The organism is Granulicella mallensis (assembly GCF_014203225.1).
GTDB classification, from domain to species: Bacteria; Acidobacteriota; Terriglobia; order Terriglobales; family Acidobacteriaceae; genus Granulicella; species Granulicella mallensis_A.
Map to the genome: position 1 here is coordinate 57,672 of NZ_JACHIO010000017.1, position 57,671 is coordinate 115,342.

Sequence of the window (57,671 nt, forward strand, 5' to 3'; positions counted from 1 at the left end):
CATCTATGACGACTATGGTCCAGAAAGCTTCGACCGGACGCACGTCTTCAATGCTTCCTATACGTTCGAGGTAGGATCGCCGGTCCACAATAAACTCGTCGGACAACTTACCAATGGATGGGAAATCTCGGGAATTACAAATATCCAGAGCGGCCCCGACATTGTCACCACCACGAACAACCCGGGGTTCGGCCTCAACGGCACCATTGGACAGCAGTATCTTCCAGGCGGCGCCCAGAACCCCGGCTACATCACAATCAGCAATACGGCCTACCTGGGCACGCCGGACGTGAGCTTGCAGCCTACACTGACCTGCAATCCTCACTCGGGCCTGGGCAAGCGCCAGTTCATCAATGGCAACTGCTTCGGTACACCGAACTTCGGCAAGAACGGTCCCTACCAATATCCGTATCTCCGGGGGCCGGCCTATTTCGATACTGACCTGAGCGCGCAGAAGAGCTTTGCGATCAAGGGAAGCCAGAATATCCAGTTTCGTATCTCGGGGTTCAATTTCATCAACCATGCCCTGACTACGTTTACCGGAGATTTCCCCAACGAATATCAACTCAACCTCACGAATCCCAATGGGACCAGCTTTAACCAGGGTGCTCCTAATCCCTCGCTGGGGTTTGGTACGGCAGCTTATTCCACTGGCCGACGGGTCGTTGAACTGATGGCAAAGTACAACTTCTAGTTCGTACCCATGGCGGGTGGTTGTCACCCGCCATGGGAATTACAGGTAAGTCGTGCTGGGGCTGGAAGGAAGCTTTTGTTTTTCTGGTTGTCATTCCGAGCGCAGCGAGCGAACCTGCTGTCTCCCGTTCTTCGCTCGGATTACCTCCATGGTGACTGGAAGCAAGAGGTTTAGCTTGTACCAGCACAAGTTAAAAACGGGAGGAAGCAGGTTCCTCGCTTCGCTCGAAATGACAACAAGAAAAGCAAGTGCAAAGACAAAAGCAAGTACAACAACAAGTACAGAAGCAGATTCCCTTCGGGAATGACAACAAGAAAAGCAACAGCAAAAACAAAAACAGCAGCAACTGCAAGAGCAAGAGCAATCAGGAGAACCGTTTGATGTTGGCCCAGAAATTCTCTCTCTCTCTCAACTCCAAAACAACAGTGCCCGTCCGCACTGCGTTTCTCCTGCTATGCCTGGTTCCAGTGGCGTCCGTGATGGCTGCACAAAAGGTGGCAGCACCTCCTGTGTATCTGGACTCGCATGCTGATCCGGAGAGCCGCATCACCGCCCTGCTTGCTTCCATGACACTCGACGAGAAGATCCATGCGCTCAGCACGGATCCTTCGGTGCCGAGGCTTGGTGTCGCTGGAACAAATCATGTCGAGGGACTGCATGGGCTTGCGCTGGGCGGGCCTGGGCACTGGGAGGGACATTCGGAGGGGCACGCGATGATGAATGTCATTCCTACAACGCAGTTTCCGCAGTCGCGCGGACTGGGACAGACCTGGGATCCTTCCCTGCTACAGAAGGCCGCGGCGCAGGAGGCCTATGAGACGCGCTTTGCCTTTGGCAAATACCATCGCGGTGGTTTAGTCGTTCGCGCACCGAACGCCGACCTGAGCCGTGATCCGCGCTGGGGACGTGGTGAGGAGAGCTATGGCGAAGATCCTTTCCTCGTCGGCACGCTTGCCACGGCGTTTGCGCATGGGCTTCAAGGCGACGATCCGCATGTCTGGATGACAGCGTCGCTGCTCAAGCACTTCCTGGCCAACAGCAACGAGGACGGTCGCGATGGTTCGTCGTCCAACTTCGATGCGCGGCTCTTTCATGAGTACTATGCAGTTCCCTTTCGCATGGCCATTGAAGAGGGACACGCCGATGCCATGATGACCTCTTACAACGCGTGGAACAGCGTGCCGATGACGGCCAATCCCGTGGTTCGCGACGTGGTGATGGCACAGTGGGGCCTCGACGGGATCGTCTGCACGGACGCCGGCGCGCTTACCAACATGGTGAAGCAGCACCATACGTATGCCACGATGCCGGAGGCTGCGGCAGCGGCTATTCATGCGGGGATCAACCAGTTTCTCGACGACTATCAGCAGCCGGTACGCGATGCGCTGCAGCAGAAACTCATCACGGAACAGGACATCGACCGCAACCTGCGCGGCGTCTACCGCGTGATGCTGCATCTTGGCCTGCTCGATCCGTCGGCGAACTCTCCTTACGCTCACATTGGCGCGTTCGATCAAGCGCAGAGCGATCCATGGAATACGGAGGCCCCGCGGGCGCTTGTACGCCGGGTTACCGACGAATCGATTGTGTTGCTGAAGAACACCGGCGGAACGCTGCCGCTCGATGCGGCGAAGCTGAAGTCTATCGCTGTTATCGGGCAGTGGGGTGACACCGTGGCGCTGGACTGGTACAGCGGAACACCGCTGCTCTCCGTGACTCCGCTTGAAGGCATTCGGCGGCGGGCTGCCGGGGCTTCGGTCGTGTTCAATGATGGCAAGGACGAAGCAGCAGCAGCGGCGCTGGCGGCGCATTCGGAGGCCGTGATTGTGATCGTCGGCAACCATCCCACGTGCGATGCGGGATGGAACAAATGCGCTCTACCCAGCGAGGGCAAGGAGGCGATCGATCGCAAGAGCCTGACGCTGCCCGATGAGTCGCTGGTGAAGGCGGTGCTTGCCGCCAATCCTCACGCTATCGTGGTGCTACAGACCAGCTTTCCGTACACCACGAACTGGACGCAGGAGCATGCGCCCGCGATCCTCGAGATCACGCACAACAGTGAAGAGCAAGGCACGGCGCTGGCCGATGTTCTCTTCGGCGACTACAACCCGGCGGGTCGTTTGACGCAGACGTGGCCTGCCTCGCTCGAACAGCTTCCCCCGATGATGGACTACGACCTGCGGCACGGACGCACCTATCTCTACGCCGAGAAGACGCCGCTCTATCCGTTTGGCTTCGGCCTGAGCTATACCAGCTTTGCCTATAGCGATCTCACGGTCACGCAACGCGGCAAGTCCATTGCCGTGCAGGTAACGGTTGCCAACACGGGATCTCGCGCGGGAGACGAGGTGGTGCAAATCTATGCCGCACACCAGGGTTCAACCGTGCCGCGCCCTATCGAAGAGTTGAAGGCGTTTCGGCGCGTTGCGTTACGTGCGGGAGAGAAGCAGGTTGTTCGCTTCGAGATTCCAGTCACCAGCCTCGCCTACTGGGACGAGGCAACACATCGCTTTATCGTCGAAGGTGATCGCGTCGAGTTTCGAGCGGCCGCTTCCTCTGCCGATGTTCGTTTGAAGCACACACTGCTGGTACAGCCGTAGATTGTTTTTCTGGAGATTGTTGATGTCCTTCTTTCGCCGATGCACGAGCTCTACCTTTCTTGCCGCCTCTCTTTTCTGCGGTACGGCCATGGCCCAGCAGGCGGTACTCACGCGCGGCAACGCGACGGTGGTGCTGGAGGGCTATGCTCCGAATATCCTCCGCGTTACGATGAGTCTCGATAAAACGTACGCACTGAAGTCTCCGGGTGTGGGCATCACGGCTGCGCCGAATGGGACGGGATGGACGCAATCTACCCAAGCCAACGAGAACAGCTTTCGCTCCAGCCGGATGGTAGTGCAGGTTGCGCCGGAGGGCCATGGGAAGGCCAGTGGCACCAGTGCCGATATCGCCCGGTACTTCAATGGCTCCGCACCCCACGTGGGCCTGCGCATCGATACGCCCGACGGCAAACCGATTCTGCGCATGAACGATTGGGAGATGGCCGTACCGAACCACAAGGACGGCAGCGCCGCGGTGCTCAACGACCGCAGAGAGGGAGACGATCCTTACTTTGAGGTAGGTGCAACGTTCGCGGCTCCCGAGGATGAGCACTACTATGGCCTGGGACAGAACCAGCAGGGTTTTCTGGACCTGCGCAGCCACTCCCTGGAGTGCGCGCACGACTACACAGCCGCAGGTGGTCCGAGTGTCTGTGTTCCTTTTGTAGTGACGAACAAGGGCTACGCGATTCTGTGGGACAACCCGTCGAAGACGCGCGTGGACTTCGCGTTCAACGAGCAGACGCGCTGGACATCGCAGGTGGGCCAGCGGGTTTCGTTCTTCGTGATTGTGGGCGACACGTACGACCAGCTCTATGAGGGGTATCGCAGCCTTACCGGCAGCGTGCCCATGCTGCCGAAATCGGCTTATGGGTACATCCAGTGCAAGCAGCGCTATGCCTCGCAGAAAGAGCTGCTCGATGTGGCGCATGGCTATCGCGACCGGCATCTGCCGGCCGACGTGATGGTGGTGGACTGGTTCTACTTCACGAAGATGGGGCAGATGGATATGGACCCGAAGCAGTGGCCCGATCCGACGGCCATGAACGCGGAGCTGCACAAGCTGGGCTTTCACAGCATGATCAGCGTGTGGCCGCGCTTTGTGCCGGAGGACCGCTACTACGATCTGCTGCTCAAGAAGGGTTGGTTCGAGCACCTTGCTGACGGAACGCCGACCAATGGCCTGCCGTACGATCGCGCGGGCTCCGATATCGACACGACGAATCCTGAAGCAGCGCGATGGTACTGGGATACGATTCGCGAAAACTTTGTGAGCAAAGGCTTCGATTCGTTCTGGGCCGATGAAACGGAGCCCGACCTGCCGCCCAATGGGAGTTATCTGCACGTTGGGCCGGGGACGGAGTACTTCAATGTCTATCCCTACTTCCACACGAAGGCTCTGTATGACGGCTTCCGGCGCGACCTGCCGCAGACGCGCGCGTTGATCCTCTCGCGCGATGCCTACCTGGGAGCACAGCATAACGGCGCGATCTTCTGGTCGTCGGACATCGCTCCGACGTGGGACACGCTACGACGGCAGGTGCCGACGGGACTGAACTTTGTGGCTTCAGGCATGCCGTACTGGAGCACCGACATCGGCGGGTGGCAGTATCTTCCCTACTCGCACACGCCCGCGCATCCGCCGCTGATCGATCCCAGCGATGCACGCGAGAACGTGAATCACTACGACGACTATCCCGAGCTGTATGTGCGCTGGTTTCAGTATGCGACGTTTCAGCCGACGATGCGCGCGCATGGAAGCCGCAACTTTAACGAGGTCTGGTCCTATGGCAAACAGGCCGAGCCTATCCTTGAGAAATATCTGAAGCTGCGCTATCAACTCATGCCGTACATCTACTCGCTCGGATATTTTTCGCATCAGACCGGAGCACCGTTCATGCGTGGGTTGTTCATGGACTTCGGCAGCGATCCCAACACAGCCGCAATCGGCGATGAGTTCATGTTCGGGCCTGCGCTGTTAGTGGCTCCGGTTACAAAACAGGGCGCGACGAGCCGATCCGTGTATCTCCCTGCGGGCAGCGATTGGTACAACTTCTGGACGAACGAACGTGTTCATGGCGGACAGCGTGTGGAAGTTGCCGCCGCGATCGATACGATTCCGGTCTTTGTGCGGGCCGGTTCGATTCTGCCGCTGGGTGCGCCGATCGAGAGCACGGAGCAGAAGCAGGCGATCGAAAGCGTGCGGGTTTATCCCGGGGCTAATGGGGACTTCACGCTCTATAGGGACGATGGCAAGACGTATGCGTATGAAGAGGGTAAGAGTGAGATTACGCGTCTTCATTGGTCGGAGGCGAAGGGTAAGTTGGAGCAGACGGGGGCGGCGGCGTGGGCGGGTGAGGGGGTTGTGATGGTGGTGGGGGTGGGAAAGAAGTGAGTGAAGTTTCAGATAGTGTCTGAGAAATCGGAGCCACCGATTTTAATTTGATTTCACCCTCGAAGCGTCATCCTGAGCGTAGCGTCCCAGCTTTTGGGGACGCGGAGTCGAAGGACCCCGAGAGGCTTAATCTTACCTATGGCCTTTGCACCTTTTCTATCTCAAGCGCCTGCGCCTGGGCTTTCGTCGTGGAAAAGGTCCCGATAGCATGGGATGAGACCAAGCCCCTCGGGGTCCTTCGACTGCGCACCTCGCAAAAAGCGCGAGGTGCTTCGCTCAGGATGACGATTCTGTGGGGGCGTGAGCAAGAACAGAGGCGAAGGGCCTCTAACCGCAGAGTGCGAGACAGACCGCTTGTGACACGGTCAGCATTAAGAGGCCCCTGTATCTCGCCCGTAGCCGCAACGCTGCTCCGGGCAAAATACAGGGGTCTCTCCACTACGCATGACATAAAGCCGTCATGCTCCGGTCGAGATGACAATGTTTGAAATAGTTGAAGAAAAACAATGGCTATCTACAAAGATAGCCATCCTGTCTCTAGTGGGTCGCCAGATTGTGTGCACGCAGATAGGTAGCCAGCTCTGCGGGCAGGTTGGTCTGGATGCCGTTGGCGCCGAGGTCGATGGCCTTCTGCCAGGTCTCCGGGTTGTCGGCATCGCCGAGGCGGTCGACGTAGATCTTCGCGTTGGCGTCTTTCGCGCAGGCGATGACCGGGTCTTTGAAGTCGTTCGCATCAAAGGCCAGGACCTGTGGCTGCATGCCGCGCACCAGGAACTTGCAGATGTCGGGGCTGATCGTCTCCGGCATCACCTTCAGCGTCGGCTTGATCTTGTGAACCTCGTAGAGGAAGAAGGGATTGCCGTAGACCACGACGTGATCCTGCATGTCGTGACGCACGATCGTATCGACGAGCTGCTGGGGATCGGCGTACTTGGTGTCGACGTAGACGTTGATCTTGCCGTGTGCGAGATCGAAGGCTTCGTCGAGGGTGGGGACCTTGGTTCCGGCGAAGGCAGCACCGAACTTGGCTCCCGCATCGAGAGCACGGATCTCGTCGAAGGTGTGCTTGTGGACTTCACCGGTGCCGTTGGTGGTGCGGTCCAGCGTGCCGTCGTGCATGATGACGAACTTGCCGTCCGAGGTGGTGCGGACGTCGAGCTCGAAGTAGTCGGCGCCGGCATCGATGGCGGCCTGGAAGGCAGGCATCGTGTTCTCGGGATGATGGAGGTGCTCACCGCGATGGGAGATGACCTTGATGGTCTTCGCATCGTCCTTCGGGGTCCATGCGGTCTGGGCGCAGGCAACGCCGCCTGCGAGGGTGTAGCCGATCAGTAGCTTCGTGATGGAATGACGCATTTTGTTGTCCTCTTTATTTTCCGAATTTCTCTTGTTGTTTTGTTCGTTGAAATCTCTGTTGTCAGGCGGCTTTAGAACTTAAGGCGAGCGATGAGAAGCAGCATGCGCGGATCCTGTGCGCCCGTAACCTGGCCGAAGTTGGCGCTGGTAATTGTCGTACCCAGGCCGGAGAACTGCGGATGGTTGAAGGCGTTGTGAGCGTCGACGCGGAAGCTCAGACCGGCGTGCTTCCAGAGTGGAACCTCACGCATGAGACTGAGGTCCCACACATTCTGGCCCGGCCCATAAAGCGCGGCGCGTGGCGCATTGCCCAACGTGTCCGCAGGAGTAATCGCGAAGGCCTTGGTGTTGAACCACTCCTGCACCGTCCGCGAACCGCGTGACAGATTGGGGTTGCCCACCTGCGTTACGTACTGAGCACCAGAGAAGGTACCAAGCTCGTTGGTCTGGGAGATGAAGTAGGGATAGCCCTTCTGGAACTGGGCCACCGTGCTGATCTTCCAGTGCCCGATCGCCTGGGAGACGACCGGCATGTTCGCGAGGAACTTGCCGCCCGAACCAATCGGCAGCGCGTAGACCGCGGAGAGAGAGAAACGTTGCGGAACGTTCGTCATAGCAGTTCCCCACTGGGCGTGGAGGTTGTAGACGTTCTGCACCGGAGCGGCATCTGCGCGGGCCGGTGCATCGACATCGTCCGTTGCATGCGCCCAGGTATAGGCCGCGCGAACCGAGATGCCGTTGCTCCAGCGGTGGCTCAACGTCGCCAGGAGAGCGGCATACTTTGACGCACCTCCATTGGTCAGTGCGGTGACGGTAAGGAACTGGGGGAAGGGCCGGAGGCTCTGGGCATTCGATACGCCGAAGCAGCAGCCAGCGGGAGGATTGATCTGGTTGATGGGCAGCTCGATCGGCTGATGCACACCGTGGTTGCCCTCGTAGTCGAGCTCCGCGATCCAGTCATGACCGAGGTCCTGCTGTACGCCGAACTGCCACTCCTGCAGATACGGAAGCACAGCGTGCTGCGGCAGTTCCGTGGGGCTGAAGGAAGGCTTGGTGAGGCTGGTCGGGATGAGCGGCTCGCCGTCCGGGCCTACGTTGGGACCGTATGCCGGGACGCCCTGCGACAACTCGAAGGCCGGAGTAACGCCAGGATCGGAGCTCTGGAAGCTGGCACTGACAGTAGAAGCGGAGGTGAGCCCCGCAGTACCGAAGCCGATGCTCGGGAGCTCGTAGATTCCATAGCCGCCACGAACCACGATGTTATGCGCGGCATGGTAGTTGAAGCCGACGCGCGGCAGGATGCCGGTGTAAATATTCGGGATCAGGCTGTGGGGCGCTCCGTTGTTGCCGGCGAATTCAATCCCGCCCGGCTTCTGCGTTGCGGGGTCGATGATGTTCGGATTGAAGGTGTACATATTGTTGTGCTCTTCAGAGAACGGTCCATCGAACTCGTAACGCAGACCGAGGTTGACCGTGAGTTTCGTCGAGACCCTGTAGTCGTCCAGGACATAGCCCGCAAAGTAGTTCAGGTTTTCGTGAAAGATCGTATTGGTGGTGCTGATCGACGCGCTTGCGGGAATGCCCAGTTCGAGATCGGGAAGACCCAGTCCGGACTGACCGCCCGCGGTGGTAAAGGTCCCCGTGAAGCCATAGCTTCCGGAGAGAACGCCGGGGGTGTAGTAGCTGTAGGCGTAGCGCATGAACTCGCCACCAATAGAGAGGCTGTGACGGCCCATCTGCAGGACCATGGCGTCGTTCAGGATGTAGTGGCCGTCCCTCGTCCTGGCAAAGGAGCCTGCGCCGAAGCTGATGTACTGGCTGGTGGAGATGCTGGGGAACTGGGTGAGAGGAACACCCTGAAGACCGATGGCATTGGCATCCGCCGTCGCCGGGGTGCTGAAGTTCTCTTCCGAGACATAGCCGAAGCGAGCCTCGTTGGAGATGCGCGGCGAGAAGATATGGCTCCAGGAGACAGCGTAGTGGTCATCGACCCAACCGCCTAGCGCCGAGGTGTTGGCAGCGTTAGGAATATCGATGGTGGGCTGGTTCGTTGGGCCGTCGCGCGAGAACTTCGCCCAGATGTGGTCGTAGTCGGAGGCGTTGTAGTCGATGCGGTCAGCGTTATAGAGATAGCTGCTGACCGATACGGGATTGATGCAATAGTTGTAGGTCAGATAGCTGCAGTTCGGTTGTGGGAAAAACGAGCTGAGATTGAGACCTACCTGATCGAGCCGCGCCTTCGGAATGATGTTTCCCTTGAAGGGGGTACGGGTGATCTTGCCGTTGACGACGGTCGTGGTGTTGGGGTCGTAGATGGTGGGTGTCGGCTGATTTTGGGGTGAGATGCCGGAGAAGTCTCCGCCGAGCTCTGCCATGGTAGGCACGTCGCTATTAAGCGGGCTAGTTGCGTGGGTGAGCGTGTCTTCCCAGTCGGTGAAGAAGTAGAGGCGATGCTTGCGGCCGTCGAGGATCTTTGGAATCCAGACCGGGCCACCAATCGATCCTCCGAAGTAATTGAAGGACTGGGGCGGTGTGACGGTGCCGTGAGCGGTGAAGTAGCCCAGAGCAACGAGATCCTGCGAGCTGTAGGACTCGAAGGCGCTACCGTGAAATCTATCCGTGCCGGACCTGGTGGTGGTCAGGATAGCGCCGCCGCCGCTCTGGCCGTACTGGGCCGAGAACGGCGAGGTCAGAACCTGGAGTTCTTCCGTGGAGTCCGGCGTGGGGATGAGGCCGTAGGTGCCGTCGACTCCCATGTTGCTGGGCAGACCGTCGATGATGATGGGGTTCGTGACCGGTCTTCCGCCGCCAAGCGAGACGTTATTCACGTTCGAGTAGTCCTGGCTGGTGCTGGCGACGCCTGCGAAGGTCTTGGTCAGCAGGAACTCGTTCGCACCCTTCGTGCTGGTCTCTTCGGGGAGATCGATCAGCTCCTGTGTGCTGAGTTCGCCGCCCACCTGGGGATTGGTGGCGTTGAGCGGGCTCGCGGCGCCGGTGACCGTGATGACCTCGGAGTTCGCGCCGACCTTCAGCGCTCCATCGACGACGAGCTCCTGGTTCAGGACGATGTTGAGCTCGTCCGTAATGTACTGTGCGAAACCATCCTTTTCAAAGCGAACGGTATAGCCGCCCGGCTTCAAGAAGGAGACGCGATAGCTGCCAGCCTTATTGGTAAGGCTCTTGTACTCCGTCGCAGTGCGGTTCTCGTGCACGGTGACAGCGACCTCCGACACCACCGCTCCGCTGGGATCTTTGACGACGCCGCTGATGGAGCCATAGAAGGTCTGAGCCTGGAGAACGCCACCGGAAACGATCAGGGCAAACAACAATGCCAGTCCGTAGAAAGTCTGAAAGACTCGGCAGCTCATTCGTTTGTCGCTACCATAGGATCGGCGAACGATACCGGATTGCAGACAGACAGTTGCAGTAGATGCGGGCAGGACGCAATTCATAGAAACCCCAAAGTTTGGAAGATGCGTTCGTCGGGAAGACTCAGGATCGAGAACGATAAAACCGCGAATGCTCCCGTGCGTGGTGAGCAGACGCGACGTACTTCAGTTGCGATGAGAAGACCGTAACAAAGAAATGTTAATAAGGGACAAACTTTTGCCGCATCATGAGAAAAAGTTACACAACGTAGACATATGGCTTATCTGGATTCGCGGTAAAGAAAATGCAGGCTTTCTTGTTTTCGTCTGAAAATAGGCTAAAATTCGTAGAACAATCGCTAAACTTACCTTTGGGAAACGGACAACATGAGTGAGATCACAGAACGCTCCCGGCTAGAGTCGATCGTTCAAATGTTAAAAATAAACACATCTGCCTCGATCGGGGAGATCGCGGAGACCTTTCACGTGTCGCAGATGACGATTCGGCGTGACCTGCAAAAGCTGGTCGAAGCCGGGCAGGTCATTCGAATTCCCGGTGGGGCACGAATTGAAAACTGGCGGGGCGCGGAGCGGAGCTTCTTCGAACGCCTGCAGAAGATGTCGCATGCCAAGCGCAGCATCGGCGCGGCAGCCTCCGCACTGGTTCATGACGGAGAGTCCGTGGTTCTCGACTCGGGAACGACCACGCTCTATGTGGCCAGGGAGCTGCGTGCACGGCGCAATGTTGTTGTCTTCACCTTTTCGCTGGCGGTGCTCGAAGAGCTCACCTCGGCCGAGGATATCCGGGTGGAGCTGACCGGCGGCGTCTATCGTTCGAGCAGCCACGACCTCATCGGACATGCCGTCGGCAAGAGCCTGACCTCGATCTGCGCGGACACCATCATCTTTGGTGCGGCGGCGGTCTCGTTCACGCGCGGCATCATGGTCCACGACCCCGATGCACAGCGCGAGATGCTGCAGGCCGGCAAGCGGAGAGTGCTGGTCGTCGACAGCAGCAAGATCGGCACCGAGGCCACGTATCGCCTCTGCGGAATCGAGGATTGCGACCTGATCCTGACCGATAAGGACATCTCTGCGGAAGATCTTGCACGGTTGCGTCAAATTACGCAGGTTCAGGTGGCGGAATGAGCTTTTATTAACGTTCTGTGTATAGCAATTCGGTAGCCTGAAAAAGAGAATGTCATCTCCCGTCGAGAGAGCCAGCCGGAATTGAGCATCTTCGAAGATCAGGTTGCCACCACCGTCGCAACGTACGACTTCTTTTCTCCAGAGAAGCCGCTATGGATCGCGCGTGCGCCTGGCCGTCTCGATGTGATGGGAGGCAACGTCGACTACACCGGCGGCATGGTGCTGCAGGGCCTTCTCCGTGAGGCCGTGTGGGTTGCGATGCAGCCGCGTGCCGACGATGCGATCCGTCTGCTCAATCCCGGCGCTGCGGAGTTCGGCTGGGAGAGTTCCCTTGAATTTTGTGCGGGCGACCTGGATGATCTGGCGAGCCTGCGCCTGCTCTGCCATAGAAGAGAAGGTTCACGCTGGGCCTGCTATGTGCTCGGCGCACTCCATTTTCTGAAGAGCCGTTATGGGTGTAGCACCGGGGCCGATCTTTTTCTGGCCTCAGACCTGCCTCCGAACAAGGGAGTCAGCTCCTCGGCGGCGCTTGAGATCGCAGTGCTCAAAGCGGCCTCGGCGGCATGGGGAGTTTCGCTCGATGGTGTCGCGCTGGCAACGGCCGGGCAGTGGGTAGAGAACGTTGTGGTCGGTGCAGCGTGCGGCATCATGGACCAGGCGGCGATTGTGCTGGGCAAAGAGAATCATCTTCTTCCCCTGCTCTGCCAGCCCTGCCGGCCCTTTGCTCCGGTGAAGCTGCCCGATGGCCTGCGTCTCTGGGGCATCGATTCGATGGCTCCCCGTTCGACGACCGGCGCGGCCTACGAGATCGCCCGCGCCGCCGCCTTCATGGGATACAAGCTGATCTGCCAGCAGGAAGGCCTCGCAGTAATTCCGGAGCAGGTATCGGGAATTCCCCGCTGGACGGATTCTCGCTGGAACGGCTACCTCTCGAATCTCGCGCCCTCGGAGTATCGCGCGCGCTTCGAACGAGGCTTGCCAGAGTCGATCAGTGGACGCGAGTTCCTGGCGCGGGCCGGCGAACATGTTGATCCCTTCACCCCCCTTGATCCCGTTGCGGAGTATCCCGTCCGTGCAGCGGTTCGATACGCGACGGAGGAGAATCTCCGCGTGCAGACGGTGTACACGCTGCTTCAGGGCAGCGTATCGGATAGCACGCTCCAGCTCATCGGCGAGATCCTCTGCCAGTCGCACGTCGCCTATGCCGAATGCGGCCTTAGCTCCCCGGCCTGCGATGAGCTGGTATCGCGCGCGCGCAAAGCAGGCTTTCCCGGCGCCAAGATGACCGGTGGCGGCGCGGGTGGCGTGGTGGCCATCCTGGGACGCTCCGGGCCTGAAGATCAGCGTGCCATTGAGCGGATCGCACAGGAGTACGCAGCCGAACAGGGCAGGATGCCTCACCTCTTTGAGGGCAGCTCCAGCGGCGTCGATGCCTTTGCGGCTCGCACGCTACAGCTCGCCTCGCTTCAGGGAATGGCCTAGTGCGTTCGACACGGAACACGCGTCTGCTTTTGGCAGTTCTGCTGCTGATCGTCGCCAACCTTCTGTGGGCCGGACAGGGGGTTGCGGTCAAACTGCTGGCCGGGGGACTTGGTCCGCTGGCTACGGCCCTGCTTCCGCTTTACTTCATCACGTTCCTCGGCCTGGGTCTTCTGTGCCTCCGTGGAGACGTCGCCCAGAAGTTCAAGGCCGCGTGGACGCTGCGCCGCGAGTTCTTTCTCGCCGGCATCTGCGGCCAGCTCATGGCCCAGGTGGGGATGACCCTCGGCATCAGCTGGTCGACGGCCTCGAACGGCGCCATCCTCAGCCTTCTGATCCCGATCTTCGGCGCGCTGATCGCCGTGTGGCTGCTGCGCGAACGGCTCTCCGCTCTTCGCGTGAGTGTGCTGCTGCTCGGCCTCGCGGGAGTCTTTCTGCTCTCGCCCCTGAATGGAGTGTCCAGTGCAGGAACGCGCAACCATGCACTGGCCGGAAACCTGCTCATCGCGGCTGGATGCCTGGGCTCCGCGTTCTACAACGTCTACTCGAAGCGGCTCCTGAATCACTTCTCAGGCATCGAGATTCTGTTCTTCAGCTATCTGCCGACGACGGTTTTCAGCCTGCCTGTTCTTTTTGTGTTCGAACCGCATTGCCTCAGCCACCTGGCCCACCTCACGGTGGTTCAATGGGGAGCGCTGGGATATTTAGCGATCTTCTTCTATGGCCTGTCGATGGTGTTCTTTCTCCGGGCGCTGGGGACGGTCGATGTCGTGATTGCGTCGGCATCGCTGTATCTGATGCCGCTGTTCGGTGTCGCTCTGGCGTTCAGCATTCTGGGCGAGCGGCTGGTTCCGAGGGAGTTTTTGGGATCGGCTATCGTGCTTGTCGCGACGTTGATGCTGTTTCGATTCGACTATTCCGAGCCGCAGGGGAATGGGCTGCGAACGTCTTAGTTATTTCGTCAGACTGCGCTTCGAGAAGAGATTGAAGTGTGCAAATGGCTTCTTGTGGCAAGCTTCGGAAGGGCACGGTTTCAACCGTGCCGCCAAAGCTGGATTAAGGGGCAATACATCTCTGCCGAAGGCCGGAGTGAAGGCGCAGCCGTAACGACTGAATTGCTTTCTTCGGTACCGCCAAGGCTGTGCAGGGTTCTCCAAGGATGTATTCGAGGCTGGGGCGATTGGTTTCGCCACGGCCAAAGAAAGCAATTCAGTCGCTCCGGCTTCGCCTTCACTCCAGCCTTCGGCAGAGCGGTGTAAGTCTTCGGTTCGCCGTTTTGCGGCACGGTTGAAACCGTGCCCTTCCGATCTGTGCCTTAACAAACTGCTTGCACGGTTTTGGTCTCTCTCAGAGATCATTTATTTCAGGGAAGCTCTAACGCCTGAATTGTTAATTTTTAACATAATACCCGCGAAAATCTCTCACAAGGATTATCCTTCTGTTTTGTGGCTTTTCTGTACGAGATCCCCTGTTCGCTCAACGTAAGCGGCGGGGCCTCGCAGATAAGAGGGTCCAGTGGGTAATGTGAATTATTTTCTCCGAGAACAGAACGGCTTTGTTGTATCGACCGACCCCGGCGACCTTGATCCAGAGGCAATCTACGGGTTTCTTACGCAGGCGAAGTGGTGGACGGAATTGACCCAGGAGTCGCTCGACCGCGCCCTGCGCAGCTCCCTCTGCTTTTCACTGAAGGAAGGCGACCGCCAGATCGGCCTGGCCAGGGTCATCACCGACTATGTCACCTACGCCTATCTCTGCGATGTCTTCATTGTGGAAGAGCGGCGGGGGCAGGGCCTGGGATCGTGGCTGGTCCGCTGCGTGCTGGAGCATCCGGAGCTGAAGCCGCTCAAACGGATCGCCCTCATCACGCACGATGCCCAGACGTTCTACCTGAAGCTCGACTTTCGCTTCGCCTCGCAGCCGGACAGCTATATGGAGCGGCTTTCTTAGCGGGGCGCCACAAACATTTGCATCGCGCTCTGCGGCAAGGGTGAAACCCTGGGTTGGCGAATCGCCACAAAGGTAGAGCCCTGAAGGGGCGATCTATCGTGGCTGCTTCGATAGATCGCCCTTTCAGGGCTCTGCATCCCTCAGCTCCGTAACCCAGGGTTTCACCCTGGGCTGTGATGGAGCCGCCCCTGCGGGGCTGGGATTTGTGACTCGCAATCCCCTTCTGCCTCCACCTAAGGTTCTCGAATAGACGGCGGCGAAAAAAAGCGCGCCTCCGGTCGAGATGACAAGTTAGGGGTAGGGTTCGTAAGGGCCTAGGGAGCGCCCATAGAGGAACTCCTCAAGCTGATTGCTTTTGCAGCTCCACAAGCGCCTTTGCCACACCCGCACCGTAGGCAGGATCAGCCTTGCTGCAGTTCGAGATGTGGCGCTCCTGGACGATCTGCGAGGCGCCAACGATTGCCCGTGCCGTGTTCTCGAACAACCGCTGCTGCTCCTCCGGCGTGAACAGGCGGAACAGAATGCCCGGCTGGGAGAAGTAGTCGTCGTCATCCTCGCGGAAGTCGAACTTCGCGGCCTCTCCGTTGATCGCCAGCGGCGGCTCGGAGAAGTCCGGCTGCTCCTGCCATTCGCCGTGGCGGTTCGGCTCATAGCTGATCGTTCGTCCACCGTTGCCGTCGGTTCGCATAGCGCCGTCGCGGTGGTAGCTGTGAACCGGACACCGGGGAGCATTGACGGGGATGTGATCGTGGTTGACGCCGAGACGGTAGCGCTGGGCGTCGCCGTAGGAGAAGAGCCGCCCCGCGAGCAGCTTGTCGGGCGAGAATCCGATGCCGGGAATAATGTTGGTCGGCGCGAACGCCACCTGCTCGACCTCCGCGAAGAAGTTCTCCGCATTCCGGTTCAGCTCCATGACTCCGACTTCGATCAGCGGATAGTCCGCGTGAGGCCAGACCTTGGTGATGTCGAAGGGATGGATGCGATAGGTGTTCGCGTCTTCTTCGGGCATGATCTGGACGTACAGCTTCCAGCGCGGAAAGTCCCCCTTCTCTATGGACTCGAACAAGTCACGCTGATGGCTCTCACGGTCGCGGCCGATCAGGCTCTCCGCCTCGGCATCGGTGAGATTCTGAATGCCCTGCTGGGTCTTGAAGGTGAACTTCACCCAGAAGCGCTTGTTCTCCGCGTTGATGAAGCTGTAGGTGTGACTGCCGAAGCCGTGCATGTGCCGCCAGGAGCGCGGAATGCCGCGGTCCGACATCGTGATGGTGACCTGGTGCAGGCTCTCCGGGAGCAGCGACCAGAAGTCCCACTTCGCGTCAGGGTTGTGAACGCCGGAGCGTGGGTCGCGCTTGACGACGTGGTTGAGGTCAGGGAACTTCAAGGGGTCGCGGATGAAGAAGACCGGGGTGTTGTTCCCGACGAGGTCCCAGTTCCCTTCTTCGGTGTAGAACTTCATCGCGAATCCGCGGATGTCGCGCTCGGCATCGGCCGCGCCGCGCTCTCCGCCTACCGTGGAGAACCGAGTGAACATGGGAGTCTGCTTGCCGACTTCGGAGAAGATCTTCGCCTTGGTGTACTGGGTGATGTCGTGGGTCACGGTGAAGGTGCCGTAGGCTCCAGCGCCCTTGGCGTGCATGCGCCGCTCGGGGATGACCTCGCGGTCGAAGTGCGCCAGCTTCTCGATGAGCCACACATTTTCCATCAAGGCCGGGCCGCGCTTGCCGGCGGTTGCGATGTTTTGGTTGTTGTCGACGGGGGCTCCAAATTTGGTTGTGAGCTTCTTCATCTGCCTGTATCACCTCGAAGACCAAGATAGGCAGCGGTGGTTGGCGGAGGTAGTGTGCGGAGCCTATGGGTCTTATAGGTGGAGGCTTCTAGATCGAGCAGTGCGTGGTGAGTATGCTTTTGGGGATTGAGGTGAGTTTGAATGCCTTGCTTTTGCTTTTCTTGTTGTCATTCCGAGCGTAGCGAGTGAACCTGCTGTCTCCCGTTTTTAAACTATGCTGGCACCAGCCAAACCTCTTGCCTCTACTCGCTATGCGAGTAACCCGAACGAAGAACGGGAGGAAGCAGGTTCACTCGCTACGCTCGGAATGACAACAAGAAAAGCAAAGGCAAAAGCAGAAGCAGATTCCCTGCGGGAATGACAACAAGAAAAACAAATGCAACCGCAACTGCAACTGCAAAGGCAAAAAACAACTGCAACTACTTCTTTTCTTTGCGCAATCTTGCCCCTTCGGGGCTAAGACCACGCCTTTTCACTAGTATTGAGATGGCGGCCTAGAAGCTCGCCGGTTTTGTGACTTACCCACTTGCTCGACAGGAGATCGCTTATGACAACGCCCGCTCCCAATCTCGTTCCCCCCTTCGATCGCGACACGGCTGCTCAGAAAGTACGGAAAGCCGAAGACGGCTGGAACTCGCGCGACCCGGAGAAGGTCTCCCTGGTCTATACCGTCGATAGCGTCTGGCGTAACCGGGCTGAGTTCGTGAATGGCCGTGAACAGATCGTCGAGTTTCTGCGCAGGAAGTGGAACAAGGAACTCGACTACAGATTAATCAAGGAACTCTGGGCCTTCGATGGCGACCGCATCGCCGTTCGCTTTGCGTATGAGTGGCATGACGACGCAGGTAACTGGTACCGCTCCTATGGCAATGAGAACTGGGAGTTCGCTCCGGATGGATTGATGCATCATCGGTATGCCTGCATCAACGATCTGCCCATCAAGGAATCAGACCGGCTGTTCCACTGGCCGCTCGGCCGTAGGCCAGACGATCATCCCAGCCTGAGCGATCTCGAACTCTAACAACAACGCCCCAACCGAATTGAATCATTCGCCAGGCAGGCCACTCAGCAGAGATCGTTGAGTGGCCTGTCAGGAAGAGCAACATGGAACTCCATCAGCTCCGTTATTTTTGTTCCGTCGTAAAGAACGGCAGCTTCACGAAAGCCGCCGAGGAAGAGGGCATTGCTCAGCCCTCTCTGTCCCAACAGATCCGTCGGCTCGAAAGATCTGTTGGGGCGGAGTTGTTTGAGCGGCTTGGCCGTTCGGTTCGCCTGACGCAGGCTGGCTCCGTCTTTCATCCCTATGCGGAGAACATCCTCCATCAATCCAAGCTGGCAACGGCGCAGGTGAGGCAACTGGAGACGGAGCCTCGTGGATCGCTTCGCATCGGCGTGATCCCAACGGTACTTCCCTACCTGGTTGCGCCGCGATTGCAGGAGTTCACCAGGAGTTATCCCGATATTGAGATCACTCTTGAAGAAGACCTGACCGAACGGCTTGTGGAGAGGCTGCAGGCGGCCGATCTCGATCTCATCATCGTCAGCCTTCCGATGAAACGCGCTGACCTGGTGTGCAGCGAACTACTCCGCGATCCGCTGGTGCTGGTTACTCCCAAGGGCCACAAGCTGGTCTCCCAGCCGCTGGCCAGCAAGATGGACCTGACGGGAGAGAAGCTGCTGCTACTCAAAGAGGGACACTGCTTTCGCGAAGATATGCTGATGGCGTGCAAGCGCGGCAAGACAGAGATGGCGCCGGCCTTCGAGTCCAATCACTTCGGATCGATCTTTCCGCTGGTGGCTGCGGGAGCGGGCGTTACGATTGCACCTTCGATGGCGGCGGCGCATGCAAAAGATTGTTCGATCGTGCCGCTGGCCAAGCCGCAGGTTCGGCGTATCGGTTATACGAGGCTCAAGGGTGGGACGAACTTTAAATCTCTGACGGTATTTACGCAGTGGCTGCGGGAGATTGCTGCGGAGATGAGTAGGTCAGGACGATAGTTATATTTTTATTTCTCTGACTTCAGAAACGTCATCCTGAGCGGAGCGTCCCGGCCCTTGGGGACGCGGAGTCGAAGGACCCCGAGCGTTGCAATCTTGCCTATGCCCTTTGCACCTTTTCTACCTCAAGCTTTCGCGCCTGAATTTTTGTGCTGGAAAAGGTCCTGACCTCATGGGCTAGATAGAGCCCCTCGGGGTCCTTCGACTGCGTAGCTCGCAAAGTACGCGAGCTACTCCGCTCAGGATGACGATTCTGGGGGGATGCGAACAAAAACATATCGGAGCATCCATCTTTCTTGGTTCGTTCTAAGAATTCAGGGCAATTACTTAAAGCCAACCGGCGCGCACGATATCGTGCGCGCCGGCTTGATGGAGCTTGAAGATCAAGTTACTTCGCAGCTTCTTCAATCAGGTCCGCCACGGCCTTGGGGTGGGAGATCATGACGACGTGCGAAGCGCCCTTGATGGCGACAGTGTGCTTCGAGTGCGCTCTATCCGCCATAAAGATGCTTGTCTGCTGAGGAATATTCTTGTCCTTATCACCATAGATAAAGTAAGACGGAATCGTCTTCCAGGCTGGATCGGTAGAGGCTTCACCCAGAGCTGCCGCTGCGATCGGACGCTGCGTCGCAGCCATGACCTTTGTCTCTGGCTCCGGCACGTCGGCCGCAAACTGGTCGTGGAACTTGTCCTGCTGGATGTAGAGATCCTTGCCACCACCGGGAAGATCGACCGGGGGAGCGAGCGTGGGTTCAAGGGTGGCCCCAGGGAACTTGCCTAACAGGCCGCCGACAGTTTCACCGGCTTCCGGAGCCATGGCTGAGACAAAGACCAGCGACTTCACATTGTCCTTGCCGAAGGCGGCTTCACTGATCACAAATCCACCATAAGAGTGGCCAACCAGCACGACAGGCGTCTTGATTCCCGCAACGATGTTCGCGACATAGTCCGCGTCGCTCTTCACGCCGCGCAGTGGGTTGGAGGCCGCGACAACGGTGTAGCCATCCTTTTCAAGGATCTTGACTACGCCATTCCAGCTTGAGTTATCCGCGAAAGCACCATGGACCAGGACGACCGTTGGCTTTGTGGGTTCAACTGCCTTTGCAGATGAAGCGGAGAGGGCGACGAAGGCGACGGCGAGAGCTGCAACAAGTTTTTTCATTTTAGATTTTCCTTTCGAATTTCTGTTCACCTGCGTTGATTCCAATCGCACAATATATCTCGCATGCGATTCAATCGACCACGATGTAAATCTACCTGCCGATCCGCTCTATGTCAATTGCGATTTGATCGTATGCGATATAAAATTTACGTGGAGTTCACGAGGCCCACTTATGAACGCGAAGAAGAAGGTTCCTTTTATCGATCCGGCCGATCCAGCCAACCCCAAACTCAGCAATTTTCTTTGCTTTGCGGTCTATTCAGCCAACCTTGCGTATGGGAAAGCCTACAAGCCGATTCTCGAAAAGCTCGGACTGACCTATACGCAATACATCACGATCGTCGCGCTCTGGGAGGAAGACAACCAGACGGTGAGCAGCCTGGGGGAGAAGCTGTTTCTCGAATCCAATACCCTGACCCCCATCCTCAAGAAGCTCGAAGCGCTGGGATATCTGCGGCGGCAGAGAGATGCAGAGGACGAACGCCGCGTCTTTGTAAGCCTGACCGACGCGGGACGGCGCTTGAGAGAGAAAGGCCTGGGAATGAGCCTCTCCAAGGCTATCGGCCTGACAGCCGAGGAATATCCGCAGGTACAGAAAGCTATCGTCACCCTGCGCAACAATCTCATCAAAGCCGTCGAGGGGTATGAATAAAAGAGCTGCGCGGTCAAAGCGCGTGGGACGATTTTAAGGCGCTTTTGTTGTTGCTTTTCTTGTTGTCATTCCGAGCATAGCGAGGAAGCTGCTTCCTCCTGTTCTTCGTTCGGATTACTCGCATGGTGGGTAGAAGCAAGAGGTTTAGCTTGTACCGGCACGAGTTAAAAACGGGAGGAAGCAGGTTCCTCGCTGCGCTCGGAATGACAACCAGAAAGGCAAAGGCAACAACAGCAAAAGCAACAACAACAGCAAAAGCAACAACAACAGCAAAGGCAATAACAACAGCAAAAGCACCAGCGAACCGCGTCAGATCGTGTCCGTGAACGCAATCTGCTCGTACACCCCATCGGGCGGGACCTGGTAGTAGTTGACCACAGCAGGTTCTGCGCCATTGAGCGTCATGATGGCGAAGGCGTTGTTGTAGTCACCGTCCGTGCTCCCGAGGTTCGCGGCGGGGTTCCAGGTAGGCAGCGTTGTTACCTGGGCGTTCAGGAGACTGGTATCGGCGATGTAGTCCTGCTGGTTGGTGAAGACCGGCACAGCCGAGGCGCCGACGCAGCGTCCGCGCACTAATCCCAGATACGGATCGTAGAGAGCGAGCGTGTGCTCGTGTCCCCAGAACCAGATGTCGACCTTGGGCAGAACGCTTTGAAAGTTAGCCAGGAGGTTGGGGTTATAGGCTGATGGTTGACCGGCAGCATTGTTCCCCACCGAGATGAACGGCGAGAACAACTGATGGTGCGAGAGCAAGGCGATCCTGCGATTGCCGGCCTGTTGGATTTTGCCGAGGTGCCAATCAGCTTCGTTCCAACCGTTCTTGTTATACAGGCTGGTCATATTAGTGTTCACGGTAAACGGATCGCAGTCGTTATAACCGGTGTCCATGGCGAGAAGCTGCCAGTAGTCGTTCTGCAGGCAGAAGTAACTGGACTTCTGCCCGATCTGATCGAGCAGCCAATAGTAGCCGTCGCCGCCCGAGTACATGTCGTGATTGCCGCACAGACTGTACAGCGGAATGTTGCCCAGCACCTGGCGGCAGATCGCAAGAAAGTTATCGTTCGCCTCGCTCTGCGTGCCGGCAAAGTAGATGTCGCCGAGGTGTAGCAGGATGTCCGGCTTGAAGCTGGCAACCTGCTGCAGTAGATTCGTTGCCGTCGAGCCACCTGTTCCCCAGTCGCCGATAATCGCGATCTTAACCTGATCGGGGATCGTGACGACGACGTTCTGGTTGGGCCGATACGGCAGACTGCCGAGCGAAGCCTTAAAGCCCAGATAGGTTGTCACGCATTCAAACCAGCCGAGCGCATTGCATGGGCTGTCGCGCAACTGTGCTGCATAGATAGCTGAGTTCTGCTGATTCCCCGTCATCTCGGCCCACAGAAACCTGGCTGCCGTCTCGGCGCAGTCGACCGCCAACCCGGCGGTGCCCACAGCTTCGGACACGATGGCCGGCGGTGGTGAAGTGACTGCGGCGGGAGCCGGTTGCCCTGCGGAGAGCGGCACGCCGATGAGATGGGCCGGCGCCATCAAATCGTCTTCCGTGGGAGGAGGCGTCGTTGAGACCACTGAGCTTTTCAGGACGTGGGGAGACGCCGCGTCCTGATGCTTGAGCTGGACCGCATGCACAGCCGATTGCCAAAGCGAAAGGATCGGGGATCGATACGTGGCGTACGACTTCGGACTGGACATGAGCGGGCCTCAAAGACAAAAAGGATGATGTTAGGAGGCATGCTACTTCATCCGTGTTTCAGTTTGTTCATCCTCTATCAGCGTAAAGTTTTTTAACTATGGCTAGAGCATTTTCCCTGTTGCTGGGAATCCGGAAACGGGCGTGCAGCGGCGTTTTCATTGGGGAAAACACCCATAAAGATCGAGGCCCCGCTCTACACCTACAGGGAAAATGCTCTAGTGCGGTGAGTAGTTAATTCGCTGAACGATGATGGCCTGGGCATCACAGCGCGAAGCGCAAGTCGTAACGCTTTAGCGTTGCGGGGCGGAGGGTAAGGGAGGCAACCGCCTTTAGGCTACGGAAATTAGGTCAGGCAAGAATTGGGCTATAGCCCCGGGCAGTTTGGTCGCAACCGAAACAAGGCCCGGGCCTAAAGGCCACATCTTTGCCAAGCCTGAATTCCGTAGCCTAAAGGCTACGGCTCCCTCCGACTCCCTGACGCTAAAGCATCAGGGAATGCGCTTCGCGCTATGGATGGCCACACGGCTTCTTCGACAAACTAACGGCTCATTACACAAGTGGTCGCATCCATTGAGCGGATGTGGAGAGCAAGCTGTGTTCCCTTTACGAAGGGCTGTGGGGGAGTGATCTCCAGCACTCTATCGTCACCGACCGTTACCGTACGCTCGGTTCCGTCAGCGAGTGAGATCTCTGTCGCCTTGTGGTCCGCAACCAGCGCAACTGTTCCCTGACCCTCCGTGTGGAACGTGACATGAGCGCAGCCTGCAGGAAGATACCAACGCATCTTGTAGAGGGTGGCAGGTGCTTCATAGCCCCTGCCGTTGTAGTTGAAGTACTTCTCTGCTTCCGCACTTGTCAGCTTGAGGGCTCCATGTTGATTCCACTGCGGAATATCGTGTCGCACGACAAGGCCCTGCGCGGTCGTGAGCTTGATCACGGGCAGATAGCCTGAAAGCTGATCGGGAGTTACCTTGATGACGAGATCCTCACCTCGTGTCTCGAATCTCAGCGGGGTGTGGTTCTGGAGAAGGCTCGCACTCAGTACGTTCGTCCTGGCTGCGCGCGGCAGGATGATCGGGGCTGTCGCGTCTTTCACGAAGAGATAAACGCTATGGTCCTTCACCGTCACATAACCGAAGCCCAGATTCCCGAACGGCGATGACCTCGTACCGTAGATCGCCTCTCCATTCGGCTTCAGCCACGCGCCTACGCCGCGCAACACCTCGGCCTCATACGGCACAACCGATCCATCGCCCTCCGGGCCGATGTTGAGGATGTAATTCCCTCCACGGCTTACGACCTGAACCAGCTTCAGAATGTTCTCCTGAATTTTTCCGTCGACATTCTCACGCTTCTGCCAGGACCGATACCCCCACGTCTCGCCAAAGATCGACGCGGGAGTCTGCCAGGGTTCATCGATGCCATATTCGGGAACCTGGTTATCGCCCATGACGGTGAAATCGCCCTGGTAGTTCCAGACGCGTCCGCTCACCATGGCCTGTGGCTGCAGCTTGTGGACCGTCGTTGCAAAGAGATTGCTCTGCTCTGGAGTGGGCTTGCCCATATCGAACCAGATCTCGCTGATGGGGCCGTAATGACTCAGCAACTCCCGCAACTGCGCGGCATTGAAGCGAGCGTGTTCGTCGCTTAGCGGATTGCTGTTGCCTTCGATGTAATGATCCAGACCAGGCTGATGCCAATCGATAGACGAGTAGTAAACACCGAACGCGAGTCCACCCCGGCGGCAGGCTTCAGAGAGCTCCTTCACAATATCCCGATGATAGGGCGTCGCGTCGACGATGTTGTATCGCGTCTGCGCTGTAGCGAACATATTGAAGCCGTCATGGTGCTTGGATTTGATGACGATGTACTTCATCCCCGCAGCTTTGGCCAGAGCGACGATGGCATCCGGGTCCCATTTCGTGGGATTGAAGGTCTGGGCTGCGGCGGCGTATTCCTCCAGAGGGATGGGAGCATTCGCCATGATCTGCTCGCTATACCCGTTGTCGATCTGATTGCCGTGATAAACCCCGCCGAACTCCGAAAACAGTCCGAAGTGGATGAACATGCCAAACTTGCGGTCCTGCCACTGCGCCACGGTCGCCTGCGACGGACGTGGCTGCGAAGCGGGCACAGGACGATCTTTCACTGCGCTCTGCGCGGACGCAAAAGCTGTAATCGCAAGAACAGGGGCTAGCCAGGCAATTTTCATATACGAATCATAGCTTTCCTAGAAGAACAAAGCACGGAAGCCTGATCTCAGCACGCGAGGTACAGGACTCAAGTCAGCGAGACGTGCTGTATGCCGAAAACCGGTCGCGTTCATCTTCTATTCACATTTCCTGTACAAATAGCAGATGCCTAAAGCTGTCCCTTCCGTTAAACCCACCGACCGGGCCAAGGTTCTCACTGCTAATCGTCAAGCAAAGATGGCTCAATCAGCCCATGCTTATGTTCGGGGCAACACTCTCCATTTTTATGAGTGGTTGAAGAAGCATTCGGCACGGAGCATCCCGGAGGGCCCGCCGGTCTGGATCTGCGGGGATTGCCATGTCGGAAATATTGGGCCTCTGGCTGATGCAGAGGGCCATATCGAGATTCAGATTCGGGACCTCGATCAGACGGTGGTCGGTAATCCGGCCCATGACCTCGTTCGCCTGGCTCTGTCGCTGGCTACTGCCGCGCGCGGCTCGGATCTGCCGGGGGTCACCGTGGTCAAGATGATGGAGCAGATGATCGAAGGGTATGAACAGGCGCTCACCACTCCGAAGGCCTCAATGAAGGCGAACGGTGATGGTCTCGAGCCCATCCAGGCCGTACTCAGGCAATCGCGCCGGCGGCGCTGGCACCATCTTGCCGAGGAACGCATTGAAGACGTAAAACCTGTGATTCCGCTCGGCAAGCGCTTCTGGGCCCTGGAGGAGAAAGAGCGCGCCGGAATCAAGGCGCTCTTTGAGGAAGAGAGCGTTGTAAAAAAGATATTGGAATTTAAGGGACGCAAGCCGAAGACCAGAATTTCGGTTGTGGATGCAGCGTACTGGATGAAGGGATGCAGTTCTTTGGGACGGCTTCGGTATGCCGTCCTGTTGGGAATCGGGAAGAAGAGCGAACGAAGCTACTGCCTCCTCGATTTGAAAGAGGCCACGTCGGCAGCGGCACCTCAAGGCAGGATGAGAGTCCACAACAATGCTCAAAGGGTGGTGACCGGAGCGTGTGAGCTCTCACCAAACCTCGGACAGCGCATGCTGGCCGTCAGACTCGGAGGCAAAGACCTGGTCATGCGGGAGCTGATGCCTCAGGATCTCAAGTTCGACCTGGACCGCCTGACCCAGGAAGAAGCGGTAGCCGCGGCACGTTATCTGGCTGGCGTCGTTGGAAAGGCCCATGGGAGACAGATGAGCGTAAAGGTGAAGACCTCCTGGCTCTCCAAGTTAAGAAAGCAGCACTCGAAGAGCCTCGATGCACCGAGCTGGCTCTGGTCCAGCGTGGTCGCCCTCATCGCGGATCATGAGGCGGCGTACCTCGAACATTGCAGGCTCTACGCCACGAACCATTAGGCACGGAGACGGTTCTCCCAATCGACTCTTAGAGAGATTGCTCCTGACGCGTGCGCGCGAGTCGCGTGATTTGCATCCTTCTAAGTACAAGGAGAATCGACACATGGCACTCAAGGAAGTTTTGATCGATGAACTCCGCGATATGTATAGCGCGGAGAACCAACTGGTAAAGGCTTTGCCGAAGCTCGCCAAGGGAGCGAAGAACCCCAAGTTGAAGCAGCTCTTCGCCGCCCATCTCGAGGAGACCAAGGGCCAGGTGGAGCGGCTGAAGAAGGTCTTCCTTGAGCTAGGGGAAAAGCCGACCGGACAACATTGCAATGGGATGGAAGGCGTCATTGAAGAAGGAAAAGATGCTTTGGAGAAGGACGAGGAAGGCGCATCGTTCGATTCCGGCCTGATCGGCGCGGCACTGCGAACCGAGCACTATGAGATCGCCGGTTACGAAGCCTGCATCTCCATGGCGACCACCTTAGGCCTGGCCAAGATCGCCAAACTCCTCAACTCCAATCTGAAAGAAGAGCTGAACGCTGCGAAGAAGATCACGGCAGCAGGCGGCCCGATTATGAAGCAGAGCGCCAGCGAGCCGGAAGAACCCAAAAAGCCGAAGACGGGCAAGGAAAAGTATTCAGCGAAGAAGAGCAAAGAAGACGAAGCAAAAGCCGCTCCAGATCTCAACTAGATCTAAGGGCTAATCGAAGATCATCCGGCGAGTCCCCTGCTGCGGCAGGGGCTTCGCTTTGGTGCTTCGACGTGATGGCGATGTACTTCATTGATTCCCGCGCAGACATTCTTCCAGAACCGCCATGACTGCTACTCGCTCGAAGACCTGTAGGAAAAGCGGATGGCTCGACGAAAGAAAATTTCTTGTCTTTCTTGATTGTGCATGGTAATTCTTGTTTGTGCACGTTTCATTAGGGACAACAAGAAAAGACGAGATCGAAAGCCGGCTACTGAGCGGTCTGGCAGTCAATGCCACCGCTCTTGCAAAGGAGTTCCTGGTGTCTGAGGACGCCATCCGTCGAGATCTGCGAGCGTTAGCTGCCGAGGGCAAGTGCAAACGGGTTTACGGGGGTGGGCTTCCGATATCGCCGGAAGGCGTTCCGCTTGAACAAAGACTCCTGAACGATTCGAAAGAGAAGCGCGCTTTAGCTTTGGCCGCCCTCCCCTTACTCTCTGAAGCATCGACGGTGTTCCTCGACAGCGGCAGCACCAACCTGGCCCTGGCCAGAGAGATGCCGCCCGATCGCTCTCTTACCATCGCCACGAATTCGATCTCCATCGCAAGCGCCCTCCTCGATCGGAAGAACTTCAAAGTCATCGTCCTGGGAGGAGAGATCGACCGTGAAACCGGAGCCGCGATCGGGCTCTCTGCGATTCGTGAAGCAGAACGATTGAGCTTTGATCTGTGTTTCCTCGGAACCTGCGCCATCTCCATGTCTCTGGGAATTGGCGCGTTCGTGCTGGCGGACGCCGAATTTAAACGCACACTCCTGGCAAGAAGTAATCGCACCGCAGCGCTGGTCACGATGGACAAAGTTGAGACTCGCGCACCGTTTCAGGTGGCCGCACTCGCAGTCCTTGACCATATTGTTCTTGAGAACGGTACCTCTGAAGAGATCGTTTCGACCTTTTCCAATGCTGGCCCCAAGGTAATCATTGCGCAATCCCAGGTTGCGTCTCGTTCGACACAACTGAGAGCAGGGATCTCATGACAGCGGATGTGAATCAATCACGCGCGAAGCTGGCGACCAGGCTGGCGTTTGTCGCCGCTGGGTTCGGTGTAGCCTGCTGGGCACCCTTAGTGCCCTTTGCCAAGACCCGCTGCCATCTCGGCGACGGCACGATGGGGCTGGTTCTGCTCCTCCTGGGCGCCGGTTCCATTGTGGCGATGCCGCTCGCGGCGAATCTGAGCGGACGCTTCAGCAGCAAGCCGATCGTACTTGCGGGCGGCCTGGGACTGGCGGTCACATTGCCGCTCCTGAGCATTGTCTCGTCGCCGCTTGCACTTGGAGTTGCGCTGTTCGCCTTCGGGGCTTTTCTCGGATCGCTGGATGTTGCCATGAACCTGCACGCTGTCGATGTTGAGCATGCTTCTGGGAAGCCGTTGATGTCTGGATTTCACGCACTCTTCAGCATTGGGGGCTTTCTGGGTTCGGGGACCGTGACGGCTCTTCTTTCTCGAGGAATCGCACCCAGCTCAAGCACCCTTCTTAGCTCCGCGATTCTTGTCGCACTGATTCTTGTGGCCCTTCCGCGCATGCTCTCGAATCGAGAGGGAACAAAACAACCTTTTTTTGCGATTCCGAAAGGGATCGTGCTCGTCATCGCTATCTTCGCGGCCATCTCATTTTTGGTTGAGGGGGCTCTCCTCGACTGGAGCGCGCTCCTGCTCGTCGGCGAACATCTCGTCTCTGCTGCGCACGGAGGGCTGGGATACATGCTTTTCTCCATCGCGATGACGTTCAGCCGTTTCGTCGGCGATGGCATCGTGGCGCGATTCGGGAATCGAATCGTGCTGACACTTGGTGGCGTGACAGCGCTTCTCGGGTTGTGCGGTGTCCTGCTCGCACCCGTCGCATGGATCGGACTTGTCAGTTTCGTCTTTGTGGGCCTTGGAGCCGCAAACATCGTGCCTATCTTGTTCAGACTCGCGGGCACGCAACACACCATGCCAAAGGGATTAGCCGTTGCTGCCCTCACTACGGCGGGTTACACGGGCATGCTGACGGGGCCGGCCGTCATTGGCTTCCTGTCCAAGGGGATCGGCTTGCACAATGCATTCTGGTTTCTGGCCGCCCTGCTGGCGTGTGTGCCGATCTTCTGCAAATATGTGACGGTCGAAGATCCTCATTGAACGAAGCGGTAGCCCACCCCGCTAATGAGCCACGAAAGAAAGCCTGTACTGACTGGTCGGAGTAAAGCATCTGAAAAGCTTGCTAAATCATTAACAAAGCAACAATCTGAAAAAAGAAACATCTCGCCACAGCATCTATCCAGCAGGGAATAAATCTGGCCTCCTCGGTGTTTTATCTGACAACACCCACTTCTTCATCCCTAACGCTGAATTCAGGTACTGAAAGGCACCGTAATGAAAAGAGCATCTCTTGTTCTATTGATATTGCTGTCTCTGGGAAGCAGGGCGGCGTTGGCTGGACCCTGTCCTGTGAAATTTCCAACATCGCGCGGCACGGGTACGGTCGCCGGCGCGCCCGTTGCGGGCGGAACGCAATATTACTTCAAGGACGCTTTACTCAATGGCTTCGATTGTTTCGAGGAGTTAAGTTCCTGGTTCCCCTCCTATATCACCTCATCGAACGCGTCGAATCCTGCCAAAGAGACCGTCGATATGGCCTATACGACTGACGGCACAGCGACCTTCTCGAACGTGGTGGTACCGGCCCCCGGCATCTACACTTTGGCGATCCGCTATGCATTCGCCACCGGCCTTTTTCAAGGGGTTTTGAATCGTCCAGAGGGCGTGATGGTAAACGGCACTGTCATGACCGATGATCTGAACTTCCCTGTCACCGGAGACTTCGACACCTTTAACACTGTAACCATTGCGGTCCCTTTGAAGGCTGGCCAAAACACCGTTCAAGTCTTCAACGTGGCCACTCAAAGCATCTCTCGTCTTGACTCGATGACTGTCACCGCAGGTGGAAGCAATAGTTGCAGCATCCTGCCTCAGACGCCGAGCGCATTGAGCGCGGCGGAAGACTCCAACAATGCGATTGCACTGACCTGGAACGCCAGTGCCGCTCCCGCAGGCTGCGCGGTTGGGTACTACAAGGTGTTCCGCAGCATCACGTCCGGCTTTAGTCCATCGGCCGCCAACCAGATCGCAACGGTAGTGTCCGGCACAAAGTATGAAGATACGACAGTGACCTGTCAGACGCCCTACTACTACACCGTACAAGCGGTAGATTTGGCGGGACTATCACTCTCGTCGCCTCAATCCAGCGCTTCAATCAGCGCCTGCCCGACGATTGGGAGTGCCAGGATTAATGTGGGTGGTTCAGAGGTTGCTCCCTTTATTCCGGATGTTGACTTCGAGGGCGGTTCGATTCTTAGCCACAAGAACGTCATCGATCTCAGTGGTGTTACGAATGCTGCGCCGATGGTTGTGTATCAGGACGCACGTCAGGGAAACTTTAGCTACGCGTTGTCAGGCTTCGTCCCCGGATCGAGTCATACGGTGAGGTTGCATTTCGCCGAAACCTACTTCTCCACTGCCGGCTCCCGCACCTTCGATATCAGCATCAATGGCACGCAGGTGATGACAAATTACGATATCTTCGCGGCGGCGGGCGCCAAGAACAAGGCAGTGATACAGCAATTCACGACAAATGCGGATTCCAACGGTACTTTCGTAGTTACGTTCACTTCGGTCGTCAACAATTCCCTGCTCAGTGCAATCGAAATTAACTAGTTAACTTACGATGCAGGATAGATAGTCCCTCACCCAGATCGCAGCTAAGCTGCGATCTGGGTGTTTGCCAGCCGATGACGAACCGCCCCTATCACCTGACCGAGATCCAGAAGCGGCATCTTCGCCGCTCTGGTTACTGTGTGGTCCGTCCTACTTTGGGCTAGCAAGGTGAGTCCAAAGCGGACGGCAAGCGCGTTCTGATCCATGACAAGTTGGGACGGGGAAGCTCGGAGAGATCGGCCAGCACACGTTCCGTTCACCGGAGCTCCCATGAAGGAGCAACAGGAATGGAAGCGGCATGCCTCCATCCAGACGACGATGAGTATCTATGGATAGGCCATGTCGTCATCGAAGAGAGATGCAAAAGGCAAGGTTGTAGCGAGGGTGCTCAAGCCGGTAAAAGCGAGCGCCTAAACCCATGATTTTTCTTGTTGGGGAGTTTTAGTGGGAATCGACCGGTAGAATCCGACGTCCTGTAACTTACTTTGAATCTTTTGGTTGCGGGGGTAGGATTTGAACCTACGACCTTTGGGTTATGAGCCCAACGAGCTACCGGGCTGCTCCACCCCGCTCTTTGACTATAGCGTTACAAAGCCGCTCAGGTCAATTCCTGCCAGGTTGCTGGATAAACGGAAGTAAGAGAAATGCTGCCTACAAGAAATCGGAACTTTTCTCCTGAAACTGCGTCAATGATAGTGCGAGGCATTGGCCTAAACGATTTGGCCAGGCAAACAAGCATCAAAAGGGTTAGGCGCTCATGGCCGCTGAGTCCCTGGAGGGAGATAGAGTTATGAGTTTTCATCGAATCAATCGTCTGGGCGGAGTGGTGCTGGCAGGTGGGCTTGCCTTGGGCGTTGCCGGTGCGCAGACCCAAAGTCAGACCCAGAACAATAACAATCCACAGCCTCAGGGGAAAAGCACGATCTCGGATGCCCAGATTGAGGCCAATGTTCTCCGCCAGCTAGCTGGCGCTCCCGAGCTTTCGAATCAGAATATTCAGTCCACTACCGTCTACGGCACCGTGACCCTTTCCGGAAACGTGCACGACGAGACCCTGCGCGCCAAGGCTGAAAACCTCGCCGCGCGGGCCCAGGGCGTGAACAAAGTAGTCGATGAACTCACCCTCGGCGATACGCCTGCAACCACCGCCGGAAATAACGGTGACGCCCAGCAGCAGGGCGCGCCGGACGGCGGACAGGGAGCCCCTGGGGCCGATCCCAATAACCCCAATCAGGGCCAGCCCGGAAACAACATGGTTCTCCAGTCGGATGGAACCTATGCCCCCGCGCAGCCGGACGATCAGGGCCAGCCCGCACAGCAGCAGGCTGACAACGGCAACCAACCGCCGCAGCCTGGATATGACAACGGCGGACAGCCCAATGGACAGCCCGGCCAGCCGGGTGGTCAGCCTGGATATGGCCAGCCTGGCCAACCCAACGGCCAACCGGGTAATGGACAGCCTGGTCCCCCGCCCCCTCCGGGCCCCCAGCCGATGTACGGTGGTAACGGTGGTAACGGTGGTAATGGCTATGCTCCCGGTGGTGCCCCCAATGGCAATCCTTATGCCGGTCAGAGAGCCGGTCTGCAGGTTACCGTCCCGAATGGCGCGGCAGTGCAGGTTCGCATCAATCGCGGTCTGGACTCCAATCACGTTCAGCCCGGAACACCCTTCGATGGAATCGTGATGAACGACATCGTGGCTAACGGCGCGGTTGCCATCCCTCGTGGCGCTTCCGTTCAGGGATCGGTGGTCGAAGCCAAGAAGGCCGGCACGCTGAAGGGCCGGGGCGTGCTGACGCTCCAGATCACGAGCCTTACTCTCGGCGGCCAGACCTATCCCCTGATGAGCAATGTCTGGGCGCAGGCCGGCCGGGACAAGACGACCGGAACGGTCAATAGCGCGATCGGTCTGGGTGCGGTTGGAGCTCTCTTCGGTGCAGTGGCGGGTGGCGGTGCAGGTGCGGCCATCGGTGCAGGCGTCGGCGGAGCAGCCGGTGTTGCCAGCTCGGCGGCGTCGCCCAACGGACGCGTCATCGTACAGCCCGAGACGGTGCTGACGTTTACGCTGGCCCAGCCGACGACGGTAACGACCGTATCGCAGCAGGAGATGGCACGGTTGTCGTACGCCGCTGGACCTCGTCCGGGACCTCGCTACTACGGCCCGGGACCCTACCCACCGCCGTATTACCGTCCGTACTAAGCCTTCAACGCAACATCTTCCCAAACAACAAGGGCCGCCAGAGGAATCCTCTGGCGGCTTTTTCTTTGTGCTGTAACAGCGTGGTTCCGAAACTGAGCAAATACAGATTTAGCTACCGGGAAGCTGTGCTGCGCTGATTTATACTTTAGAGCGAGCCCCTGCAAGCAGGCGTGGTGCGTTCGATACGGGACGAGTACCTGCCGTGCGCAAAAATCCCGGGCACGCGAGACGTTCTCTCTGGACTCGCGCGAAGTGAAGGTCGTTAGCCAAGCATGATCCGCATTCTGCAGCAAGACAACCGGCTCACCAAAGCCATCTTTGCGCTCATTATCGGCGCTGCCATTATCACGATGGTCATCACCCTGGTTCCCGGCATCTTCGACAACGGCGCGAACAGCAATCCAGCGGTGTTCGCAACGATCCATACGCCGGGCATCTTCGGCAAGATCGTGGGCGAATCTCAGCAGGTGCAGATGGCGGATGTGCAGCGCCAGACGATGCAGCAGATCCAGCAGCAGCATCTGCCCGAGCAGTATGCTCCTCTGTTGGTGGGCCGTATCGGCCAGCAGCAGGTGGAGCGCAAGGTGCTCGCACTCGAGGCCGACCGCCTGGGTCTGCAGGTGAGCGACGAGGACCTGCGCTCCTTCATGCAGAAGGGCACCCTGTCCCAGTACATCTTTCCCGGCGGCAAGTTCATCGGGACCGACCAGTACACCAACTTCGTGCAGCAGTACTTCCAGATCTCGGTGCCTGAGTTTGAAGCCGAGGTGAAGTCTGACCTTGAGCTCCAGCGCCTGCAGTCGCTGGTTACCGCCGGCGTTACGGTATCCGATGCCGCGGTTCGTGCGGACTACATGCAGCAAGGAACCAAGGTCAAGTTCGACTACGCGGTCATCGCGGCCAGCGACATCAAGAAGACGATCAACCCCAGCGATGCGGACCTGCAGGCCTTCTTCAAGCAGTTTGCCGCCCGCTACGCGACCGCTATTCCTGAAACGCGTAAGCTGGAGCTCTTCTCCTTCGACGCCTCCAACATCCCGGGCGGTAAGCCCCAGGTGAGCGATGCCGACGTGCAGGCTTACTACAACGCCCATCTGGATCAGTACAAGGTTCCCGAGCAGGTAAAGACGCGGCACATCCTGATCACCGTCGCCAAGGGCGCGGATGCCAAGACTGACGCAGCGGCGAAGGCCAAGGCAGAAGACATCCTGAAGCAGATCAGGGCTGGCGGCAACTTTGCCGACCTCGCCAAGAAGAACTCCGACGACCCCGGCAGCAAGGACCAGGGCGGCGAACTGCCCCTGATGCCGACCAGCGGATTTGTGCCTGAGTACTCGAAGGCAGCTATGGCCCTGAACCCGGGCCAGACCTCGGACCTGGTGCGCTCGCAGTTCGGTTATCACATCATTCAGACCGAGCAGAAGGAAGCAGCCCACACCAAGACGCTGGCTGAGACCAAGGACACCATCGTTCCCCTCCTGCAGCAGCAGAAGGCCGGAGCAGCGGAGTTGAACTTCGCCAACCAGCTTGCGGCTGAAGCCAAGAAGAACGGCATGCAGAAGACCGCCGATGCCCACAGCCTGCATCTCGTAACCACCGACTACATCGGACACGATGGTGTGATCGCCAGCCTGGCCGACAGCTCCAACGTGCTGACGCAGGCGTTCGGTGTAGCCAAGGGCGCGGCGCCGGCAACGGCTTCCACGGGCGAAGGCTATGCGGTCTTCCAGGTGGATGACATCAAGGCAGCCCACGCTCCTGACTTTGCCGACTACAAGCCGCACATCCTCGACGACTACCGCGAGCAGAAGGCTCCTGAGCTTCTTAACTCGCAGCTGATCAAGCTCGCCGATCGCGCCAAGGTTCTGAACGACCTGAAGAAGGCCGCAGCCGAGATGAACGTCCCGGTGAAGACGAGCGACCTGGTCGGACGTGATGCCCAGGTACCCGATCTCGGTGCGCTTACCGGCCCTGCCTCGGTGGTGTTCTCGCTGCCCAAGGGCGGCATCTCCGGTCCGATCAACGAAGGCCCCAACGGCAGCGTGATTCAGCTTGCCGACAAGCAGGAGCCCACCGCTGACGATATCGCCAAGAACCTTCCCACCAGCCGGGAGAAGCTCCTGAACGTGAAGCGCGAAGAGATCTTCAACGTCTTCGTCGGTTCGCTGATGGACAAGTACGAGAAGGCCGGTGCGATTGTCTATAGCACCAAGCAGCCTGCTTCGCCGTTTGGCGGACGCTAGTAAAACTGGTTTACTCATCTTGCAGCGCCGGGAAGCTTTAACGCATCCCGGCGCTTCTTGTTTACGTCCTACGTTTCAGATCGATTGGTAAGCGGGGGTTCGATGGCTGCGGAGCGCATCTCAGGAGTTTTGTTACACGTAACGTCTCTGCCCTCGTATGGCGGGGTGGGCGACTTCGGCCCGGCAGCCTACAACTTCGTTGACTTCCTGGCGGCGGCCAAGCAACGTATGTGGCAGGTGCTTCCGCTCAGCCCGACGGGCTACGGCAGCTCTCCCTACTCTGCCCTGTCGGCCTTTGCGGGAAACCCTCTGTTTATCAGCCTGGAACGGCTGGCGGAGGCAGGATGGATTGGCTGGGACCGCATCCAGGGACTCCCCAGCGCGGAAGGGCCCTGCGACTTTGGAGCGGCCTTCGACCTCAAGCATCCGCTGATCGAAGAGGCGGCGGCAAACTTTCTCGATCATGCCGGGGATGAAGACCGCGCGCGCTTCCAGCACTTCGCGCAGGACAACACCTCCTGGCTCACCGACTATGCGATGTTCAACCTGCTGCGGCGACGCTTCGGCTATGCGAGCTGGAACGAGTGGCCCTCCGAGTATGCCCTGCGCATCCCCGAGGCCATGACCGCACTGCTGACGGACAGTGGCCGCGACCTGGCGATCGAGCAGGTGGTGCAGTTCTTCTTCAATGAACAGTGGGTTGCCCTGCGGGCCTACTGTGCGGAACGCAAGATCAGCATCCTGGGCGATGTCGCGATCTTCGTCAGCTATGACAGCGCGGATGTGTGGACGCATCCTGAGATCTTCGAGCTCGACGACCAGCGTAAACCGATTCGCGTCTCGGGCGTGCCGCCCGACTACTTCTCGAAGACGGGCCAGCGCTGGGGCAATCCCCTGTACAAGTGGAAGCTGCTGGAAGAACATGGGTTCGACTGGTGGGTGGCACGTATTCGCCGCGCGCTGGCGCTCTACGACAACGTTCGCCTGGATCACTTCCGCGGCTTTGAGGCCTACTGGTCCGTAGCCGCCGAGGAAGAGACCGCCATCAATGGCCAGTGGGTCAAAGCCCCCGGCCGGCCGCTGTTTCAGCGGCTCAAGGAGATCTTCGGAGAGCTGCCGTTTATCGCGGAGGACCTCGGCCTCATCACGCCTGAAGTCGACGAGTTACGCGAGTACTTCGGTCTGCCTGGCATGCGTATTTTGCAATTCGGCTTCGCGGACCGCGGCGGGCACCTCTACCTGCCTCATCGTTACGTGCCTAATACGGTGGTCTACACCGGCACGCACGACAACAACACGACGCTCGGCTGGTGGCTCAACGATGCCTCGCCGGTGGAGCGCGAGAATGTACAGGTTTACCTGCACCGTATCGACCACGACGGCGATATCGTATGGGCGATGATCAAGGCTGCAGCCGGCTCCGTGGCGACGACCTGCATCTTCCCCTTGCAGGACGTACTGCATCTCGGCAGCGAAGCCCGCATGAACGTACCTGCAGCGCCCAATGGCAACTGGACGTGGCGCTATGCGCCTGATGCGCTGCATCCGGACTTCGCGACCCAATTGGCCGCGATCATGGAGATGACCGACCGCGACGGCTATCAAAAGCCGCTTGAGGGAGAGGGCGCAGGCGGCCCCACCGACGAAGCCCATCTGCGCGTGGATGAAGGATCGCAGAGCTAGTCAGAACTCAAGGTTTTTGTTTTGAAGGGGCGGGGCTTTCAGCCCCGCCATTGAATCGCTACGTGCAGTGGCTTTAGCCACGGAGGGAACGATTCCGGAGCAGGCAAGAGCTCTTGCCTGGCACCTGCGCGGATCTCCATGAAGTGGAAAAATGCTTCAATCTGCAAGCGGAAGGTATTTCAAGGGGCAGAGCTACTGGTTAGACCGACATCGTCCCCTCCGCGGCTGAAGCCGCTTTAGGAGATTGCCTCAACGGCGGGGCTGAAGCCCCGCCCCTTCAAAGCAAGAATCTGGTTAAACCTGGAACGAAGCTTGATGACACACCCTGGAGCATTTTCATAAACCATGCGATGTGCCTCTTTCGATCCGCGCATATCCTATGGTGATTTCAAACGGCGCAACTCAGGGGCTAGGATTCCCTCGTTAGAGACGCGTACACTTAATAACAAAGAAGTAGAGGAGCCTATTCGTGCCACTTTCCGGTGAAGCTATTCGCACCATGAACTACGTCGACGATATCTCAGTGACCCTGCGCCGCATTCTGTCGGTGCTGCCGGTACTGACACCCGAAGAGCGCGAGCGCGTTGCAGAGCATGTCCGCCATGCCGACCCAAGCTACGAGTCTGTCGTAACCGCTCTGTCGGCCAAGTAACTGAACGTGTCCGCAGAAGAACAAGGCGTGTTCCACGTGCGATCGGTCGCCGTCATTGGCGCGGGTCCCGCTGGACGCGCCTTTGCTTTTCGCTGTGCCAGTGCTGGCTTGCAGGTGGTGCTCGAGGATGTGATGCCCTCGAACCTGCGACGCGCGCAGGATGAGTACGCCGAGTTTATTGCGACGGCAGGTGCGACGGGTTCGCTGCGCTATGCTGGCACGGTCGAGGATGCTGTTCATGATGCGGATCTGGTGATCGACTTCGTCCCCGACGAGCTCGAATCCAAACTGGAGATCTTCAGCCTGCTGGACCGCATGGCGCCTCCACGCACGATCTTTTGCACACCTACGAAGACATTGAGCATTACCGATCTGGCCTCCTGCACCTATCGGCCGGAACGCTGCGTGGCGTTGCGCGGCACGACTGCCAGTCTGCTGGAGGGTGAGTTGGAGATTGTGCGCAGCCGCTTTTTAGAGGCTTCGGTCGTGCTGGCTGTGGGGGAGTTGCTTGCGACTCTTGGGCTGGCTTCGCGCGTTGTCGAGGATACCGAAGAGCCGATGTTGGTGAAGAATTCGGTGCGGCAGTAAATTAGGGCCAAAGGCCCGTTTCATACCAGCCTGGGGTGGAGCGCAGCAGATTTTTAGCTTGCTGCCAGCCTAACCTGGGGCGTCGCTCCTGAAGCCACCACGCTATCGCGTGGTGACTCCGAGTTCGCTTTGCCTCAGGCTGGGATGAAACGGGCCTTTGGCCCTAAAGACCAAGATGCTCTTGAAGATCAAGCTCCTGCTTTCCGTAGCCTATGAAGCTATGTCCTTCCGATCCGTGCCCAACAAAACTATTTGCACGGTTCGACTTCACTCCAGCAGCAGGCACAAAGGATAAACTTTCCCATATGAAGATGCAGATCAGGGCGCGGTTGGGTGTGATGATGTTTCTCCAGTACTTTATCTGGGGCGCGTGGTATGTCACGCTTGCAACCTGGCTGACGAAGTCGCTGCACTTCTCTGGGCAACAGATCGGCCTGGCCGCAGGCACGACCGCAGTGGGCGCCATGATCGCCCCCTTCTTTGTGGGCTTGATTGCGGATAAGCTCTTCGCCACTCAGCGGGTACTGGCACTGCTTCATCTTCTGGGCGGCGTGCTGTTATTCATCGCTTCAGTGCAGACGGCGTTTCGAGCAGAGTACGCCCTGCTGTTGTTGTACAGCCTGTGCTACATGCCGACGTTGGCGCTGACCAACTCGCTTGCCTTTCGCCAGATGCGCGATCCGAAGCTGGAGTTCGGACCGATCCGCGTGCTGGGCACTCTCGGATGGATCGTTGCGGGCCTGTTGATCGGCACGCTGAAGCTTGAAAGCACAGCGCGACCGCTACAGATGGCGGCAGCCTTCTCCCTGCTGATGGCGGCTTATTGCCTTACGCTTCCGGATACACCACCGCTCTCACGCGAAGGCAAGTTCACGATAGAGAGCGTCTTCCCCAAAGAGGCACGATCGCTGCTGCGCGAGCGTTCCATGGCCATCTTTGCGATTGCCTCGTTTCTTATCTGCATCCCATTGCAGTTCTACTACGCCTTCACGAATCTGTTTTTGAATGAGGCAGGTGTCAGGAATGCAGCCGGAAAGATGACCGGCGGACAGATGTCGGAGCTGTTCTGCATGCTGCTGATCCCGTGGTTCTTTCGCAGGCTCGGCGTCAAATACATGCTGGTCGCGGGAATGCTGGCGTGGGTTCTGCGCTATGTTCTGTTCGCCTATGGCAATGCGAATGAACATGTGTGGATGTTGGTGCTCGGCATCGTGCTGCATGGCATCTGCTATGACTTCTTCTTCGTCACCGGCCAGATTTACATCGACCGAAAGTCTTCGCTGGCGCTGAGAGCCGCGGCTCAGGGGCTGATTACCTTCCTCACCTATGGTGTCGGGATGTTTGTCGGCTCCTGGTTATCGGGAGCGGTGGTTGAGCATTACACGACGCTCTCCGCGGCGGGTGCAGATGTGCACTCGTGGCGATCAATCTGGTTGTTTGCTGCTGGAGCTTCGGCTGTTGTTCTGGTGCTGTTCCTGTTGACCTTCTCGGATAAAGAGGATGGTCAGGTACCGCAGGCTGAGGCTGCCGGAAGAATTCCAGTCGAGGCGTCTCTCTAGCAGTTCCCCTTATAAAAGGTAGAGGACGCCTCCGGTCAAGATGACAATTTTGTAGCGGTCATCCTAAAGCGTAGTTGAAGGCCCCTGCGTCTGTGGTGGCACCGATGCGGGGGTCCTTCGCCGTTGGCTCAGGATGACGACGAAAAACAAACGACGTCCAGATCGTTCCAACCGAAAAGGCTGAAGCGCGAGATCGTCGCCGTTAGAACGAGATGCGCGCAGCAAACTGCAACTGACGCATGCTCGAGTTCCCTTCCAGCGTGGTGATCACACCGCCATTCGAACAATCAATACAGCGCGCGTTCGAGGCGTTGGGAATATCCAGCTCCGGATGGTTGAAGACGTTGAAGGCCTGGAACTGGAACTGGCCTTTGACGCGCTGGGTGATCGGAATGTCCTTGATGAGCGACATATCGGCGTAATAGTCACTCGGTCCCGTCAGGGAGTTGCGACCGACATTGCCGAAGGTTCCAAACGCAGGGCGAGTGAACGGGCCGGAGGAAGCGCCATTGGTCGTAAGCGCAGCCACAGGCGTGAAGAACTGCCTGGAGTGCGTCACAGGATCGAGCGCACCTACCGAACGCACGAGGTTTGCAGCGTCGCCGCTGGGACGGCAATCGCTGGTAACACCCGGGCCTCCGAAGTTATTGTCGATGTCCTCATCCGCACCGCACTCCTGATAGGTCGGAGTGAAGGGGCGTCCGCTCTCCCATGTCGTCGTGCCGCTGAGAGTCCATCCGCCGATCGCGTAATCGGTCAGGCGATTGACATGGCTGGCGAACATACGGTCGCGGCCGAACGGCAACGCGTAGACACCGCTCGCCACGAAGACGTTGGTGCGGTTGGTATCCCCGCGGCCGTGGCTGATCTGCGGGTAGTTCGCAAAGGCCTCGTCGTTGGCATAGTTCATCGCCTTCGACCAGGTGTAGTTGGCGTTGAACTGCAGTCCGTTGCTGAAGCGCTTGTCGAGCTTGGTCTGCAGCGAATTGTAGTTGGAGTTCGCCGTCGGAGCAGCCGAGGTCAGGCCGTTCGAGCAGCAGATGGTCGGAGCTCCCTGGTAGATCCCAGTGAACTTATTGAAGTAGGGACGGCGTGCCGACGTATCACCCAACTGTGCGGGAGAGGTAGGCAGCGTCGGCGCATTGAAGTCGAAGCCGTAGGTCTCACCAGGGTAGATACGCTCCGCGTGGTTGCCGACGTAGGCGATCTCCATCGTGAAGTTGCTGGAAAACTGCTGCTGCACCGTCACGTTCCACTGGTCGACCTCGGGAAGCTGGATGCGGTCGCCACGGAACTGCGGGCTGTAGGTGTTGGAGAACGGAATGATGCCGTTGGCCGGAATCGTGGGTGCGGGTGGCTTCGCGGGCAGTGTCGTCAACGTCGAGATGTACTGCCCGGTCGAGCTGGTTGAGCCTTCGTCTTCGTTGTTCAGCACCGGCAGGTTGTGCGTCAGGACGGAACCGAAGAGCGTGCCGAAGAAGCCTACGTCGTCATACACCTGGGCGATGCCGCCACGGATGACCGTGTTGGGATGCACCTGGTAGGCGAAGCCGAAGCGGCCTGCAAAGTTGGTGTAATCCATACGCTGGCCGCCATTGGTGCCGTTACCGCCAAAGCCTGCTACGCGCACGCCGCCCGCATTGATATCCGCAAAACCGCCATTGCCGGGGCTGTTAACCGTCTCAGGGAAGATGACGTCCCAATGCACGCCGTAGTTCACCTGCAGTTTGCTGTTAGGCCGCCAGGAGTCCTGGGCATAGAAAGATCCACGCTTCTGGCGGTTCGCAGCGTCCTGCGAGTAGACGTCGAAGCGCTGGAACTGGGCAACCTGGCCGAAGAGCAGCGAACCGAGAGCGGTACCGCTGGAGGCTGTGGGATCGGAAGGACCAGCCGCCGTCGACGCTGCTGCGAAGCTCAGTACGCCGGCGCGATCATTGTCGCTAGCATTACGCAGGTTCAAGGCGTAGCGAATGTCTCCGCCAAACTTGATCGTGTGGTTGCCTAGAATCTTCGTCCAGTTGTTGGCGAGCTGGAAGACCTGTTCGCTCTCCAGTAGGGGGCAGTTGCAACCTTGATTGCCGAAGTTGCTGATCGTGTCGGCCATCGTGATGTTGGGAAGACCGCTGCTGTCAGGCGCAGAATTGAGGTTCGGAATGCCCGCGTTGGCAGCCGGGGTCTGGCCTGCCGTCAGTTTGTTCTCCGAGACGTGATAGCTGAGGAAGCCGGCACGCAGATCCGTCAACAGTGTGGGGTGGATCGCCCAATCCATGCCGAGAGCCGCGCTCTGGTTCTGGACCTCGGAGGTACCGGTCGTTCCGGAGATGCCGAAGCCGACACCGCCGCCCGGACCGAAGGCCGCACTGCCGAAGAGGCCGAAGAGCGCGTAGTCATACCGGCCAAAGAGGTGGATCTTGCTGTTCAGTTGATGGTCCAGACGAATGTCGGCCTGATCGGCATTGTCGTTGCCGTTGCCGGAGGCAGCAAAGTTATTGGTGATCGACGTACCGTTAGTGTTCGGGGCCGGCAACAGCTTCAACAGGTTCGCACCCTGCGGAGAGATGACCGAGACCGGGATCGCATTGCTCGCAAACAGCTGCCCTGGTCCGCCCGAGCCTGTCGGGTGGAAATAGATAGGCTGTGAGCCGAGGTACTGGCTCAGATCACAGGTGGCACCGGCGGTCTGCAGGACGCAGGAGTTACGGGCCGTCAGGGTCGGCACGGTGAGCAGCTGGCTGGCGCCGAGACGCTGCCGCGTGCCCTGATAGTCGAGGAAGAAGAAGGTGCGGTCCTTGACGATGGGGCCGCTGAGCGAGCCGCCGAACTGACCATAAACCTGGCCCGGAATGAGCTGGCCGGTCACCGGGTCAGGCTCCGATTGCGTGAAGGGGTTGCGAGCCAACTGCGCTCCGCTGTGGCGATAGAAGAAGGCGTCGCCGTGGAGATCGTTGCCGCCGGACTTGGTCTGCGCGCTGACGATACCACCCACAGCGCCGCCGAACTCGGCATCGTAGTCGGCAGAGGTAACCTTCAACTCACCGACCGAATCCAGCGTCGGGTTGATCACGATGATGCCGTCGACCGGCTCACGATTGTCGGTGCCGTCGAGCAGCCATCCCTGGACGCCGTAGCTAGAGCCGTTCGTCGTCACCGAGGTAGTTCCCTGCGGGTTCTCCGGGCCACTGATATTAAAGGTGGAGTGCTGCACGCCCGGCGTAAGCAGGGTGAACTGCGTGAAGTTGCGGTCCAGGTTGGGCAGGTTCTGCACGGCGTGCTCGTCGATTACCTGCGAGACATCGGCGCGGTCCGTCTTCAGGGCGGGGGTATCGGAGGCCGAAACGGTAACCGTCTGGTCAGCCCCGGCGATTCCCAGTTGCACATCGACCAACTGCGAGACGTCAGCGTGGACCACTACGTCCTTCGACTCCGTTGATTGAAACGTCGGTGCGCTGATCTTGACGTCGTAGTTGTCAGGGACGAGATGGCCGACGTTCCAGCCTCCGCTCTCGTTGGTCTGGGTGGTTTGCACCGTTCCCTTTTGTTCGTCCGTGACCGTAACGGTGGCACCCTTGATGACTGCACCTGAGGTGTCTTTCACCGTTCCGTAAAGCGAGCCATAGACGGCCTGGCCGTAGGCACTGCTTCCCGCCAGCAACATACATGCAACGAGAAACAGCCCTGTGCGAGCTGGTTTCTTTTGATTCGGCATCCTGGTTCTCCTAAAGCCGTCGGGGAGACTCGCCAAATGCTCATCCTTAGAAGGGACGTTCCAATTGGCTAAAGACCTAACGACAGTAGTTGTAGGATTGCTTCCCCTAATTAGTCGTTGCTACAGACCACCCCGAAAACGACGTTCGGCATCGTATTCACGGTGTGTGGTTACTATTTGACGGGTAAAATCAGATGGAACCAACCGTTGTATTCTTGCGGGGCCTATGGCTGTAAGCAACTCATTAGACGAAAGATATTCCGAAAGACCCGAGTGGGCACTGGCTCAACGGATTGTTGCAAGCCCCGAACTCAAATCCTCTCGCAAGCTGTGTCGATTTTTCCTCTACGTAGTCGATTGCTCCCTGCGTGGAACACCGGAAGAAGCCACAGAGCAGCAGATCGGCATCCATGTCTTCGATCGCCCTCCTGGCTATAACTCCAGCGACGACAGCATCGTCCGGTCACAAGCGCGCCTACTAAGAATCAAGCTGACTGCTTACTTCGCGAGAGTGGGAGATCAAGAAGACCTTACCCTCGAAATTCCGAGGGGTCACTACCTGCCCGTCTTCCGTTCAGCCGCGGCTGTGCCGGAGCCCCAGCCGCTTGAAGAGGAGAGACAGCCGGAGGAGTCCCTATCCTCCGACTTCAGGAGCCTCAACGAAGTAGCCGCGCCAATCGTCTCTCCTCCGCGATCTCGCAACTGGCCGCTGACCTGGACGGCGATAGCCTGCGCCTGCATGGCCCTGGGTATCCTCATGGGATTCGCCTGGGCACGCAACCCGCATCTGGAACACAACTCCAGCACCAATCTTTTTTGGAAGCCTTTCCTGCAGGGAGCGCCGCCCCTGGTCATCTACAGCAATCCCCTCTTCACGGGTACGCCCTATACCGGCATGCGACTGGTGACCTCCGGCGTGCAGAGATCGCTGAACGATGTCGACGATGACACCTACACGGGAACAGGTGAGGCCTCGGCGATTCGCGACCTGACGCATGTCTTCGATGCCCACCATGCGGAGTTCATTCTGAAGCGCAGCCGCCTGGTCACGTGGGACGAGGCGAAGTCTCACAACCTTATCTTTATCGGGGCCGCGAGCCAGAACAGTGCGTTACAGGATCTGAAGACGAACCTCGACTTTGCCATCGACCTCGATAGCGATCACCAGGGGTTCATCGCCAATCGCCATCCGCTGCAGGGCGAGCCCGCAAGCTTCAAGCCTTCGTCTGCGAATGAGGAGTATGCCATCATCGCCTCCGTTCCCGGACTCGAACCCGGAACGCGGATCGCCATCTTCACAGGGCTGACGACCAACGGCACGCAGGCTGCCGTAGAGTTCGTCTGCAATCCGGGCAACGCCCAGCAGTTGGCGAAGATCGTCCAGAGACCGGGCGATGCCCTGGTTCCCTTTGAGGCTGTTCTGCATATCAAGATGAGTGGCGGCGTGCCGCTGCAGGCAGATGTGGTGGCGATTCATCCCCACGGCTGATTGCCCCTGTGAACTTGTTTTTGCTTTTCTGGTTGTCATTCCGAGCGCAGCAAGCGAACCTGCTTCCTCCCGTTTAGCTCGTTCTGGTACAGCTAACCCTCTTGCCTTTACTCACTATGCGTGTAATCCAAACGAAGAACGGGAGACAGCAGGTTCGCTCGCTACGCTCGGAATGACAACCAGAAAAACAACAGCAAAAGCAACGGCAACAACAGAAGCAGATTCCCTGCGGGAATGACAACCAGAAAAGCAAAAACTCCCCACAACTCCTCAGCGAATGAGATTGGTCTTGGCGAGATCGATTACCTCGTCCCCACGTCCGCTAAAGACCGCACGCACCATGTAGAGGCTGAAGCCAAGAGCCTGCTCGGCCGTGATCGATGGAGGCATGGAGAGTTCCTGCCGGTTCACGATCACCTCGATCAGGGCGGGTCCATCGTGCTCGAAGGCACGTGAAACAGCAGAGCGCAGATCCTCTGGCTTTTCGACGCGCACACCGAAGATTCCGGCGGACTCCGCTAACTGTGCGAAGTTCGGATTGACGAGGTCTGTGCCATAGTCGACCAGCCCCGCGGCCTTCATCTCCAACTCGACAAAGCCTAGGCTGCTGTTATTGAAGACCACGATCTTTACCGGAGCCTTGAGCTGGCGGAGCGTCAACACCTCGCCCAGCAGCATCGCCAGACCGCCGTCGCCGGAGAGGCTGATCACCTGCCTGCCTGGATGAGAGGCCTGCACTCCAATGGCTTGCGGCAAAGCGTTCGCCATGGATCCATGAATGAAAGAGCCCAGCAGACGGCGCCTGCCGTTCATGTGGAGATAACGCGCCGCCCAGATGGTCGGCGTTCCGACATCGCAGGTGAAGACAGCATCGTCCGCCGCCAGCTCATCGACAACTTTGGCGACGAACTGGGGATGTATCGGGGTACGGCCCGGCTCGCCTGTCGCCAGGTCGTCGAGCCCCTTGCGAGTCTGCTTGTAGTGGTCGAGACAGATGTCGAGATAGGAGCGGTCTTTCTTCTCCTGCAAGAGAGGAGTCAGCGCGTCCAGCGTATCCTTCACATTACCAATCAGGCCAAGATCGACCGGCGTACGGCGCCCAATCTGCTCGCCGCGCAGGTCGACCTGAAGGATCTTCGCCTTCTTCGGATAGAACTGCGGATACGGAAAGTCTGTGCCAAGCATCAGCAGCGCGTCGCAGTTCATCATCGCGTGATAGCCGGAGGAGAAGCCGAGCAGGCCGGTCATTCCCACATCGTAGGGATTGTCGTACTCGATGAACTCCTTGCCGCGCAGGGCATGCACGATGGGAGCCTTGAGCCTGGCCGCCAGAGCTACCAGCTCGCCATGCGCGCCCTCGCAGCCGGCGCCGCCGAGAATCGTCACCTTCTGCGCTCCGTTGAGAAGGTCCGCCGCCTGGTGGAGTTCGTTGTCGGAGGGGCGAATGAGCGGAGCGGAGTCGTGAATGCCAAGAGCCAGCGTTGCGGCAGAACACTCGCGCGCCAGGACGTCTCCGGGGATCACAACAACGGCCACTCCTCGCTTGGCGATGGCCGTGCGCATCGCGATCCCCAGGACGCGCGGCATCTGGTCGGCCTGCGATACCATCTCGCAGTAGTAGCTGCAATCCTTGAACAGATGTTCGGGGTGTGTCTCCTGGAAGTAGCCGCTGCCGATCTCCTGGCTCGGCACCTGGGCCGCAATCGCCAGTACGGGGACGCGGCTACGGTGGCAGTCGTAGAGCCCGTTGATGAGGTGCATGTTGCCGGGGCCGCAGCTTCCGGCACAGACAGCGAGCTTCCCGGTAACGTGGGCTTCCGCGCCGGCCGCGAAGGCCCCGGCCTCTTCATTCCGCACATGAAGCCATTCGATCGCCTTGTTCTGCCGGATGGTATTCGTGAGCCCATTCAAGGAATCGCCCACCACGCCGTAGACACGAGTTACGCCCGCTTGTACCAACGTATCTACAAAGACTTCCGCCACTTTCCTTGCCATCTGAATATCCCCTTGTCGTTTCGCTCTCCGATTGTGATTCTGGCCGGATATGCGGTTCGATGCTGCAAAAATTCGTGCCGATGGCCAGCCTGGTTTGCCTCAGGCAAAGAAAGCAATTCAGTCGTTACGGCTACGCCTGCACTCCAGCCTTCGGCAGAGCGGTGTAAGTCTTCGGTTCGCCGTTTTGCGGCACGGTTGAAACCGTGCCCTTCCGATTCGTGCCACAGCAACATGTTTGCACGCTACGAAACGTTTGCACGCTACGAAAGAAAATCGATGGCATATCCTTGGCAGTTTTCCTCCGGTGAGCCTGCACTTATAAATCCTGAGGCACTAAAATACAAAGCCACATTACGAAGTAAAACGAAATATAAAGATATTTCGATTCACCTTCAAGCAGATGCCCCGCAGGCCCTTGGGCGTCTCTTGGCCCTTTGCCAGGCCTGTTGCAGAAAGAAATTGGCAAAATACCTGCCAAAGCAGGCCGGAGAGCAGGAAGTACGAGGAACCGAAACGATATGATATTTCGACGGCCCCGTGCTTGAATCTGTTGGAGGTAGTGTTCCATGCCCTATGTAGCTCCCGCATCCACGTTCCACGCTCCCGATAGCAACGCCACCCCTGGCAACGACACCTACAACCGCTTACTGTTGGTCGTCGCAGGCCTGGGTGGACTGCTGTATGGAGTCGATGTCGGCATTATTGCCGGGGCTCTACCCTATCTCCAGGCTACCTCTCACCTGAACCCCAGTCAGCTTTCCATTATTGTCGCGGCCGTACTCCTGGGAACCGTGATCTCAACCATGTTTGCAGGCCTGCTTGCCGACTGGATGGGACGCAAGCCGCTCATGATCCTGAGCGGGGTCACCTTTGTGGTCAGCATTCCGATGATTGCGCTCTCGCATGGATACGGGCCGTTGTTCTTCGGACGGCTTCTGCAGGGCGTCAGCGGAGGATTCATCGGCATCGTCATTCCGCTCTATCTGGCAGAGTGTCTTACCGCCTCGAAGCGTGGCAAAGGAACCGGAGCCTTTCAGTGGCTCCTCACCTTCGGCTTCGTTCTGGCAGCCCTGATCAGCACCTACTACAGCTATCGCGTAGCTGCCGTGGCCAACGCCGCCGTAGCCAACACGGCAGTGGCCGAGGCGGCCAAAGCGGCGGCTGTTCTTGCATTCAAGAACCAGGCGTGGCGTCGTATCTTCTGGACCTGTCTGCCTCCGGGCATCCTCTTTGTGATTGGCAGCTTCTTCGTTGGCGAGTCCCCGCGCTGGCTCTTCAAACGCGGCAAGAAAGACCGTGCGCTCGCATCGCTGCTTCGTTCGCGCAGCCCTGAACAAGCAAAGATTGAACTGCAAGAGATGGAACAGGCTGCGCTTGCCGTCAAGGTACAGCCTTCCACCGGGAAAGAGATCAAGGACTCCCTTCTGCGCAGGAAATACCTGGTTCCCTTTGTTCTGACCTGCGTCATTCTTTTCTGCAACACGGCAACGGGAATCAATTCGATCATTGGATATAACGCCAGCATCCTGCTGCAGAGCGGTTTGTCCGACGTTCGCGCGCATTGGGGCTACGTCCTCTTCACCATCGTCAACTTCCTGATGACGATGGTCGGGATGACTCTGGTAGATCGCAAAGGGCGCAAGTTTCTTTTCATCCTCGGCACCTCCGGAATTATCGTCTCTCTGATCTGTGTCGGAGTGCTGTTCCTAAAGACGGAAAAGCTGAACGTGGATTGCCGCGATACGGTTCAAGCCATGGTGGCTCCGAACCAGACCCTGACACTTCCGTTCAACGTGGCCGAAGCGAAAAAGCTTCTCTCTGCCAGCGGTTACCACGGCGACGGTGTTCAGAGCGAGCAAGCCTCAATGTCGGTGATCTACTCTTATGGCGATTTCACGGCAACCACAGAGTTCGTGCGCTCCGACGATACAGCTGCAGCGCCCATTCAAATCACGCGTGAAAGCACCTTGCCCGATAACAAAGTGGAAGCCTTTTTCCAAAACCCCTTCGCCGATCTCGATACCGCTCGCACTGCGCCCTTGAAGATCAGCCGTGCCAATATCGGCAGCGTGCCCAATGCGGCACACGGCTGGTTAGTGGCCCTCTGTCTTTACGCCTTCATCGCCTTTTATGCGGTCGGTCCCGGCGTCTGCGTCTGGCTTGCACTATCGGAGTTAATGCCGACGCGCATTCGCTCCAATGGCATGAGCTTTGCCCTCGTGATCAACCAGATGGTTTCAACCACGCTTGCAGGAATCTTCCTTCCTGTCGTCGGCAAGTACGGCTACTCCTCGATGTTCTTCCTGTTCACCGGATTTACGGTGGTCTATTTGCTGACCGTAACCTTCTTCCTTCCGGAGACCAAAGGCAAGACGCTGGAAGAGATCGAGGCTTACTTCGAAGCGCCACGAAAAGCGTAAGAGGTATGGCCCGTGCCTCACAGGTTGAGGTACGGGCTATGTAGATTCTTAGGTCGGTTATTTATTGTCGACTGAGTTTATTTACCGTCGAAGACAGGGACGTTCCCCACAGCGCGAAGCGCAACCCGTGACGCTTTAGCGTTGCGGGGCGGAGGGAGCCGTAGCCTTTAGGCTACGGAATAAGGGGCAGGCGAGAATCGGGCTTTAGCCCCGGGCCTTTTGTCAGCAGCCGAAAGAAGGCCCGGGCCTAAAGGCCGCATCTTGGCTAGGCCTAAATTCCGTAGCCTAAAGGCTACGGCTCCCTCCGACTCCCCGATGCTGAAGCATCGGGGAACGCGCTTCGCGCAATGGGATGTCCAGCCCATAGCAAGCTACACCAGGATGACTTCCACCCCAAGAGCCTTGATCGCTTCCGCCTGATCCTCGGAAAGGTTCGTATCGGTAATCACCGTGTGGATCGCGTCCGCCGGAACGATGAGAGACAGGCTTCGCCGTCCGAACTTCGTGGAGTCGCATACCATCACCACCTTTTCGGCGGCGTGAACCATCGCCCGATTGATGCGGGCCTCCAGGACATTCGGAGTCGTCAGGCCTGCCTTGGCGTCGAAGCCATCCACGCCCAGAAACAGGATGTCGGCATGGATCTCGCGGAGCATGTCTTCGGCGATCGGCCCGGCAAGAGAGAACGAGCTCTTGCGCAAGGTTCCACCCGTCAGGATCACGTCGAAGTCCGTGCCGGCCAGTTCGGTCGCGATATTGACGGCGTTGGTAACCACGGTCAGGCTGCTGAACGCCGTGAGCGCGCGGGCGATGGCCGTGGTCGTCGTACCGGAGTCCAGAAGAACGCAATGCCCTTCCTCGACCAGCTTTACAGCGGCCTCGGCGATCCTTTGCTTTTCCTTGAGCTGGTGCTGCTCCTTGGCCTTGAGCGGAGGATCGGCCAGCACGCTGCTGCGCGGAAGGGCCCCGCCGTGGCTGCGCTGCAACAGTCCCTTCGATTCCAGATAGTCGAGGTCCTTGCGAATCGTGATCCGCGAGATACCAAAGACATCCGAAAGCTCAGAGACGAGCACCCGGCCGTTGCGCTGGATGAGATCGAGCATCCGCTGCCGGCGTTCTCCGATCAGAAGACCTTCCGTATTCGATGGAATGGGAGTTTTGGACTTTCGCATGGGTTACCCATCATAACTTGTAGAGCAAACTTCCTGTTACTGAGAAGTTGAATCGGGCGTGCAGTGCCGTTTTCTGGGGAAAAACGGCCATCAATATCGCAGTTTTGCTATACACCTACAGGAAATTTGCTATAGTCCGGAGGACACGAAAGCAAACCCTACGTCTTCTTCAAAGCGAAAGCCCTGTTTCTCGCTGGTAGTTCCTCCTTCCAGACAGGATTTGGGAACCGCAAAGCCCCCGCGAAACCTATATTTCCCTATACAGGCCTGCACATCCTCATTTATCATGAAATTAGACTGATAAACGAAATAAAACGAAATATACTTTGTCAGCAAACGCGATCGTGAGGGATTAAGACCATGCCGGAAACACAGAGCCCCGCTCCTTATGCGCACTGGATGCTGCGCGAGATCCATGAACAGCCGGAGACCTTGAAGGCCACCCTGAACAGCTATGTGGAGGCGCAAGGCTTTCGTGCAGAGACCTGTGCCCCGCTGCGGATCTGGCTGAAGAAGGCCAGCGGAAAGATCGTGATTGCCGCGAGCGGTTCCAGCCGTCATGCCGGACTGGCTGCCGAGCTTTTCTTTGAAGACCTGAGCGGTATCCATGTCGATGTGGAGTACGCCAGCGAATACACCTACCGCAATGAAACAGCGCTTGGGGATGCGGTAGTGATGGTGGTATCGCAGTCAGGCGAGACCGCGGACACGCTGGCCGCGCTGCGCAAGGCCAAGCTGGCGGGGCACGAGACCCTGGCGATCACCAACGTTGCAAGCTCCACGATGGCGAAGGAGGCAACGGTCTCCTTCCCGACCGAGGCCGGGCGCGAACGGGCGATTCCAGCAACCAAAAGCTTCACCGCACAGTTGCTGAATCTTTATCTTCTGTCCTTACTCGCGGCGGAGTCGCGCGGAGTGCTCGATGCCGCCGAGATGGAGGTACGGCTCGCCGAACTGCGCGAGTTGCCGGCAAGCGTGAAGGCACAGTTGCCGGAGTGGGAGAGCTCCGTCCGGGCGATTGCGGAGCGGTACAAGACGGCCAAGAACTTCCTGTTCCTGGGCCGCGGTGTGCACTATCCAATAGCCCGCGAGGGCGCGCTGAAGCTGAAGGAATCGGCCTATCTGCATGCGGAAGGCTATCCCAGCGGCGAACTGAAGCATGGGCCGAATGCGCTGGTGAGCGAAGGAACGCCGCTGGTGATGATTGCAACGGTAGACCGCAACGACTCGGAGTCGGTGCAGCGCTACGAGAAGATCGTGCAACTGATGCGCGACATGCGGGAGCAGGGCGCGAACATTCTGGCCATTGCCAATACAGGTGACGAAGTAGTGGCCGAACTGGCTACGAATGTGGTCTTTGTCGAGCCAGCACGCGAGGCTCTGCTTCCCATGCTGGAGGTGATCACCCTGCAACTGCTCGCTTACTTCATGGCGATCAATAACGGAATCGACGTGGACCACCCGCGCAATCTGACGAAGGCCGTTCTCGCGGAATAATCGCCAGGGTTGGCATTAAACTGCAAACGCCGAGTGCACCGAGTACGCCAAGTTTGCGCAGAGTTTCCTTTGCGTCAACCTGGCGTCCTTCGCGCACTCGGCGTTTGCAGTTTGGATTGGCCGCAAAACAAGGTCGGCGAACTACTCACAATCCATTCATCTAATTGACTTATTCCGGCGATTCCATAGGCTGCACTCACTGGTATCATCTATGGAAAGCACAGCAGGACCTTTTCTTGCGACGCCAGCCGGTAACCGTCCTTTGTGCCTTGGACGGAACCGGAGGCCATCGCTCAACGTATCTCACTCCGGATCCAAACCTATCCGGGTCGTGCCAAAATTGCGCCACCGAAGAAAGCGCCAAAAGAAAACTTAACGATGAGCCTGAAGAAAATCGCCCTAATCGTCCTTGGTTTCCTGCTTCTGGTAGGCGTTGTTGCGGGCACCATTATTCAAAGCCGCTCCAGCGTCACCGCCGTGACTACCAGCAAAGCTGCGCCCCAGGACCTCATCGCGACGGTCAGCGGCACCGGCCAGATCAAGCCCAAGACGGGCGTCAACGTCGGCGCGACGGCCTTTGGCCGCGTCACGCACCTCTACGTAAAAGAGGGAGACCACGTAAAGGCCGGCCAGCTTGTGGCCACCGTGGAAAGCGCGCAGCCCGCCAGCGCCGTCGATGCGCAGAAGGCAGCCATCGCCTCTTCCAGAACAGACGTCGACAGCAACATCGCAGCCGAGAAGACCGCGCGCGCCAACATCGACGAGGCCAAGGCCGACCTCGAACAGAAGAAGTTCGACTTCGATCGCGCCAAGAGCCTCTACCAGGATCAGCTCATCGCCAAGCAGGACTACGACGCCAAGAAGGCCGCGTATGACGTCTCTGCCGCGACACTGCAGCAACGCATCGCCAGCTTCACTCAGGCCAGGGCGCAGACTTCTTCCGCACGCGGCCACGTCGATCAGGCTATCGCCACGCTGGCGGGTAATGATTACAGCCTGGGTCTCACCCAGAGCCGCGCGCCCTTCGATGCGCTCGTAACCAACGTTCCCATCCGTGAGGGCGAGACCGTCGTAACCGGCATCCAGAACGCCGAAGGCTCTACCCTGATGACCCTCGCCGATATGAGCGTCATCACCGCTGAGGTCAAGATCGACGAGACGGACATCGTCAACGTCGCCATGAACCAGCCCGTCGACGTAACCGTCGATGCCCTGCCCGGCAAGATCTTCAAGGGCCACGTCACCGAAGTCGGCGACCAGGCGCTGCTGCGCACCACCGGCCTCGCCACCTCGCAGTCGACCACCGGCACGGAAGAGGCCAAGGACTTCAAGGTCATCGTCACACTCGACCAGACAAGCGACGAGTTGCGTCCCGGTCTCTCCTGCACGGCCAAGATCACGACAGCGCACAAGCCCAACACCCTGACCGTACCCATCCAGTCGCTGGTACAGCGCGATCTTGCTTCCGAAAAGGCCCTGTTCAACAACCACGGCAAAGAAGGAGCGGCAGGCGGTCCGATCACCAAGTCCAATCTGACCCAGGGTGTTTACATCGTGGTACAGGATAACGGCCGGCTCAGGGTAAAGTTCGTTCCGATCACCACCGGCGTCACAGGGGCGACGGATATCGAAGTCCTGAGCGGTTTGAAGAATGGAGACGAGGTCGTCACCGGCCGCTATAAGGTCCTGCGAACGCTCAAGAGCGGGACCGCCATCAAGTACGACACCACCCTCCAGACGGCGACAGACGATAATTCATCTAGCTGATACTCGTAGTCTGTATCTCGCAACCTGAATCTCGTTCTGTATCTCCGGAGACACCTGATGGCCATCGAAACCGCACCCGTAGTTCCCCCCGCGCCGGACCGTATCGGCGCCAATGCCGATGGTCCTCATCCCGGTGACGTCATCGTTACGGACAACCTCTGGAAGACCTACGAGATGGGCGACCAGCAGGTCCACGCGCTGCGCGGTGTCGACATTCGTATCCGCCACAACGAGTACGTGGCGATCATGGGCCCCTCCGGCTCGGGCAAGTCGACGCTGATGAACCTGATCGGCTGCCTCGACTCCCCGTCGCAGGGTAAGTACTGGCTTAACGGCCACGATGTCTCGCAGCTCAACGACGACGAGCTTGCACGCATCCGCAACAAGGAGATCGGCTTCGTCTTCCAGACGTTCAATCTGCTGGCGCGCGCCACCTCGCTGCACAACGTCGAGCTTCCGCTGATCTACAACGGAACGCCGGTGGCGGAACGCATCGCGCGCGCCAAGGAAGTGCTGACGTCCGTAAATCTCGGCGAACGCATGATGCACAAGCCGAACGAACTCTCGGGCGGACAGCGCCAGCGTGTCGCCATTGCGCGCGCTCTGGTCAATCGCCCCAGCATCATCCTGGCCGACGAGCCTACCGGTAACCTCGACTCGAAGACCTCGGTCGAGATCATGGCGCTCTTCGACGACCTGCACGCCAAAGGCAATACGATCGTGCTGGTTACGCACGAACAGGACATCGCCGAGTTTGCGCACCGCATCATCAGCATCCGCGATGGCTCGGTCGCCACCGACAGCCTCAGCACCAAGGGGAAAAAGGCTGCCGCCGGCCTGCTGGCAAAAGAGACAAGCCCGAAAGCAGAGAATCCGAGCATACCTACAGCAAGTTCGAGCACTCCTGCAAAAGAGGCAAGTCCCAGCGTTCCCGCGACAGAAGCGACGCCGAACACTTCTGAAAAAAAGGCGAGTCCGAGCAAGAACCCTAAAAAAGCGTAGCAGCCAGTTCGAGCTGGCTGTTGCCTTTCTTGCTTGTCATTCCCGCAGGGAATCTGCTTCCAACCCCACCCCTGTACCCTCTCGGTTCACTACCCCAAACACCTGTAACCCTCACGACACGCGTCTAAACTAGCAGTATGGTCAAACGCGCGCGACTGCTTCTTCTGCCGTTTCTACTGCTTTCTCTCCTGCGCCCCCTGCACGCAGCGGATGGCCGTTTCGACCTCGTCGGGCCCCGTATCGATGTTCGCGTTACCCGCGGCAATGAAACCCTCCCGATCGCGATTGTTCCCAATCTCCAGCCCGGCGACAAGATCTGGCTGCATCCCGATCTGCCCCCCACCCAGTCGGTTAAGTACCTGCTTATCTGCGTCTTCCTGCGCGGAACCACCAACCCTCCCCCGCAGAGCTGGTTTATCCGCATCGAGACCTGGGACAAGAAGGTCCGCCAGGAAGGTGTCTTCGTGACCGTTCCCGCCGAGGCACAACAGGCCGTGCTCTTTATGGCTCCGGAGACCGGTGGCGACTTCTCCACTCTGCGCTCCGCCGTCCAGGGCCGTCCGGGGGTCTTCGTCCGCGCCTCGCAGGATCTTGCCGAAGCAGGCTTCGAACAGGCCCGTATCGAGAAGTACCTCGCCTCCATCCGCCGCGTTCCTCCCTCCGACCCGGAAGCCCTCCAGAAGCACTCCGACCTGCTGGCCCGCACGCTGGCGCTCAAGCCCAATCCCGACTGCTTCAAGCGGCCGATCGATACCCAGTTCACCTGCCTCACCCAGACCGGCACCCAGACCCTGCTCGACGATGGCCACGGCCAGAACATCGCCTCCGCGCTCTCCAACGGCCCTGGCTCCGATCTCATCAACCAGGCCAGCACAGTTGGCGTGGCCGGCGGAGGGCTCTACTCCGCCTACGTGGGAGCCATTGTCGACGTCATCCGCCTCATGGGCACCCTGCACACCGCCCAATACCAGTACATCCCAGCCATTGCCTTCCCTCAGGACGCCGCCATGAACCTGCGCCTGAACACACCGCCGTCCTTCCACAACCCCAAGTCGGTGCTGGTCATCGGACTCCCCTCGGTACAGGCCGCCGTGCCTCCCCCGCTGCGTTCCGCGAATGCGAACTATGTCGCCTGCCTGATTAAACCGTCCGTCTCGCTCCCCATCGAAGGCGCGCCGCTGGTCTTCTCTACCGACTTCGCACACGACATCGTGCTCCATCTGAATACGCCGCCCGGATCTCCCGCCGAGCCCGACATTCCGCTCATCCCCGACGCCTACCAGGGCGGCCTGGTCCTGCAGCAGACGCCGATCCATCACCGGGAGCTGCACGACCCCAAGCTGCTCAAACCCGATCCTGACAGATCTGCAGCTCCGGCAGCCCCTTCCGCCGACGTCAAGCCCGCACCTGAGAAGGCACCTGCTCCGGAACCGCAACCCAAGCCCGTACTGCTCACCGGCACCATCCAGGGCCGCTGGGGCTTCGATCCCTTCACCGGGCCCACCGTCGGGCTGCAGCAGCTTCCGGGGGCAGGCTGGCACATCGTCAAGTCTTCCGAGGCCGTTCCCTCCAGCCTCATCGCCGGCCGTTCGACGCAACTCCAGGTCTCCTCGACGGGAAGCGCCTGCGTCCACACCATCACCGCGCAGCCCAACGGCAGTACCACCGATATGGCGATCGCGTTCGAACACTCGCCCGGACCTGAGGATCCGAACCTGCTCAACCTGACGATGCCTCTGCAGCACACAGAGACTCCCGGAGATCTGCATCTCGCCATCCAGCAGTATGGACAGCCTAAGGCCGACGACATCGCCGCTCGCACCTTCTCGGAACCGGCGCATATCGCCTCCATCGAGCTGCATGCCGGGGACCGGTCCCTCATCCTGAATGGCACCAGCCTGTCCCAGGTGGACAAGCTGAAACTCGGCGACCTCAGCTTCCAGCCCACACCCAGCGCAGACAGCCAGGTCTCCCCGAACACCTTGCGTCTCTCCCTGGCAGCCGATGCCCCCGCACCTCCTACACATACCGACGATCACCTTACAGCCCGCGTGGAGTTGCACGATGGCCGCGTCCTGTCGATCCCGGTGGTCGTAGCCCAGGCCCGGCCTGTCATCACTCTGCTGCGCAAGAGCCTCCTTTCGGAGACACCTAACGCCACCATCTCGCTCAGTGACGCGAACGACCTCCCGCTCTCCCAGCCTGTCAGCTTCACGCTCAAGAGCCCCGCACCCTTTCCCCGCAACGGCCAGATCGAGATCGAGACACTGGACGGCACGCTGCGCACAGTGCTGACGCTCGCGCCTTCGGGCGGCCTGCTGCTGCAGGACCCTCATACCGTCGTCGCCACGCTGGACCCGCTGCGCTCCTTCGGCCCCAGCGCCTTTGGCCCCTTGCGGATGCGCTCCGTCTATCCGCTTCCGGCGACCACGCACGAGCACCGCAGCAACGAGCCGGACACCGCGCCCCTGGCTTCGATTACCACAGACCAGCCCCCAGCCGAACCGGACGCTCCGATGAGCGACTGGTTCCCCCTGGGGACGCTCGTCCGCCTGCCTACGCTCCTGGGTCTGCAATGCCCTGTCGATACAGCCCTACCCTGCACGCTGAACGGCACCAATCTCTTCCTCGTCGAGTCGATCTCTATCGATCCGGCCTTCACGTCTCCGATCTCCGTCCCCGATGGCTATACCGGATCAAGCCTGACGTTGCCGCATCCGGCGGCGTCGACGATCTTCCTGCATCTTCGCGACGACCCCACGCCGATCAACCCAGCGATAGTCCCGACGGTGGCCCCTACACCGCCAACTGTCTCGTCCCACTCCCATAGCGCAAGCCACGCGGAGAGCAAGACGCCCAAGGGAGCGGCGTAAGGCGTTGGGTTTTGGCTCTGGACCTTTAGGGCCAACGGCCCGTCTCATACCAGCCTGGGGCAAAGTGAACCCAGGGTCGCCACGCAAAGCGTGGTGGCTCGGGGAGCGTCGCCCCAGGTTAGGCGCAGGAGAAGAAGTTGAGGGCTGTAAGCCCGACTCATCTGTGCAGGCACTATGAATCGGGCTTACAGCCCTCTGCTCTCTTGTGAACCCTGTACCTGGGGCTACGCTTGCAGCGAGCGAGAAACCGCTCGCTGCTGCGCTCCACCCCAGGCTGGTATGAAACGGGCCGTTGGCCCTAAAGATCAAAACTCTCTTCCCATCCAAGAGTTTTTCCGCAGCCTCTTCAGTCGTGCCCTTAACGAAACATGATTTGCAGCACTTTCTTCAACCATGCTCTTCCAGTTCTTGCCGCCACGAAGATTACGACCGATACAAAGAGAAAAGCCAGAATCCACCACGTCAATCGCGGCGAATCCTGGCTCTTCTCTCTGCGTGCTTTATCTCAAAATCTATTCTTTGATGGGTGAATCCAGTTCCCCCGGAAGCAAGCC

Annotated in this window: 37 protein-coding genes, 1 tRNA gene and 1 pseudogene (2 of these 39 cut by a window edge); 28 read left to right on the top strand and 11 right to left on the bottom strand. The window is 58.5% G+C overall.

The genetic code is table 11. The features are described 5' to 3' along the window. From HDF15_RS18620 to HDF15_RS18630, 3 genes are all read left to right on the top strand, one after another. Window positions 1-694, top strand: partial view of a carboxypeptidase-like regulatory domain-containing protein gene (locus tag HDF15_RS18620; RefSeq protein WP_184258243.1) — the final stretch only. 3,065 nt of this gene lie to the left of the window's left edge; the window shows 694 of its 3,759 coding nt (coding positions 3,066-3,759); the start codon falls outside the window, past its left edge; the stop codon is at window positions 692-694. A 380-nt stretch (window positions 695-1,074) separates the two neighbouring features. Continuing rightward, window positions 1,075-3,294, top strand: coding sequence for a glycoside hydrolase family 3 C-terminal domain-containing protein (locus HDF15_RS18625; protein WP_184258245.1), 2,220 nt, complete (start codon window positions 1,075-1,077; stop codon window positions 3,292-3,294). 22 nt (window positions 3,295-3,316) lie between these two features. Then, on the top strand, window positions 3,317-5,689 hold the full coding sequence (locus HDF15_RS18630) for a TIM-barrel domain-containing protein (protein WP_184258247.1): 2,373 nt from the start codon (window positions 3,317-3,319) through the stop codon (window positions 5,687-5,689). Between the two features lie 537 nt (window positions 5,690-6,226). Here the strand turns inward: HDF15_RS18630 and HDF15_RS18635 are convergent. Continuing rightward, on the bottom strand, window positions 6,227-7,045 hold the full coding sequence (locus HDF15_RS18635) for a glycerophosphodiester phosphodiesterase family protein (RefSeq protein WP_014264827.1): 819 nt from the start codon (window positions 7,043-7,045) through the stop codon (window positions 6,227-6,229). A 71-nt stretch (window positions 7,046-7,116) separates the two neighbouring features. After that, window positions 7,117-10,413, bottom strand: coding sequence for a TonB-dependent receptor domain-containing protein (locus HDF15_RS18640; protein ID WP_184258249.1), 3,297 nt, complete (start codon window positions 10,411-10,413; stop codon window positions 7,117-7,119). 387 nt (window positions 10,414-10,800) lie between these two features. Here HDF15_RS18640 and HDF15_RS18645 point away from each other — a divergent pair, with 387 nt between their 5' ends. From HDF15_RS18645 to HDF15_RS18660, 4 genes are all read left to right on the top strand, one after another. Continuing rightward, a complete protein-coding gene (locus HDF15_RS18645; RefSeq protein ID WP_014264825.1) occupies window positions 10,801-11,562 on the top strand; it encodes a DeoR/GlpR family DNA-binding transcription regulator in 762 nt (253 codons plus the stop codon). Between the two features lie 81 nt (window positions 11,563-11,643). Next, on the top strand, window positions 11,644-13,044 hold the full coding sequence (locus HDF15_RS18650; RefSeq protein ID WP_184258251.1) for a galactokinase family protein: 1,401 nt from the start codon (window positions 11,644-11,646) through the stop codon (window positions 13,042-13,044). 29 nt (window positions 13,045-13,073) lie between these two features. After that, a complete protein-coding gene (locus tag HDF15_RS18655; protein ID WP_260331176.1) occupies window positions 13,074-13,994 on the top strand; it encodes a DMT family transporter in 921 nt (306 codons plus the stop codon). Window positions 13,995-14,565: 571 nt separating this feature from the next. Next, a complete protein-coding gene (locus HDF15_RS18660) occupies window positions 14,566-14,991 on the top strand; it encodes a GNAT family N-acetyltransferase (RefSeq protein ID WP_311733144.1) in 426 nt (141 codons plus the stop codon). A gap of 340 nt (window positions 14,992-15,331) precedes the next feature. Here HDF15_RS18660 and HDF15_RS18665 read toward each other — a convergent pair whose 3' ends face one another. After that, entirely contained in the window at window positions 15,332-16,780 is a 1,449-nt protein-coding gene (locus HDF15_RS18665) for a catalase (RefSeq protein WP_184258256.1), read from the bottom strand. Window positions 16,781-17,327: 547 nt separating this feature from the next. On the opposite strand from HDF15_RS18665, the gene HDF15_RS18670 reads away from it, so the two are divergent. Together HDF15_RS18670 and HDF15_RS18675 are read left to right on the top strand one after the other, a co-directional pair. Beyond that, the gene (locus HDF15_RS18670) at window positions 17,328-17,801 is read left to right on the top strand and encodes a nuclear transport factor 2 family protein (RefSeq protein WP_184258258.1); all 474 of its coding nucleotides are present in this window, start codon (window positions 17,328-17,330) and stop codon (window positions 17,799-17,801) included. A gap of 83 nt (window positions 17,802-17,884) precedes the next feature. Then, on the top strand, window positions 17,885-18,778 hold the full coding sequence (locus HDF15_RS18675; protein ID WP_184258260.1) for a LysR family transcriptional regulator: 894 nt from the start codon (window positions 17,885-17,887) through the stop codon (window positions 18,776-18,778). A 388-nt stretch (window positions 18,779-19,166) separates the two neighbouring features. On the opposite strand, the gene HDF15_RS18680 is transcribed toward HDF15_RS18675, so the two are convergent. Further along, entirely contained in the window at window positions 19,167-19,940 is a 774-nt protein-coding gene (locus HDF15_RS18680) for an alpha/beta fold hydrolase (RefSeq protein WP_184258262.1), read from the bottom strand. 172 nt (window positions 19,941-20,112) lie between these two features. On the opposite strand from HDF15_RS18680, the gene HDF15_RS18685 reads away from it, so the two are divergent. Beyond that, window positions 20,113-20,592: a MarR family winged helix-turn-helix transcriptional regulator gene (locus tag HDF15_RS18685; protein ID WP_184258264.1), complete on the top strand. Its 480-nt coding sequence runs from the start codon at window positions 20,113-20,115 to the stop codon at window positions 20,590-20,592. A 309-nt stretch (window positions 20,593-20,901) separates the two neighbouring features. Here the strand turns inward: HDF15_RS18685 and HDF15_RS18690 are convergent, their stop codons facing one another. Continuing rightward, complete coding sequence (locus HDF15_RS18690; RefSeq protein WP_184258266.1) at window positions 20,902-22,284, bottom strand: metallophosphoesterase; 1,383 nt, start codon at window positions 22,282-22,284, stop codon at window positions 20,902-20,904. Between the two features lie 539 nt (window positions 22,285-22,823). Beyond that, window positions 22,824-24,497, bottom strand: a complete 1,674-nt coding sequence (locus HDF15_RS18695; protein WP_184258268.1) for an alpha-L-fucosidase — start codon at window positions 24,495-24,497, stop codon at window positions 22,824-22,826. A 145-nt stretch (window positions 24,498-24,642) separates the two neighbouring features. Between HDF15_RS18695 and HDF15_RS18700 the strand changes: the two genes are divergently transcribed. The 5 genes from HDF15_RS18700 to HDF15_RS18720 all read left to right on the top strand — a co-directional run bounded on the left by HDF15_RS18700 (window position 24,643) and on the right by HDF15_RS18720 (window position 30,271). Then, entirely contained in the window at window positions 24,643-25,842 is a 1,200-nt protein-coding gene (locus tag HDF15_RS18700; RefSeq protein WP_184258270.1) for a DUF2252 family protein, read from the top strand. A gap of 103 nt (window positions 25,843-25,945) precedes the next feature. Then, complete coding sequence (locus HDF15_RS18705; protein ID WP_184258272.1) at window positions 25,946-26,521, top strand: ferritin-like domain-containing protein; 576 nt, start codon at window positions 25,946-25,948, stop codon at window positions 26,519-26,521. A 220-nt stretch (window positions 26,522-26,741) separates the two neighbouring features. Then, a complete protein-coding gene (locus HDF15_RS18710; protein ID WP_184258274.1) occupies window positions 26,742-27,554 on the top strand; it encodes a DeoR/GlpR family DNA-binding transcription regulator in 813 nt (270 codons plus the stop codon). Beyond that, a complete protein-coding gene (locus HDF15_RS18715) occupies window positions 27,551-28,696 on the top strand; it encodes an MFS transporter (protein WP_184258276.1) in 1,146 nt (381 codons plus the stop codon). The genes HDF15_RS18710 and HDF15_RS18715 overlap by 4 nt, the downstream gene beginning before the upstream one ends. 309 nt (window positions 28,697-29,005) lie before the next feature. Then, window positions 29,006-30,271 carry a malectin domain-containing carbohydrate-binding protein gene (locus HDF15_RS18720; protein WP_311733145.1) on the top strand — a complete coding sequence of 422 codons (1,266 nt, stop codon included), beginning with the start codon at window positions 29,006-29,008 and terminating at the stop codon, window positions 30,269-30,271. Window positions 30,272-30,766: 495 nt separating this feature from the next. Here HDF15_RS18720 and HDF15_RS18725 read toward each other — a convergent pair. Beyond that, window positions 30,767-30,843 (bottom strand) — tRNA-Met (locus HDF15_RS18725). Window positions 30,844-31,208: 365 nt separating this feature from the next. On the opposite strand from HDF15_RS18725, the gene HDF15_RS18730 reads away from it, so the two are divergent. The 6 genes from HDF15_RS18730 to HDF15_RS18755 all read left to right on the top strand — a co-directional run bounded on the left by HDF15_RS18730 (window position 31,209) and on the right by HDF15_RS18755 (window position 39,196). Beyond that, window positions 31,209-32,471 carry a BON domain-containing protein gene (locus tag HDF15_RS18730; RefSeq protein WP_409254884.1) on the top strand — a complete coding sequence of 421 codons (1,263 nt, stop codon included), beginning with the start codon at window positions 31,209-31,211 and terminating at the stop codon, window positions 32,469-32,471. A 272-nt stretch (window positions 32,472-32,743) separates the two neighbouring features. Next, on the top strand, window positions 32,744-34,714 hold the full coding sequence (locus tag HDF15_RS18735) for a peptidylprolyl isomerase (protein WP_184258283.1): 1,971 nt from the start codon (window positions 32,744-32,746) through the stop codon (window positions 34,712-34,714). Between the two features lie 102 nt (window positions 34,715-34,816). Next, the gene (gene malQ / locus HDF15_RS18740) at window positions 34,817-36,397 is read left to right on the top strand and encodes a 4-alpha-glucanotransferase (RefSeq protein WP_184258285.1); all 1,581 of its coding nucleotides are present in this window, start codon (window positions 34,817-34,819) and stop codon (window positions 36,395-36,397) included. Between the two features lie 469 nt (window positions 36,398-36,866). Next, on the top strand, window positions 36,867-37,049 hold the full coding sequence (locus tag HDF15_RS18745) for a hypothetical protein (RefSeq protein WP_014264798.1): 183 nt from the start codon (window positions 36,867-36,869) through the stop codon (window positions 37,047-37,049). Between the two features lie 6 nt (window positions 37,050-37,055). Beyond that, window positions 37,056-37,637 carry a 3-hydroxyacyl-CoA dehydrogenase NAD-binding domain-containing protein gene (locus HDF15_RS18750; protein ID WP_311733147.1) on the top strand — a complete coding sequence of 194 codons (582 nt, stop codon included), beginning with the start codon at window positions 37,056-37,058 and terminating at the stop codon, window positions 37,635-37,637. A 305-nt stretch (window positions 37,638-37,942) separates the two neighbouring features. Continuing rightward, complete coding sequence (locus HDF15_RS18755; RefSeq protein WP_184258287.1) at window positions 37,943-39,196, top strand: nucleoside permease; 1,254 nt, start codon at window positions 37,943-37,945, stop codon at window positions 39,194-39,196. Window positions 39,197-39,398: 202 nt separating this feature from the next. Here the strand turns inward: HDF15_RS18755 and HDF15_RS18760 are convergent, their stop codons facing one another. After that, window positions 39,399-42,902, bottom strand: a complete 3,504-nt coding sequence (locus HDF15_RS18760; protein WP_184258289.1) for a carboxypeptidase regulatory-like domain-containing protein — start codon at window positions 42,900-42,902, stop codon at window positions 39,399-39,401. A 226-nt stretch (window positions 42,903-43,128) separates the two neighbouring features. Between HDF15_RS18760 and HDF15_RS18765 the strand changes: the two genes are divergently transcribed. Further along, window positions 43,129-44,391 carry a hypothetical protein gene (locus HDF15_RS18765; RefSeq protein ID WP_184258291.1) on the top strand — a complete coding sequence of 421 codons (1,263 nt, stop codon included), beginning with the start codon at window positions 43,129-43,131 and terminating at the stop codon, window positions 44,389-44,391. A 270-nt stretch (window positions 44,392-44,661) separates the two neighbouring features. Here the strand turns inward: HDF15_RS18765 and poxB are convergent, their stop codons facing one another. Next, window positions 44,662-46,386, bottom strand: a complete 1,725-nt coding sequence (gene poxB / locus HDF15_RS18770) for a ubiquinone-dependent pyruvate dehydrogenase (protein ID WP_184258293.1) — start codon at window positions 46,384-46,386, stop codon at window positions 44,662-44,664. Window positions 46,387-46,617: 231 nt separating this feature from the next. Between poxB and HDF15_RS18775 the strand changes: the two genes are divergently transcribed. Together HDF15_RS18775 and HDF15_RS18780 are read left to right on the top strand one after the other, a co-directional pair. Further along, window positions 46,618-46,908, top strand: coding sequence for a hypothetical protein (locus tag HDF15_RS18775; protein WP_184258295.1), 291 nt, complete (start codon window positions 46,618-46,620; stop codon window positions 46,906-46,908). Window positions 46,909-46,952: 44 nt separating this feature from the next. After that, entirely contained in the window at window positions 46,953-48,806 is a 1,854-nt protein-coding gene (locus HDF15_RS18780; RefSeq protein ID WP_184258297.1) for an MFS transporter, read from the top strand. Window positions 48,807-49,177: 371 nt separating this feature from the next. Here HDF15_RS18780 and agaR read toward each other — a convergent pair whose 3' ends face one another. Further along, entirely contained in the window at window positions 49,178-49,978 is an 801-nt protein-coding gene (agaR, locus tag HDF15_RS18785) for a transcriptional repressor AgaR (protein ID WP_014264792.1), read from the bottom strand. A gap of 360 nt (window positions 49,979-50,338) precedes the next feature. On the opposite strand from agaR, the gene HDF15_RS18790 reads away from it, so the two are divergent. The 4 genes and pseudogenes from HDF15_RS18790 to HDF15_RS18805 all read left to right on the top strand — a co-directional run bounded on the left by HDF15_RS18790 (window position 50,339) and on the right by HDF15_RS18805 (window position 57,117). Beyond that, on the top strand, window positions 50,339-51,475 hold the full coding sequence (locus tag HDF15_RS18790; RefSeq protein ID WP_184258299.1) for an SIS domain-containing protein: 1,137 nt from the start codon (window positions 50,339-50,341) through the stop codon (window positions 51,473-51,475). Between the two features lie 378 nt (window positions 51,476-51,853). Next, the gene (locus HDF15_RS18795) at window positions 51,854-53,242 is read left to right on the top strand and encodes an efflux RND transporter periplasmic adaptor subunit (protein ID WP_184258301.1); all 1,389 of its coding nucleotides are present in this window, start codon (window positions 51,854-51,856) and stop codon (window positions 53,240-53,242) included. A 174-nt stretch (window positions 53,243-53,416) separates the two neighbouring features. Beyond that, window positions 53,417-54,070, top strand: a pseudogene (locus HDF15_RS18800) (ABC transporter ATP-binding protein); the annotation flags it as partial. Window positions 54,071-54,381: 311 nt separating this feature from the next. Then, on the top strand, window positions 54,382-57,117 hold the full coding sequence (locus tag HDF15_RS18805; protein ID WP_184258305.1) for a hypothetical protein: 2,736 nt from the start codon (window positions 54,382-54,384) through the stop codon (window positions 57,115-57,117). A 512-nt stretch (window positions 57,118-57,629) separates the two neighbouring features. On the opposite strand, the gene HDF15_RS18810 is transcribed toward HDF15_RS18805, so the two are convergent. Continuing rightward, window positions 57,630-57,671: the end of an amino acid permease gene (locus HDF15_RS18810; protein WP_184258307.1), read on the bottom strand. It continues 1,575 nt past the right edge of the window; only the last 42 of its 1,617 coding nucleotides appear in the window; the start codon falls outside the window, past its right edge; the stop codon is at window positions 57,630-57,632.

Excerpts from the sequence above, each read along its gene's own strand:
- HDF15_RS18625 (WP_184258245.1), top strand. The coding sequence starts at position 1,075 with ATGTTGGCCCAGAAATTCTCTCTCTCTCTCAACTCCAAAACAACAGTG.
- HDF15_RS18630 (WP_184258247.1), top strand. The coding sequence starts at position 3,317 with ATGTCCTTCTTTCGCCGATGCACGAGCTCTACCTTTCTTGCCGCCTCT.
- HDF15_RS18635 (WP_014264827.1), bottom strand. The coding sequence starts at position 7,045 with ATGCGTCATTCCATCACGAAGCTACTGATCGGCTACACCCTCGCAGGC.
- HDF15_RS18640 (WP_184258249.1), bottom strand. The coding sequence starts at position 10,413 with ATGAGCTGCCGAGTCTTTCAGACTTTCTACGGACTGGCATTGTTGTTT.
- HDF15_RS18645 (WP_014264825.1), top strand. The coding sequence starts at position 10,801 with ATGAGTGAGATCACAGAACGCTCCCGGCTAGAGTCGATCGTTCAAATG.
- HDF15_RS18665 (WP_184258256.1), bottom strand. The coding sequence starts at position 16,780 with ATGAAGAAGCTCACAACCAAATTTGGAGCCCCCGTCGACAACAACCAA.
- HDF15_RS18670 (WP_184258258.1), top strand. The coding sequence starts at position 17,328 with ATGACAACGCCCGCTCCCAATCTCGTTCCCCCCTTCGATCGCGACACG.
- HDF15_RS18675 (WP_184258260.1), top strand. The coding sequence starts at position 17,885 with ATGGAACTCCATCAGCTCCGTTATTTTTGTTCCGTCGTAAAGAACGGC.
- HDF15_RS18680 (WP_184258262.1), bottom strand. The coding sequence starts at position 19,940 with ATGAAAAAACTTGTTGCAGCTCTCGCCGTCGCCTTCGTCGCCCTCTCC.
- HDF15_RS18685 (WP_184258264.1), top strand. The coding sequence starts at position 20,113 with ATGAACGCGAAGAAGAAGGTTCCTTTTATCGATCCGGCCGATCCAGCC.
- HDF15_RS18690 (WP_184258266.1), bottom strand. The coding sequence starts at position 22,284 with ATGTCCAGTCCGAAGTCGTACGCCACGTATCGATCCCCGATCCTTTCG.
- HDF15_RS18695 (WP_184258268.1), bottom strand. The coding sequence starts at position 24,497 with ATGAAAATTGCCTGGCTAGCCCCTGTTCTTGCGATTACAGCTTTTGCG.
- HDF15_RS18700 (WP_184258270.1), top strand. The coding sequence starts at position 24,643 with ATGCCTAAAGCTGTCCCTTCCGTTAAACCCACCGACCGGGCCAAGGTT.
- HDF15_RS18705 (WP_184258272.1), top strand. The coding sequence starts at position 25,946 with ATGGCACTCAAGGAAGTTTTGATCGATGAACTCCGCGATATGTATAGC.
- HDF15_RS18715 (WP_184258276.1), top strand. The coding sequence starts at position 27,551 with ATGACAGCGGATGTGAATCAATCACGCGCGAAGCTGGCGACCAGGCTG.
- HDF15_RS18735 (WP_184258283.1), top strand. The coding sequence starts at position 32,744 with ATGATCCGCATTCTGCAGCAAGACAACCGGCTCACCAAAGCCATCTTT.
- malQ (WP_184258285.1), top strand. The coding sequence starts at position 34,817 with ATGGCTGCGGAGCGCATCTCAGGAGTTTTGTTACACGTAACGTCTCTG.
- HDF15_RS18755 (WP_184258287.1), top strand. The coding sequence starts at position 37,943 with ATGAAGATGCAGATCAGGGCGCGGTTGGGTGTGATGATGTTTCTCCAG.
- HDF15_RS18760 (WP_184258289.1), bottom strand. The coding sequence starts at position 42,902 with ATGCCGAATCAAAAGAAACCAGCTCGCACAGGGCTGTTTCTCGTTGCA.
- HDF15_RS18765 (WP_184258291.1), top strand. The coding sequence starts at position 43,129 with ATGGCTGTAAGCAACTCATTAGACGAAAGATATTCCGAAAGACCCGAG.
- poxB (WP_184258293.1), bottom strand. The coding sequence starts at position 46,386 with ATGGCAAGGAAAGTGGCGGAAGTCTTTGTAGATACGTTGGTACAAGCG.
- HDF15_RS18775 (WP_184258295.1), top strand. The coding sequence starts at position 46,618 with ATGTTTGCACGCTACGAAACGTTTGCACGCTACGAAAGAAAATCGATG.
- HDF15_RS18780 (WP_184258297.1), top strand. The coding sequence starts at position 46,953 with ATGCCCTATGTAGCTCCCGCATCCACGTTCCACGCTCCCGATAGCAAC.
- agaR (WP_014264792.1), bottom strand. The coding sequence starts at position 49,978 with ATGCGAAAGTCCAAAACTCCCATTCCATCGAATACGGAAGGTCTTCTG.
- HDF15_RS18790 (WP_184258299.1), top strand. The coding sequence starts at position 50,339 with ATGCCGGAAACACAGAGCCCCGCTCCTTATGCGCACTGGATGCTGCGC.
- HDF15_RS18795 (WP_184258301.1), top strand. The coding sequence starts at position 51,854 with ATGAGCCTGAAGAAAATCGCCCTAATCGTCCTTGGTTTCCTGCTTCTG.
- HDF15_RS18805 (WP_184258305.1), top strand. The coding sequence starts at position 54,382 with ATGGTCAAACGCGCGCGACTGCTTCTTCTGCCGTTTCTACTGCTTTCT.